The sequence below is a fragment of the Hymenobacter sp. UV11 genome (genome assembly GCF_004684095.1).
In the GTDB taxonomy this organism is placed as follows: domain Bacteria; phylum Bacteroidota; class Bacteroidia; order Cytophagales; family Hymenobacteraceae; genus Hymenobacter.
In genome coordinates this window covers 57,672-111,098 of sequence record NZ_SRII01000011.1, presented here as the reverse complement: position 1 = coordinate 111,098, position 53,427 = coordinate 57,672, and the positions used below count along the sequence as shown (strand labels likewise).

At 57.7% G+C, this 53,427-nt stretch carries 62 protein-coding genes and 1 pseudogene (2 of these 63 running past the window's edge); 24 read left to right on the top strand and 39 right to left on the bottom strand.

All coding sequences use genetic code 11. The features are described 5' to 3' along the window. The 5 genes and pseudogenes from merTP to E4631_RS19865 form a co-directional block, all read left to right on the top strand. A protein-coding gene (gene merTP / locus E4631_RS19880) for a mercuric transport protein MerTP (RefSeq protein ID WP_133658891.1) crosses the window boundary here: on the top strand, positions 1-439 show its 3' portion. 197 nt of this gene lie to the left of the window's left edge; the window shows 439 of its 636 coding nt (coding positions 198-636); its start codon lies beyond the left edge, outside the window; it ends in the stop codon at positions 437-439. Continuing rightward, positions 439-666, top strand: a pseudogene (locus E4631_RS27080) (FAD-dependent oxidoreductase); the annotation flags it as partial. The gene merTP and the pseudogene E4631_RS27080, both read left to right, overlap by 1 nt. Positions 667-800: 134 nt before the next feature. Next, positions 801-1,790 (top strand): FAD-dependent oxidoreductase, encoded by a 990-nt coding sequence (locus tag E4631_RS19875; protein WP_368028011.1) that lies wholly within the window; start codon positions 801-803, stop codon positions 1,788-1,790. An 11-nt stretch (positions 1,791-1,801) separates the two neighbouring features. After that, positions 1,802-2,035: a GDCCVxC domain-containing (seleno)protein gene (locus E4631_RS19870; protein ID WP_133658892.1), complete on the top strand. Its 234-nt coding sequence runs from the start codon at positions 1,802-1,804 to the stop codon at positions 2,033-2,035. Between the two features lie 73 nt (positions 2,036-2,108). Then, positions 2,109-2,306 (top strand): hypothetical protein, encoded by a 198-nt coding sequence (locus tag E4631_RS19865; RefSeq protein ID WP_133658893.1) that lies wholly within the window; start codon positions 2,109-2,111, stop codon positions 2,304-2,306. 58 nt (positions 2,307-2,364) lie between these two features. Here the strand turns inward: E4631_RS19865 and E4631_RS19860 are convergent, their stop codons facing one another. The 3 genes from E4631_RS19860 to E4631_RS19850 are packed head-to-tail and all read right to left on the bottom strand — an operon-like array spanning position 2,365 to position 4,251. Further along, positions 2,365-2,808 carry a hypothetical protein gene (locus tag E4631_RS19860; RefSeq protein ID WP_133658894.1) on the bottom strand — a complete coding sequence of 148 codons (444 nt, stop codon included), beginning with the start codon at positions 2,806-2,808 and terminating at the stop codon, positions 2,365-2,367. Continuing rightward, a complete protein-coding gene (locus tag E4631_RS19855; RefSeq protein WP_133658895.1) occupies positions 2,798-3,601 on the bottom strand; it encodes a hypothetical protein in 804 nt (267 codons plus the stop codon). Before E4631_RS19855 ends, E4631_RS19860 begins: the two co-directional genes overlap by 11 nt. Further along, entirely contained in the window at positions 3,541-4,251 is a 711-nt protein-coding gene (locus E4631_RS19850) for a hypothetical protein (RefSeq protein ID WP_133658896.1), read from the bottom strand. Before E4631_RS19850 ends, E4631_RS19855 begins: the two co-directional genes overlap by 61 nt. Positions 4,252-4,631: 380 nt before the next feature. On the opposite strand from E4631_RS19850, the gene E4631_RS19845 reads away from it, so the two are divergent. From E4631_RS19845 to mobV, 3 genes are all read left to right on the top strand, one after another. Beyond that, positions 4,632-5,375, top strand: coding sequence for a ParA family protein (locus tag E4631_RS19845; protein ID WP_133658897.1), 744 nt, complete (start codon positions 4,632-4,634; stop codon positions 5,373-5,375). Positions 5,376-5,404: 29 nt separating this feature from the next. Beyond that, the gene (locus tag E4631_RS19840; protein ID WP_133658898.1) at positions 5,405-5,992 is read left to right on the top strand and encodes a hypothetical protein; all 588 of its coding nucleotides are present in this window, start codon (positions 5,405-5,407) and stop codon (positions 5,990-5,992) included. Positions 5,993-6,950: 958 nt separating this feature from the next. After that, the gene (mobV, locus tag E4631_RS19835) at positions 6,951-8,576 is read left to right on the top strand and encodes a MobV family relaxase (RefSeq protein WP_166648188.1); all 1,626 of its coding nucleotides are present in this window, start codon (positions 6,951-6,953) and stop codon (positions 8,574-8,576) included. A 387-nt stretch (positions 8,577-8,963) separates the two neighbouring features. On the opposite strand, the gene E4631_RS19830 is transcribed toward mobV, so the two are convergent. Next, complete coding sequence (locus tag E4631_RS19830) at positions 8,964-10,055, bottom strand: TlpA disulfide reductase family protein (protein ID WP_133658900.1); 1,092 nt, start codon at positions 10,053-10,055, stop codon at positions 8,964-8,966. An 805-nt stretch (positions 10,056-10,860) separates the two neighbouring features. Between E4631_RS19830 and E4631_RS26020 the strand changes: the two genes are divergently transcribed. Next, complete coding sequence (locus E4631_RS26020; protein WP_166648189.1) at positions 10,861-11,019, top strand: hypothetical protein; 159 nt, start codon at positions 10,861-10,863, stop codon at positions 11,017-11,019. A 168-nt stretch (positions 11,020-11,187) separates the two neighbouring features. Here the strand turns inward: E4631_RS26020 and E4631_RS19825 are convergent, their stop codons facing one another. The 3 genes from E4631_RS19825 to E4631_RS19815 form a co-directional block, all read right to left on the bottom strand. After that, entirely contained in the window at positions 11,188-11,736 is a 549-nt protein-coding gene (locus tag E4631_RS19825) for an SHOCT domain-containing protein (protein ID WP_133658901.1), read from the bottom strand. A 70-nt stretch (positions 11,737-11,806) separates the two neighbouring features. Then, positions 11,807-12,397, bottom strand: a complete 591-nt coding sequence (locus E4631_RS19820) for a hypothetical protein (RefSeq protein WP_133658902.1) — start codon at positions 12,395-12,397, stop codon at positions 11,807-11,809. A gap of 126 nt (positions 12,398-12,523) precedes the next feature. Continuing rightward, positions 12,524-13,270 carry a hypothetical protein gene (locus E4631_RS19815; protein WP_133658903.1) on the bottom strand — a complete coding sequence of 249 codons (747 nt, stop codon included), beginning with the start codon at positions 13,268-13,270 and terminating at the stop codon, positions 12,524-12,526. Positions 13,271-13,390: 120 nt separating this feature from the next. On the opposite strand from E4631_RS19815, the gene E4631_RS19810 reads away from it, so the two are divergent. After that, a complete protein-coding gene (locus tag E4631_RS19810; RefSeq protein ID WP_166648190.1) occupies positions 13,391-13,639 on the top strand; it encodes a helix-turn-helix domain-containing protein in 249 nt (82 codons plus the stop codon). A 166-nt stretch (positions 13,640-13,805) separates the two neighbouring features. On the opposite strand, the gene E4631_RS19805 is transcribed toward E4631_RS19810, so the two are convergent. Continuing rightward, positions 13,806-14,096 (bottom strand): hypothetical protein, encoded by a 291-nt coding sequence (locus tag E4631_RS19805; RefSeq protein ID WP_133658905.1) that lies wholly within the window; start codon positions 14,094-14,096, stop codon positions 13,806-13,808. 138 nt (positions 14,097-14,234) lie between these two features. Then, on the bottom strand, positions 14,235-14,792 hold the full coding sequence (locus E4631_RS19800; protein WP_133658906.1) for a hypothetical protein: 558 nt from the start codon (positions 14,790-14,792) through the stop codon (positions 14,235-14,237). Positions 14,793-14,901: 109 nt separating this feature from the next. On the opposite strand from E4631_RS19800, the gene E4631_RS19795 reads away from it, so the two are divergent. Continuing rightward, positions 14,902-15,156 carry a helix-turn-helix domain-containing protein gene (locus E4631_RS19795; protein ID WP_205704276.1) on the top strand — a complete coding sequence of 85 codons (255 nt, stop codon included), beginning with the start codon at positions 14,902-14,904 and terminating at the stop codon, positions 15,154-15,156. Here E4631_RS19795 and E4631_RS19790 read toward each other — a convergent pair. Next, on the bottom strand, positions 15,107-15,478 hold the full coding sequence (locus E4631_RS19790) for a hypothetical protein (RefSeq protein WP_133658907.1): 372 nt from the start codon (positions 15,476-15,478) through the stop codon (positions 15,107-15,109). The two genes, E4631_RS19795 and E4631_RS19790, sit on opposite strands and share 50 nt — an antisense overlap. 116 nt (positions 15,479-15,594) lie before the next feature. Here E4631_RS19790 and E4631_RS19785 point away from each other — a divergent pair, with 116 nt between their 5' ends. Continuing rightward, positions 15,595-15,822: a helix-turn-helix domain-containing protein gene (locus tag E4631_RS19785; protein WP_133658908.1), complete on the top strand. Its 228-nt coding sequence runs from the start codon at positions 15,595-15,597 to the stop codon at positions 15,820-15,822. Between the two features lie 92 nt (positions 15,823-15,914). On the opposite strand, the gene E4631_RS19780 is transcribed toward E4631_RS19785, so the two are convergent. The 6 genes from E4631_RS19780 to E4631_RS19755 all read right to left on the bottom strand — a co-directional run bounded on the left by E4631_RS19780 (position 15,915) and on the right by E4631_RS19755 (position 19,361). Continuing rightward, positions 15,915-16,469: a hypothetical protein gene (locus E4631_RS19780; RefSeq protein ID WP_133658909.1), complete on the bottom strand. Its 555-nt coding sequence runs from the start codon at positions 16,467-16,469 to the stop codon at positions 15,915-15,917. Between the two features lie 59 nt (positions 16,470-16,528). After that, positions 16,529-16,912 (bottom strand): hypothetical protein, encoded by a 384-nt coding sequence (locus E4631_RS19775; protein WP_133658910.1) that lies wholly within the window; start codon positions 16,910-16,912, stop codon positions 16,529-16,531. A gap of 4 nt (positions 16,913-16,916) precedes the next feature. Beyond that, on the bottom strand, positions 16,917-17,855 hold the full coding sequence (locus E4631_RS19770) for a hypothetical protein (protein WP_133658911.1): 939 nt from the start codon (positions 17,853-17,855) through the stop codon (positions 16,917-16,919). A 120-nt stretch (positions 17,856-17,975) separates the two neighbouring features. Next, the gene (locus tag E4631_RS19765) at positions 17,976-18,479 is read right to left on the bottom strand and encodes a hypothetical protein (protein WP_133658912.1); all 504 of its coding nucleotides are present in this window, start codon (positions 18,477-18,479) and stop codon (positions 17,976-17,978) included. A 118-nt stretch (positions 18,480-18,597) separates the two neighbouring features. Next, complete coding sequence (locus E4631_RS19760) at positions 18,598-18,906, bottom strand: hypothetical protein (RefSeq protein ID WP_133658913.1); 309 nt, start codon at positions 18,904-18,906, stop codon at positions 18,598-18,600. Between the two features lie 5 nt (positions 18,907-18,911). Further along, the gene (locus E4631_RS19755) at positions 18,912-19,361 is read right to left on the bottom strand and encodes a hypothetical protein (RefSeq protein WP_133658914.1); all 450 of its coding nucleotides are present in this window, start codon (positions 19,359-19,361) and stop codon (positions 18,912-18,914) included. A gap of 236 nt (positions 19,362-19,597) precedes the next feature. Between E4631_RS19755 and E4631_RS26015 the strand changes: the two genes are divergently transcribed. Then, positions 19,598-19,765: a hypothetical protein gene (locus E4631_RS26015; RefSeq protein ID WP_166648191.1), complete on the top strand. Its 168-nt coding sequence runs from the start codon at positions 19,598-19,600 to the stop codon at positions 19,763-19,765. 104 nt (positions 19,766-19,869) lie between these two features. Here E4631_RS26015 and E4631_RS19750 read toward each other — a convergent pair whose 3' ends face one another. Continuing rightward, a complete protein-coding gene (locus E4631_RS19750; RefSeq protein WP_133658915.1) occupies positions 19,870-20,571 on the bottom strand; it encodes a nucleotidyl transferase AbiEii/AbiGii toxin family protein in 702 nt (233 codons plus the stop codon). Positions 20,572-21,847: 1,276 nt separating this feature from the next. On the opposite strand from E4631_RS19750, the gene E4631_RS19745 reads away from it, so the two are divergent. The 3 genes from E4631_RS19745 to E4631_RS19735 all read left to right on the top strand — a co-directional run bounded on the left by E4631_RS19745 (position 21,848) and on the right by E4631_RS19735 (position 24,751). Further along, positions 21,848-22,981 (top strand): AAA family ATPase, encoded by a 1,134-nt coding sequence (locus tag E4631_RS19745; RefSeq protein ID WP_133658916.1) that lies wholly within the window; start codon positions 21,848-21,850, stop codon positions 22,979-22,981. Beyond that, entirely contained in the window at positions 22,978-23,652 is a 675-nt protein-coding gene (locus E4631_RS19740) for a DUF4276 family protein (RefSeq protein WP_133658917.1), read from the top strand. The genes E4631_RS19745 and E4631_RS19740 overlap by 4 nt, the downstream gene beginning before the upstream one ends. 310 nt (positions 23,653-23,962) lie before the next feature. Beyond that, positions 23,963-24,751: a hypothetical protein gene (locus E4631_RS19735; RefSeq protein ID WP_166648192.1), complete on the top strand. Its 789-nt coding sequence runs from the start codon at positions 23,963-23,965 to the stop codon at positions 24,749-24,751. A gap of 653 nt (positions 24,752-25,404) precedes the next feature. On the opposite strand, the gene E4631_RS19730 is transcribed toward E4631_RS19735, so the two are convergent. The 6 genes from E4631_RS19730 to E4631_RS26010 form a co-directional block, all read right to left on the bottom strand. Next, positions 25,405-26,217, bottom strand: a complete 813-nt coding sequence (locus E4631_RS19730) for a type I restriction endonuclease (RefSeq protein WP_133658919.1) — start codon at positions 26,215-26,217, stop codon at positions 25,405-25,407. A gap of 240 nt (positions 26,218-26,457) precedes the next feature. Next, a complete protein-coding gene (locus tag E4631_RS19725) occupies positions 26,458-27,054 on the bottom strand; it encodes a Fic family protein (RefSeq protein WP_133658920.1) in 597 nt (198 codons plus the stop codon). A 239-nt stretch (positions 27,055-27,293) separates the two neighbouring features. Then, positions 27,294-27,545, bottom strand: coding sequence for a hypothetical protein (locus E4631_RS19715; protein ID WP_133658921.1), 252 nt, complete (start codon positions 27,543-27,545; stop codon positions 27,294-27,296). After that, positions 27,530-27,715 carry a hypothetical protein gene (locus tag E4631_RS19710; RefSeq protein ID WP_133658922.1) on the bottom strand — a complete coding sequence of 62 codons (186 nt, stop codon included), beginning with the start codon at positions 27,713-27,715 and terminating at the stop codon, positions 27,530-27,532. The genes E4631_RS19715 and E4631_RS19710 overlap by 16 nt, the downstream gene beginning before the upstream one ends. Before the next feature lie 157 nt (positions 27,716-27,872). Continuing rightward, on the bottom strand, positions 27,873-28,208 hold the full coding sequence (locus E4631_RS19705) for a type I restriction enzyme endonuclease domain-containing protein (protein ID WP_205704275.1): 336 nt from the start codon (positions 28,206-28,208) through the stop codon (positions 27,873-27,875). Beyond that, on the bottom strand, positions 28,159-28,452 hold the full coding sequence (locus E4631_RS26010) for a hypothetical protein (RefSeq protein ID WP_133658923.1): 294 nt from the start codon (positions 28,450-28,452) through the stop codon (positions 28,159-28,161). The genes E4631_RS19705 and E4631_RS26010 overlap by 50 nt, the downstream gene beginning before the upstream one ends. Positions 28,453-28,708: 256 nt before the next feature. Here E4631_RS26010 and E4631_RS19700 point away from each other — a divergent pair, with 256 nt between their 5' ends. Both E4631_RS19700 and E4631_RS19695 read left to right on the top strand, forming a co-directional pair. Continuing rightward, positions 28,709-30,094 carry an AAA family ATPase gene (locus E4631_RS19700; RefSeq protein ID WP_133658924.1) on the top strand — a complete coding sequence of 462 codons (1,386 nt, stop codon included), beginning with the start codon at positions 28,709-28,711 and terminating at the stop codon, positions 30,092-30,094. 10 nt (positions 30,095-30,104) lie between these two features. Continuing rightward, positions 30,105-30,893 carry a hypothetical protein gene (locus E4631_RS19695; protein ID WP_133658925.1) on the top strand — a complete coding sequence of 263 codons (789 nt, stop codon included), beginning with the start codon at positions 30,105-30,107 and terminating at the stop codon, positions 30,891-30,893. Here E4631_RS19695 and E4631_RS19690 read toward each other — a convergent pair. The 5 genes from E4631_RS19690 to E4631_RS19670 form a co-directional block, all read right to left on the bottom strand. After that, a complete protein-coding gene (locus E4631_RS19690; RefSeq protein ID WP_133658926.1) occupies positions 30,832-31,734 on the bottom strand; it encodes an HEXXH motif-containing putative peptide modification protein in 903 nt (300 codons plus the stop codon). The two genes, E4631_RS19695 and E4631_RS19690, sit on opposite strands and share 62 nt — an antisense overlap. A 5-nt stretch (positions 31,735-31,739) precedes the next feature. Further along, positions 31,740-32,333 (bottom strand): cyclophane-containing peptide 2OG-Fe(II) oxygenase YhhC, encoded by a 594-nt coding sequence (gene yhhC, locus E4631_RS19685; RefSeq protein ID WP_133658927.1) that lies wholly within the window; start codon positions 32,331-32,333, stop codon positions 31,740-31,742. Then, a complete protein-coding gene (gene yhhB / locus E4631_RS19680) occupies positions 32,311-33,474 on the bottom strand; it encodes a cyclophane-forming radical SAM/SPASM peptide maturase YhhB (RefSeq protein WP_133658928.1) in 1,164 nt (387 codons plus the stop codon). The genes yhhC and yhhB overlap by 23 nt, the downstream gene beginning before the upstream one ends. Next, a complete protein-coding gene (gene yhhA, locus E4631_RS19675) occupies positions 33,464-33,658 on the bottom strand; it encodes a YhhA family cyclophane-containing RiPP (RefSeq protein ID WP_166648193.1) in 195 nt (64 codons plus the stop codon). The genes yhhB and yhhA overlap by 11 nt, the downstream gene beginning before the upstream one ends. A gap of 234 nt (positions 33,659-33,892) precedes the next feature. Next, positions 33,893-34,432 (bottom strand): hypothetical protein, encoded by a 540-nt coding sequence (locus tag E4631_RS19670; protein WP_133658929.1) that lies wholly within the window; start codon positions 34,430-34,432, stop codon positions 33,893-33,895. A gap of 50 nt (positions 34,433-34,482) precedes the next feature. Between E4631_RS19670 and E4631_RS19665 the strand changes: the two genes are divergently transcribed. From E4631_RS19665 to E4631_RS19655, 3 genes are all read left to right on the top strand, one after another. Further along, entirely contained in the window at positions 34,483-35,505 is a 1,023-nt protein-coding gene (locus E4631_RS19665) for a DUF2235 domain-containing protein (RefSeq protein WP_133658930.1), read from the top strand. A gap of 151 nt (positions 35,506-35,656) precedes the next feature. After that, the gene (locus E4631_RS19660; RefSeq protein ID WP_133658931.1) at positions 35,657-36,919 is read left to right on the top strand and encodes an AAA family ATPase; all 1,263 of its coding nucleotides are present in this window, start codon (positions 35,657-35,659) and stop codon (positions 36,917-36,919) included. Positions 36,920-36,922: 3 nt separating this feature from the next. Then, positions 36,923-37,765 carry a hypothetical protein gene (locus E4631_RS19655; protein ID WP_133658932.1) on the top strand — a complete coding sequence of 281 codons (843 nt, stop codon included), beginning with the start codon at positions 36,923-36,925 and terminating at the stop codon, positions 37,763-37,765. Positions 37,766-37,823: 58 nt separating this feature from the next. On the opposite strand, the gene E4631_RS19650 is transcribed toward E4631_RS19655, so the two are convergent. The 7 genes from E4631_RS19650 to E4631_RS19620 form a co-directional block, all read right to left on the bottom strand. Further along, positions 37,824-39,035: an SAVED domain-containing protein gene (locus E4631_RS19650; RefSeq protein ID WP_133658933.1), complete on the bottom strand. Its 1,212-nt coding sequence runs from the start codon at positions 39,033-39,035 to the stop codon at positions 37,824-37,826. Further along, complete coding sequence (locus E4631_RS19645) at positions 39,032-39,343, bottom strand: hypothetical protein (protein WP_133658934.1); 312 nt, start codon at positions 39,341-39,343, stop codon at positions 39,032-39,034. The genes E4631_RS19650 and E4631_RS19645 overlap by 4 nt, the downstream gene beginning before the upstream one ends. A 167-nt stretch (positions 39,344-39,510) precedes the next feature. Beyond that, positions 39,511-40,725, bottom strand: coding sequence for a nucleotidyltransferase (locus tag E4631_RS19640; protein WP_133658935.1), 1,215 nt, complete (start codon positions 40,723-40,725; stop codon positions 39,511-39,513). Between the two features lie 399 nt (positions 40,726-41,124). Next, on the bottom strand, positions 41,125-42,132 hold the full coding sequence (locus tag E4631_RS19635) for a type II toxin-antitoxin system antitoxin SocA domain-containing protein (protein WP_205704274.1): 1,008 nt from the start codon (positions 42,130-42,132) through the stop codon (positions 41,125-41,127). Positions 42,133-42,817: 685 nt separating this feature from the next. Further along, on the bottom strand, positions 42,818-44,038 hold the full coding sequence (locus tag E4631_RS19630) for a replication initiation protein (RefSeq protein ID WP_133658937.1): 1,221 nt from the start codon (positions 44,036-44,038) through the stop codon (positions 42,818-42,820). A gap of 655 nt (positions 44,039-44,693) precedes the next feature. After that, entirely contained in the window at positions 44,694-45,188 is a 495-nt protein-coding gene (locus E4631_RS19625; protein ID WP_133658938.1) for a hypothetical protein, read from the bottom strand. Between the two features lie 364 nt (positions 45,189-45,552). Continuing rightward, positions 45,553-45,888: a hypothetical protein gene (locus E4631_RS19620; RefSeq protein WP_133658939.1), complete on the bottom strand. Its 336-nt coding sequence runs from the start codon at positions 45,886-45,888 to the stop codon at positions 45,553-45,555. Positions 45,889-46,384: 496 nt separating this feature from the next. On the opposite strand from E4631_RS19620, the gene E4631_RS19615 reads away from it, so the two are divergent. Continuing rightward, the gene (locus E4631_RS19615; RefSeq protein ID WP_133658940.1) at positions 46,385-46,603 is read left to right on the top strand and encodes a hypothetical protein; all 219 of its coding nucleotides are present in this window, start codon (positions 46,385-46,387) and stop codon (positions 46,601-46,603) included. Between the two features lie 62 nt (positions 46,604-46,665). Here E4631_RS19615 and E4631_RS19610 read toward each other — a convergent pair whose 3' ends face one another. From E4631_RS19610 to E4631_RS19600, 3 genes are read right to left on the bottom strand one after another with little or no spacing between them, the layout of a single operon-like run. Next, the gene (locus tag E4631_RS19610; RefSeq protein ID WP_133658941.1) at positions 46,666-46,935 is read right to left on the bottom strand and encodes a hypothetical protein; all 270 of its coding nucleotides are present in this window, start codon (positions 46,933-46,935) and stop codon (positions 46,666-46,668) included. Between the two features lie 38 nt (positions 46,936-46,973). After that, on the bottom strand, positions 46,974-47,762 hold the full coding sequence (locus E4631_RS19605) for a transporter (protein WP_240735089.1): 789 nt from the start codon (positions 47,760-47,762) through the stop codon (positions 46,974-46,976). After that, complete coding sequence (locus E4631_RS19600; RefSeq protein ID WP_133658942.1) at positions 47,759-48,604, bottom strand: hypothetical protein; 846 nt, start codon at positions 48,602-48,604, stop codon at positions 47,759-47,761. The genes E4631_RS19605 and E4631_RS19600 overlap by 4 nt, the downstream gene beginning before the upstream one ends. A gap of 38 nt (positions 48,605-48,642) precedes the next feature. Here E4631_RS19600 and E4631_RS19595 point away from each other — a divergent pair, with 38 nt between their 5' ends. Next, positions 48,643-48,942: a rhodanese-like domain-containing protein gene (locus tag E4631_RS19595; RefSeq protein ID WP_133658943.1), complete on the top strand. Its 300-nt coding sequence runs from the start codon at positions 48,643-48,645 to the stop codon at positions 48,940-48,942. A gap of 55 nt (positions 48,943-48,997) precedes the next feature. Here E4631_RS19595 and E4631_RS19590 read toward each other — a convergent pair whose 3' ends face one another. Beyond that, entirely contained in the window at positions 48,998-50,125 is a 1,128-nt protein-coding gene (locus E4631_RS19590) for a helix-turn-helix domain-containing protein (RefSeq protein ID WP_133658944.1), read from the bottom strand. A gap of 182 nt (positions 50,126-50,307) precedes the next feature. Here E4631_RS19590 and E4631_RS19585 point away from each other — a divergent pair, with 182 nt between their 5' ends. After that, positions 50,308-53,427, top strand: partial view of an NACHT domain-containing NTPase gene (locus E4631_RS19585; RefSeq protein WP_133658945.1) — the 5' portion only. It continues 522 nt past the right edge of the window; the window shows 3,120 of its 3,642 coding nt (coding positions 1-3,120); its start codon is at positions 50,308-50,310; the stop codon falls past the right edge of the window.

The following is a 53,427-nucleotide window of genomic DNA, read 5'->3' as shown; positions in this document are numbered from 1 at the left end:
CTGGTATAAGAAGCTTAAGCCCCGGCCGGCCGATGACTGCGGTTGTGCGGTGAACGAAAAACCTTCCTTGCTGCAATCCAAGGGCTTTTTAGGGGTCGTGACCGTGCTGGCGGCGGCGCTGCTGGCCTTCCCCTACTACGGGGCGCGCCTGTACCCGACGGCGGCTGCTCCGGTTTCGGCAGTGACCACCACCACGACCGGGGCCGCTCCGGTCTGGCAAACGGCTTCTTACCGCATCGGGGGCATGACCTGTGAAGCCTGCGCGAAACACGTCGAGCACGCGGTGCAGCAGCTGCCGGGCGTGCAGGCCGTGACCGTCTCCTACGACCAGGGCACCGCGCAGGTCCGCTTCGACGCGGCCAAAAGCCCCGCCGCGCAGGTCGCGCAAGCCATCAACGGCACCGGCTACCACATTTTACCCGCCACCGCGCCCCGCTAATGGAAACGACCAACTTTAACGTGCTCGTTATCGGAACGGGCGAAGGGGGCACCACGGCCGCGCAAAAGTGCGCCAAGGCCGGCAAGCGCGTGGCCATCGTGGACGTGCTGCCCTTCGGCGGCACCTGCGCGCTGCGCGGCTGCGACCCCAAAAAGGTGCTCATCGGCGCGGCCGAAACGGTGGCCCGCTCCCGGCAACTGCTCGGCCACGGCCTGGACACGGCCGCGACGGTGGCCTGGGCCGACCTGATACGCTTCAAAAACAGCTTCACCGGCAAGGTGCCCGCCGCCCGCGAAGCCAGCTTGCAAAAGGCCGGCATCGCCACGTACCACGGCCTGGCCCGCTTCACCGGCCCCACGCGGTGCAGGTCGGCGACCAGGAGCTACGGGCCAAGCAGTTCATTATCGCGGCGGGGGCGCGGCCCCGCCCTCTCGGCATTCCGGGCGAAGAGCTGCTGCTGGACAGCACGGCCTTTTTGGAGCTGGCGGAACTGCCGGCCGACCTCACCCTGATTGGCGGCGGCTATATCGCTTTTGAGTTCGCCCACCTGGTGGCCCGTTGTGGGGTCGCCGCCCGCATCCTGCACCGGGGGGTACGGCCCCTGGAGCACTTCGACGCGGACCTGGTGACTCACCTGGTCACGGCCTCCCGCGAGGCCGGCATTGAGGTGGTGCTGGACACGGCCGTGACCGGCATCGAGCGGGAGCCGGGCGGGCGCTTGCGGCTGCGGGCCGAATCGGGTGGGCAGGCCGTGGACTACTCGGCGGCGATGGCCGTGCACGCGGCGGGCCGCGAGCCCAACCTGGCCGCGCTGGACCTGGACCGGGCCGGCGTCGCGCATGGCCCGGCTGGGGTCACCGTCAACGAGTTCTTGCAAAGCACCTCCCACCCCGACGTGTACGCTGTGGGCGACGCGGCGGCCTCGGGCCTGCCTCTGACGCCGGTCGCGGCCAAAGCCGCCTTCGTGGCGGCCAGCAACCTGCTCAAAGGCAACCACACGCCTGTGGCCTACGGCGTGGTGCCCACGACGGTGTTCAGTCACCCGCCGCTGGCGGCCGTGGGCCTGAGCGAAGCCGAAGCCACCCGGCAAGGGCTGAAATTTACCGCCAAAAGCGAACTCACCACCGACTGGTTTACCGCCCGGCGCTTGCGCGAACCCGTCTCGGCCTACAAGGTATTGGTGGAAGAAGGCAGCGGTCAGGTGCTCGGCGCGCACCTGCTCGGCCCCAACGCCGACGAGGTGATTAATCTGTTCGCCGTGGCCATGCACGCCAAGCTGCCGGCCCGCGAACTGCAAAAGCTGGTCTTTGCCTACCCCACCAGTGCGTCCGATATTGTCTACATGCTCTAATTCTCCTGCTCATGCTCCCCACTGAAACCCAAGCCCCCCTCCTGACTTCCGTCCTGACCTGCCCGGTCTGCCAGCACGCGCAAGCCGAACAGATGCCCATCGACGCCTGCCAGTGGTTCTACGAATGCACGAGTTGCCACACGGTATTGAAGCCGCTGGCCGGCGACTGCTGCGTGTACTGCTCCTACGGCTCTGTGCCCTGCCCGCCGATTCAGGCGCAAGGCTTTGGCAGCTGCTGCGGCTAAGCGACCGGGCTAACGCTGAATGTGTTTTGTTGCCACAATGCCCTCTTCTTGTTCACCTCCTAAATCCCTGTTTATGAAAAATACCCTGTTTGCCCTCGCCCTGTTCGCCGTTGTCGGCACCACCGCTGCCCAAGACGGCAAGCCTAGCAAAAAAGACAAAAAGCTGGCCAGCAAGGCCGTCTGCGTCAAAGGAGATGCCTGCTGTGCCAAGAAAAGCACCACAACCGCCCAAATAAAAGCCTTGCCTGCGGCCCCCGCACCGGCTAACTAGTCATTCGATTGCTGAATACAAAAAGGCCCTTGGCACATCGCCAAGGGCCTTTTTGTATTCAGGAGCGCAGCAGTTCGCCGGTCAGGGATTGTACTGAACTCTCGGCTGACCTAATGGTGATGTAACATCGGTACCAAACTTTTAACCAAGGCCGGTATTCCACGTAGCGCATGGCTTCGCGGCGCAGGCTGCCCGTGGTATCCGCCGTTTCAAACAAGTAGGTATAAATAGCGGGTACTATCGCCGCCGTGCGCACCGGGTCGGGCAGCGAGCCTTGGAGCAGCGCCAGCAGCCGGGATTTGGTAAACCCCTGCGTTTGGCTGGCAAGGCCGGTTAGTACCTGCAGCACCGTTAGGTGCAGCGTAGTAGTGTCGGCGCGCAGTACCTGGCGCACGATATGCTCCGTCTGCCGCAGGTGCCGCTGCCGCTGCAGGCGCAGCTGCTCGACTTGCAGCACTGGTAGCCCAGCCAGGGGATTGCCCGCTGGGAGATTACCCGCCATAGAAGTAAGTGAGGGTAGGTGTAGCCGGGTGCAAGGCGGCCTGGTGCTGCGTAAACGCGTGGTACTGGTCGCTGGCCGCGATGAGCAAGCCTAGCAGGGCTTCGAAATGGGGCGCGAAGTGGACCGGTGCGCGGTGCGCGGCCCGGTCGATTGCCTTGACCAGCGCTTGGTGGCGTGGCGCGGCCAGAGGAGCCGCGGCCAGGTCGGCCACCAGCTGCCCGGCCAGCAACGTAGCGTGGGCCGGCAGGAGCAATTCCTCCTCAGCCAGGGCCCGGCCGCTGAAACCCAGCAGCGCCACCTGCCCAGCATCCGACAGCGTGGCGCGCACCCGCTGAATTGTCGCCAGCGTGGGGTCCGGGGCCTGCCGGTAGCAGGCGGCCAGGGTGCGCAGCGTAGCCCGGTCGGCCGAGTCGCCATAGCCATCTTCCATAAACTCCAGCGACTGTACCACCAGCTCGGTGAGTGGTAAGACGAGCGTTGGGGCCACGGCCAGCAGCTCCTGCAAAAAGGCTTGCACCCGGAGCCGGTCCGCCTGACTAGTCAGCTGCACCTGCGCTGCCAGCAAACGCTGCGCAGCTCCCGAGTTGGCGCGGGCCAGGCGCTGCACCGGCTCCAGCACCTGGGGGTAGCCGGGCGCCGCCTCACCACGCCCGGCCCGTTGCCCGTACGCCAGCCGGGACAGCAGGGTAGTAAGGTCGGCCGCGTAAGCCGGCAGTTCAGTTGGGGCCAGCGCTAAGTTGAGTACGCTAGCGGCTGCGTCCAGGTGCGGCCCCTGCCGCAGGATGCGGAGCACTTGCTGCCGGGCGAAGCCAGGCAAGGCTTGCCCTCCCACCATGCCAGGCGGAAGGCGTCGAGCAGGGTGGCGCCAGCGGGGTCTTCCAGGAAAAGGGAGAGGTAGTTAAGCGCGGCCGGGCTGAAAAACTGCGGCGACAGGCCGGCGGCTTCCCGCACGGTAGCGGCCGTCTGGCCCCGTTGCCCAGTACCCAATTCCTCCACCAGGTGCAGAATCGACAAGGTCTTCGTATCGGCCTGCGACTGCTCTTGGGCAAGCAGGGCATTGATTTCCGCCTGGAGTTCCTGCTGGCGCGCCGTCTGCTGCTGCGCTTCTTGCTGCTGCTGGTCCTGAGCCTGCTGGGCGAGCACGGTCCGCCCAAAATTCTTCGGAAATAGCTCCTGGTGCGAGGGGCAGCCCGCGCAGCAGTCCAGGATAAAGGCACGGCCACTCCGCTCCAGGTTAGTAGAGCGGACCGTGTGCGGGGCGTGGGGGCAGGAAAGTTCTACTTCGATAGGCAGTTGAGCTAGTTGGGCTACTAAGCCGCCGGAGCAGTCCGCCAGGCGTAAGTGCTGGCACCAATTACGCAGCGACGGCAGGAGGGCTTTGTTGCGTTCCCCAGAGGCAGTGGCTTGCCCCACCATCCGCGCAGTCGTGTCGTTTTGAGCCATACCAAAGAAGGAAAAGAGAGCTGAAAGGTAGTAGCTGCCGATGGAGCCGGAGGTAACACCGGCGCCTATCCTGTGGATTTAGCGTGGGTTCTTTTGCCAGTCCACTGGTACTGGGGGCGGACCAGCGATATCAGCATCATGGTGGAGGGACTCTTATGCTGAGTAAGACACGGTCGTGACTTGTGGTAGAAGTGTCGGTACCCGGTTAAAACTGCACGCTTTTGGGTAAGGCGAACCAGCGGATGGACTACCAATCCAAGCCCTGTCAGCTAAGCTATTGAAGAGCGGATGCACTGATAATTCTAGTAGTGCAAATAATCCGGGTAATATTGATAACATAGGTAACACTTATCTAGGTAGCCCCAAAGTATCTTTGCACTATGAGCAAGATTCTCGCAATTACTAATCAGAAAGGAGGGGTAGGCAAGACTACTTCCACGGCCAATATTGGGGCGGGGCTTGCCCGAGCAGGGAAGCGAGTTATCCTGGTCGACCTGGACCCGCAGACTAACCTGACGAAGGGCCTAGGAATAGTAGCCGCCGAAAAAAACGTGTACGGCGCTTTACTCGGCGAATACGAGCTGGAAGTGTACCCGCTCCAGAAGAACCTGGCGCTGGTAGCCGGCTCACCCGCGCTTTCAGGCTTTGATAAGGCGAAAGGGGATGAGGTAGACCGGGAGTTTTTGCTCAAAGAATTACTGGAGCCACTGCGGGAGCAGAGCGACTACATTTTGCTGGACTGCCCCCCCGGCCTGGGACTGGTTACGCTCAATGCCTACGCCTGCGCCCAAGCTCTTTATATCCCATTGGAAGCCCAGATGTACGGGGTCGACGGTCTGGAAAAAGTTCTAAATCTGGTCAAGCGCATGCAACGGCGGTTGAATCCGGAACTGACGATTGGTGGCCTCTTCTTTACCCGCTACAACAAGCATAAAATCCTGCACCGGGAGACGACCGAAACGCTGCGTGGCCAGTACCCTGACTTGCTGTTAAAGGGCGTAATTCGGGAGAGTGTGGCGCTGGGGGAGGCACCGCATTTTGGCAAAGACATCTTTACCTACGCTAGTCACAGTGCTGGGGCAGCTGATTATGCGGAGCTGGTAACCGAACTGCTGACCCGCTAACTTACTCCTCCTTATTCCGACTAGTACTCATGGCTAAGACCTTCAAAAATTTGCCCGCGCCCGTTTCAATTGTTTCAGCTAAGCCAGCTTCGGAACGGGACTTTTTCGACTTGAGCGATGACCCCCAGCCTGCAATTATTCCCGTCGTAATTCCCTCTGTTGCTTCTGATTTCAATAACACTGGTAATACTGTTGTACCAGGTAACAATAGTAACGCAGGTAGTACGGATAGCGGGGAGGCCAAGCTAAAAACTAGTCGTGCTGAAAAAAAAGGTAACACTAGTAATACTGATAATCCAGGTGTCATTGATAACGGTAGTACAAACAGTAACACTACTTCTTCGGAGGATTTGGACAGAAGGGATGCAGCTACTTTAACTGGGGATGCTCGCCAAACCTTTGTGTTGAGCCGACGTCATTTGGAGCGGCTGCGGGATTATGTGCATGCTCGTCGGGCCGGGGGTGATTACACCTATTCTCAAAAGCAGGCACTACAGGAAGCCCTGGACTTGCTTTTTGCCGGTACAGACCCAGTAGAGACTCGTCCGGACCAGGTGAAGGAGCGGGAGCAGGAGCGGCGGCAACGTATTCAACAGGGCCGGCTACCACGAGCGTAAAGGCAGTGGGGGAAAAGGTGGTACCCGGAGGAAGGAAATCCTAAAAATGGGGCATGGGTACGAGTAACTATTTTGCTGGTAGGTAGCGGAAGGCGGGGGGGCAAATACGGATAGCAAGGCTGGTTGTCGGGGTAGCGGGAAGAAAATTTAAAGGAGCAAAAGGCACGTTTTCTTATCGGGACGGGTACCAGGTTTAGGAGATGAGGCTGGCTTTATGCCTAGTCGGTATAGGGTAAAGTCGGTGCGTGGTTAAGCGATAAGAATTGTATAATTTAAAGGTGGGGGAGCGGTCTAAGGTTAATATAGGCTTGAAGGTAAAAGATGGGTGTAATTAATAAATCTAATACATTTAATATTAAAAATATTATGTTTATAAGCTCAATGAAGGGTTAAGAGAGAGAACGGCTGGCAGAAGGAGCGAGGAAGGCTTGGTGGGGATAACGATTAGGTGGGGGAGGGGCTTATTAAAAGAGAGATTTATGACTGCCAGCCTTTAGGAGGTAGTTAATCTAATGAGTTTTCAGCTTAATGAATGTTCAAAGGCGGCTAAGGATATTTAGGACTTAACGGATTTCAATGAGTGGTCTCGTCAGGTATTGGTATATTCTTGAAGGGTACTTGATTTAGCTGAATCAGGGTGGGGGAGAACTGATGAAAGGACGCGGGAGGGCATGATGTAGGTTGTCAGACCTGGGTAAGGGTGATTGGGGAGATGGCCAAGAATGGGTAGTTGAGCGGGATGATTTGGTAGTTCAGGTTGGTGGGCATATCTTGGGTAGGACAAAGGGTTTTGGGGGCAAGGCGGCGGATTTTAGCCAGTTTTGGGTGAGTGGGATGTAACACACTATACAAAGGCCAAAAATTTGCTGCCCATATTCGTCCTCGACTCGCCCCTCTGCAACTGACAGCAACTTAATTAACACATCTTATCATGCCTACAACCACTCATTCTGCTCCCATGGCACACGCAATCATTCGCATCGAAAAGATAAAAACTAGGCAAGGCATCGGGCAGCGTCAAGCCCATAACGACCGCAGCAAATCCACCCCCAATGCGGATGATTCCAGGCGCGATATGAATCAGGAATACCTGAATACCGAAAACCAGGCAATGGTAAAATTGGTGGATAAGCGGATGGCGGAAGCCGGACTGGGCAAGCCCAAGGAGGGGGCAGTACTGTGCGTAGAGGTGCTGATAACGGCCGGGCCAACGGCGGAAATCTGGCAGCGGGACAAGCAGTCGGGGGAGGCAGCCGACATGCGGGGCAGCGAGTGGGAAAAGCAAACCCTGGCCTGGGCCAAGCGGGAATGGGGCGATAACCTGGTCGCCATGAAGCTGCACCAGGATGAGAAGACCCCGCATTTTCAGTGCTTCGTGGTGCCTATTCTAGGCAAGGACGGGGGACTGGCCGGCGAAGTAAATTTGGAGAATAGCAAGGGGGCCAGGCTGTCGGCCCGCGACATGTTTTCCCCCCAGACGCTCTCGCAACTGCAAACGGATTTCGCGGAAGCCATGCAGCCGTTTGGTCTGGAGCGGGGTATCAAGGGCAGCCGGGCAGAACACAAAACGATGCGGCAGATGTACGCCCTGGGGGGCGAGAAAGCGGCGGAAATAGCCCCCCTGGTAGAACCGATTGAGCCGCAGCCCTTCGTGCTGGCCACCCCTCCCCGGAGTTTGTTCGGCAAGGGCCTCGAAGAGTGGCGAGCCAAACAGCAGGAAGAAATCAATGCGGAAATCGCCCGCCAGGTGGAGGCCGCAAACAAGCGGCTAGGAACGGTTGGTGCGGTAGCCGTAGCCGCGTCAGGGGCTGCCGAGGAGTCGGAGCGGTCGCGCACCTGGGCGGGCGATTCGCTCCAAAAGGCTGATGCGGCACGCAGTGAAGCGAAGAACGCGCAAGACGAAGTGAAGCAGGAAACCAGCCAGGCCCAGGCCGAGCGGGAGCGTCACGCCGCCGAGCTTGACAAGGTGCTGCTTCAGGTCGCGCAGGGTGCGCTGCCAGCCGACCTGCTGCAACGGGGCCAGGACCTAGTGGCTCAGCAAATGGACGACCTGCGCCAGGCTTGGCCAGTACCAGCGGCTCTGCGCGTGCAGGCTGACCAGGCGGAGAAGGCCGGTGATTACGGCCTGGTAGCGGAAATACGCTACGGTAAAGTTTTGGAGGCGGAACAGCAAGTGGCGCTTTACCGGGAGCAAGTGCAGGTCACGCCGGCGGGCCGGGCCCTGATAGCGGAACTGGAGGAGGCCGACCGGAAAGCACTAGCCGAGGCCAAGAGACAGGTAGAAGCGCAGCAAGCCGCCGAGGCTCGTGAAAAGGAGCGCGTGGCCGAGCAGGAGCGCCTGGCTCGGGAACAGGCTGCTGAACAAGCGCGCGCGCAGCGGGCCGCGCAGGAACAGGCGGCCCAGGAGGAAGAAACAAGAAAGGCCCAACAGGCGGCCACCGACGCCGCCGCTGCTAAAAACGAAACAGCTGAGCGGCCGCAAGACGCTGGCAGCTGGGAGCAGAATCCCCGGACCGGCGCATCCCCCACGCAAATCATCGAGCAACCAAGTCAAGACAAGGATGAGGAAATAGAGTGGGATTAGAACCCGCTCGATTGGTGCTACGCAACAAGCCCGGTGCTACCGTAGCACCGGGCTTGTTGCGTAGTATGGCTCAGCGTCTACCCCGCCGCGACTAGCAGTTAGTTACCTGTCTCATCCGTCAATAAGACGCTAGGATGGAAGGAAAATCAGCTGCTAGGTTCTTGGATAGTTTATAATCGGACATCGGAAAAATAGTGAGCTGATTAATGGTAAAGTTATATTCAGTGCGGGTGTGCAGCAGCGTTTAAATCGGCTATTTACTCTGACTTTTGCACGTTGCTGGCAGCTGGTGCGAGGCGGCGGCAAGTACTGGTTTCGCTTCGTCCGGAGATTAGGCCCGGGTGGCGCGAGCCCGGCGACTGGCGGGCAGCGGGCAGGAAGCTACCGCTAGTTCAGGTGGCGGGCTAACACCTGCTTGAGGTCGGCCCCGCGCAGGTCTTTAGCCACGATGCGCCCCTCGGGGTCGAGTAGGAAGGTGGCCGGAATGCCCACCAATTGGTACAGGTTTCCGGTTGGTCCCCGCAGGCCTTGCAGGTCGGCCACCTGCGTCCAGGGCAGCCCATCCTGCTGCACGGCCTGCTGCCAGGCGCCCGGCTTCTCGTCAAGCGAAACGCTGAGCACCGTGAAGCCCACGCCCTGGTCACGGAAGCGCTGGTAGGCGGCGAGCACGTGCGGATTCTCGGCCCGGCAGGGCTTGCACCACGAGGCCCAGAAATCGACCAGCACGTAGCGACCCTGCAGGCTGCTCAGGGCCACGGACTGCCCGTGCAGGTCGGTAAGGGTAAAGTCCGGGGCCAGCGCTCCGACTGCCAGGGTAGGGGCCTTGTCGAGCAGCTCGCGCAGGCGCGGCAGGTAGGGGCAGGCAGGCTGTTCGCGGGCAAAGCGCGTGGTGAGCGAGTCGAGTAGCGGCCGGGCGCTGGGGTGCAGGCGCAGGTAGTGAAAGGCCACGTAGGGCGCCAGGTACGAACCGGTCCGCTGGCGCAGCTGGGCTTGTAACTGGCGCAGGTGCTTGTCGTTGGCGGCAGCCGCTTGGTTGCGCAGCAGTCCGTAGGGCAGCAGAGCTTGCAGCCACTCCACTTCCGGCGAGCCACTCAGGTGCAGCTGGTAGACCGGCGCTTGGCGGGTGCTGCTTGGGGCGAGCTCCACCGACCCGTTGAGGTGCTCCTGCCGACCTGCCAGCGGCACGGGTTGTAGCACGCGCTGCTTGTCAAGGCGCAGCCAGTACACATCGGGAGCGGGCACCCGGCCGTGCAGCACGAAGTGCCCCGTGGCATCGGCCTGGGTTGAGTCCAGCGCGGGCCATGGCTGGGTATGGCTGGGACGCTCGGCCGCCAATAGGTACACGTGCCGGCTGGCCAGGCGTGGGTCGCGGCCCTCGATGGTGTAGCCGGGCGAGGTTAGCGGTTGGGGCTGTTGGGCTTGGCTCGGTAAAGCTGGTAGCAGGCACAACAGAAGTGAGAAGAGTAGGTGTAGGTGCATAAATGAAGGAAAGAGCTAGTGAAGGAAAGAGCTAGGTTATAATAACTTTCTGGCGGAGCCATACCGGCGTAGATAGGCGCGGGCTTCCTGATACTGCGGCTCGTGCTTACCGGCCTTGTCCATTACCACCGCATAGTAGCGGCAGGCGGCCGCCATGTCCTGCTGCTGCGCCGCGAGGTTGCCTAGGGCGGCATTTGTATACGGACGTTTTATTAAAAAACAGCCCTGAAAACTGCTGAAAGCGGGATTTTAGCGGGTAGATATTATGTTGGAAGCGCACCCAGAGTTATGGGGCAGGCAGTTCCTAAGTAGAGCGGCGATTCGCTCGGTTGTCGCCTGGGACAACCGAAAAGTGGGGGTGCCCCATACCTTTTGATGCGCCCCAGATTATTTAGCAGCTGGTGATAATTGATAAGGTGGCTATCACGCAAGCGCTCGTTAAGTTGCAGGACCTTAGTGACCGGATGTTTACGCGTCTCCTCGAACGCAGTAGATTTAACCGTACCTTTGAGAAAATCGTGAGCGTCGTCGAGCGCCTGCGCCAGATTGCGGCAGTAGATTTAACCGGAGCCCCGGGAAAGTACAGCTATGCGTACCGGGTAATCCAGCGGCCTTTGCTTGCAAACTATCGTTTGATAGGAGCCACGGCAGCTGCGTCTTCTTCGAAAATAAAACCAAGCTCCTGGCACGCTACCAAAAAGCGCTGGGCGCGCCTCGCCTCTTTGGAAGCGTTAGGGCACTAAACCTAAAAGCCGCCGAGCAGCGCATCAACCAGCACTTTCCTCAACAGCAACACCTTTCAGCCATGATTAAGGAAGCCAAAAACGTGGACTTTTACACAACTGGCCGGCAGCCTTCGGAGCAGGAATTTGCCCGCATCAGCGAGTGGATTAAGCGGGATAAACAAAAACAAGCGGCCCGCAAATCGAAGTCGATAACCGGAACCAAGCCGCCTATCAGCTAGGGTTATGGCCCCAAAAGGCTGATTAGCGAACCTGGGGAACGGAGGAAGAAGCCGGGTGGAAGGCCACTGCCTACCCGACTTGAGCGACCTTTCTTGGCTGGTGCTGGGTCTGTACCAAACTTTTAACCGAGGCCAGAGTCAGCGGCGCGGTGGGCTGGACCACCGGAGCTATTTCAGCAGCCTCGCCTTTTGCGCGTCGTACTCGGCTTTGGTCAGCACCTTCTGGTCGTAAAGCTTTTTGAGCTTGAGCAGCTCGTCGGCCGTGCTCAGGGGCGGGGCGGCGCTGGCGGGCGCGGCGGCGGAGACTGCGGCAGTACGCGTGTGCGCCGTGATAATTTCCCCCGCCGCTTCGGCCGCGTTCAAATCCACGCAGCCGTTCAGCGTGTTGGCTTTCACGACGGCGACGGTTTTCTCGCCAAAATTGCGCGAGCGCTGCACCCGGATATCCTTCACCCGCACCCAGAGGTTACTCAGTTGGGAAGTAAAATTCTGCTGCTTGCTGCCCGTAAACACGTTGTCCGGCACGAACACGTACTGGAAGTCGCCATTGGGCAGCGTGCCGCGGCCCAGGCGCAGGGTATCACCGGGCCGGATGAGGGTGCCGGCGGCCGTGGTAAAGGCTGGCACGGACTTGCCCACGATTTGCGCCCGAGTGGACTGCGGACAGGCCAGGTCGAGCAGTAGGGCGACCAGGCCCCAGGAGTAAAAACGCTTCATAGGAAAGGCGTAGAGCTATGGTAGGTTAGGGAAGGCGTTAAAAGACCTGAACGTAAGCCCGAGAGGAACCCTACTCGTCATTGTCGGCTTTGAGCAGAGCCTGTTTCTTGGCCGCCAATTCAGCTTCCAGGGGCTTGCTGAGCACGTCCAGGGTACCTTCCCGCCCAAAGCCCCGGGCTTGTTCCGAAAACACGGCCCGGGCCCGACTACCATCCCAGAAGAGCTGATACTGCCCCTGGGCTTGGCCCGGTCCTAATAAATAGATGGCCTCGGCCCGCAGCGTGGCCGCGTCGCCCACCGCCCGAAACTGGGAGAATTTGTCGTCCAAAAACCAGTAGAGCTGGGTCGGTACCTGGGGACGGTGCTTGCCAAACCAGCCGGTGGCCTTGGCGCCGGCAACTTCCTCTTCGGAGTAGGTTCGTGACAGTTCCCCAGGGCTAATCGGCAGTAGCCGCATCTTAGGAAAGGCACTCACCGGCTGGCCGAAGGTGTGGCCGGCGATACCATTGAGCGAGTCAACTTTGGCCCCGAACGGGAACTGAGCCGCCGCGGTTTTAGGGGTCGCCGGGGTGGAGTTGGAGTCAGCGGAGGAGCAGCTGCTGAGTAGGCTCCCGGCGAGAACGGCCAGGGTTGGGAAGTAGGCGTAAATGGGTAGGCGCATCAGTTACGTAAGGGGAATAAGGAAAAGAGAATTACTTGCTAGCAGCTTACCAGGTGCCGGCGGCAGGGGGTAGGGCATTAGGCGGGCGAAGAAGCAAGGCGACTAGTTGACGGGGTGGCCGGTCAGCTAGAACAGCCCCTGCTCGTTCCATACTGCCGCGCTTGCTAAGCCGGGATATTCCCGGCTCTCGCCCACCTGCACCCGGCAGTAGGGGCATTTAATGGAGTCGGAGACCAACTCCAGCCCGGGGTCATAGGTCAGGTAATAAGCCGGGCTGCCGCAGCGCGGGAGGGACTCGCCGGCCTCGTAATAGTGGTAGGGTACCACGTGCACCGCGGCCGAGCGCCACCCGGCCGCGGCCGCCCGCACGGGGGGAAGTCGCCGTTGGTATTCGCTTAAATCGGCCGCACTGAGAACCAACCGGATAGGGGGTAGCAAGTGAACGAGCGCCTGGTGAATCCCCTGCTGGACTTGTTCCAGGAGCGGACGCAGGACTTCGGGGGTGGGCGGCTGCCCCGCGTCGAGTGCGGCTGCGGCCGGTTGCAGCAGGCGGTGCACACGGTTCAGCTGGTAGCCGGCTTCCCGCTGGGCCTCATCCTCGAAGATGTCCCGGAAAGCGTGGAGCGGAATCCCCTCGTTGTCGGGAGCCAGCACCCAGGCCAGATTAAAGCCCTGGTCCTGGTAGAAGCGCAGCAGCGCGGCCAGGTTAGCCGCCGTGCTGCGGCCGGTGTCTTCCAGTTGGGCGAGCGCCGCGCCTGACACGCCGGCCTCGCGGGCCACGCGGGCGCGGGGCCAGGCTTTCGGGTCGTACGCTTCCGCGGCCAGCGTAGTCCGGAGCTGGTGGAAGCGTTCGCCGAGGGGTAGAGCGGGCATATCGGGGACTGTAGTGAGTAAAGCGGTGTTCCGGAGTTGGGGCCGCAAGGTAGCAAATAATTCGGTTTTGGATAAGTATGTTATACCAGCAGGCTGGGCAGTAGAGGTGAGTTTGCGGCCGTGAAAAATCCGGCCAGTGTCGAGGCCTTCGGCGTGCATTTGAGAAAGCTGCGGGAAGCGCGGGGGTGGAGCCAACAGGCCCTGGCGGATTACGCCGATGTGGCCAAGCTCACCGTGCAGCGGATTGAGCACGCCAAGGGGGCGCCCACCCTGGATGTCCTGGTTTCGCTGGCCCGGGCCCTCCAGCTACCGCTGCGGGAATTGATGGATTTTGCCGATGCAGAAAGCAGCGCAGTAGGACCGACTTAGCTCAGCGTTAGCTGAAGCAATAGCCTGAGTAAGCCGGCCGGTAACCGTAGCTTCGCTACCAGCGGGCAAGTGGGCGAGGCTGTGCGTCAGCACCGGCGGATTTCTCCGGGTGAGCCGGCTTGCGGGTTGAAGTAGCTACCGGCGGCCCCACCGCGTGCGCCGGATACTAGCGCAGCCACCAGGCGCTCACCTCTAAGCCTGCTCCCAACACCAAGAACCCCACGAGGCCCAGCCACCCCCAGCGCTGGCCCGCCGATTCGCAAAGCCGGGCCAGCCAGCCCATGGTGACGAGCATAACGAGGTACTTGGCTAGCACCGGCAGCGCGTTTGAGGAGAACACCAGGCTGGCCGCCAGGCCGCCCAGCCTCAACGTCAGGCCAGCATAGGACCAGGTCATGGATAATTCAAACAGGCGGGTGAGCCCCAGGGGTAGCGAGGGGATGCGAAGCTTAGGCATGGAGCAGCAGGAGTGTCGGTAAGTATTCCGGGGCGGGAGGCCACGTAACGCGGGGTAGGCAGCGGTTAGACAGCCCAACCCGGAGGCAGGGTGGTAGGGCGCCCCCGGGCTGAGTAGGCAGCAGCTAGCCGGAAGTTGCTAGCTATAGCCCATCTCGCCGCGGGCGCGGCGCAGCTCGCGCACCTGCTCGTGCGCGGTAGCGCGCGCCAGGGCCGGGTCCACGCGGCCGGGGCGCCCCTGCGGTCCCCGGTGCGTGGCGTGGAAGAGTTCATCAACCACGGAGTTGCCCAGCGCCAGATTGGTCACCAGCGTAAAGACGCGGCTGCCGTAGGCCAGCGGGTTCGCGGCCATATCCGGCAGGGCTTCCAGGGCCTCGTCCTGGTAGTTGAACAGGCGCTTGAACACGTAGGCGGCGCGGTCCGGGGAGATGGGCGGGTCGAGCTCTGGCAGCTCCGAGAAGGCCGCCAGCCGCTGCGTCAGGTGTTGGAGGTCCTCGTCGTCGAGGTAGACGGCGTCACCGGCCACCCACACATCGGGCTTAAGCTGAAGCAGCACATCGGCCCAGGCACCGAAGCTGAGCGTCGGAAAGTGTTCCGGTAGGGCCGCCATCGAGTAGGCCAGGACCAGGCAAATTTGGTGCGGCGTTGCCTGGGCGTAGGGGATGCAGATGGGAGTTGGGTCGGGCGAAGGGGGCATGGATGCAGGTAGTGCAGTGGGGCGCTAGCGGCCGCAAGGTAAGGGGAAAAAGAAGATTGTAATCATATGTGATTACAAGGCGGCTGATTTTTAGGTCCAGCTTGCCGGGGTGAAAAATGAGGTGGTTTTGCTGGCCTTTGGGCAGCACCTGCGCCAATTGCGCGAGGCGCGGGGCTGGAGCCAGCAGGCGCTGGCCGACGTGGCGGATGTGTCCAAGCCCACGATTTACCGCATCGAGACGGCCCGTTATTCTGTGACGCTGGACGTGCTCGTCTCGCTGGCCCAGGCGCTGGAGATTCCGCTGGCCGAGCTCGTCAGCTTTGCAGGGCCCGCTCCTCGCCCGGCGGTGGAGCCTGGTCGGTAGCGTTTGCCGTAGTCCACGTCGGATACTGGCCAACTGGTTCTGCCGGAGCTTTACTCCGTCGGTAGGCGTTTTCGCCCCCGTCGCGCCGCAATTGCCCGGCCTCGGTTTTGAGGGCGCGGCGGCGCTCACGTAAGGCTTCACGCAGGGTATCGGCGACCTGCGCCCCCACTTCCCGCTCGATGGGCACGGTCAGCGTTTCGGTGACGGTGTGCAGGGTGAGGGCTACGAAGCCCTCTAACTCCAGGGCAAGCAGCGTCCGCTGCTGCACCTTGGCCCGGCGACGGGCGCGGCGCACCTGGCGCAAGTGTTTACGGTAGCACATAAGGGTGACGAGCTGCCAGGCTAAAGCAGTAGCAGCAACACAAACTTACGCACTTTCTTGCAAAAGGGGAAACATATGTCCACAAAATCTGCGCTGCTTGGCCGGAGCTTGCGGAGATGAAGAAACCTGCCAGCATTCAGGCGTTCGGGCAGCACCTACGGCGGTTGCGCGAGGCGCGGGGCTGGAGCCAACAAGCGCTGGCCGATGCGGCCGATATTACTAAAAAGACGATTTACCGCATGGAGACCGCCCAGACGGCACCCACGCTGGACGTGCTCGTGTGCCTGGCCGAGGGGCTGGAGATTTCGCTGGCGGAGTTGGTGACCTTTACGGCAGCTACCTAAGTAGCTCACACCGGTAAGCCTAGGGGGTTGCAACACAACTGCCACCAAGCTGCTATTGCTCTTCTGAAGCAGGCTTATGAATCCGGGCTCGTTCAATGGGCCTGAACAAATCCCGCCCGGTATAGAAAATCTGCTCCGAGCAGCATTGGTCGGTAAGCCATGCCAACTAACGCATCTGCCCGGCGAGCTAGAACGTTCAATGACAGGTCAGCCGCGAAATCACCTTTTGCCAGCGTGGTACTGAAGGTGATGTCGATAATTTCCATACTGGGCAGTGTCAGCCACGCGTGGAGCTTGACTTTGGGGTCTGGGGTACCTTTAGTTAGTAACTGCTGTAAGTAAGCCTCATCACAGTAGAAGTAGTGACCGCCCGCCTCAAAATCGACCCAGCCCACGGTATAATATACTTCGCACCTTAGCCAGCGCTTCACTACGGGTGCCAGGCGGTAGTGCAAGGCGATACACTGCGCGCTTAACTGCGCAGCGTTGAGCGGACCAAGCGCGTAGTGGATAATATAGGGTAGTTCTTCAACGGCTTGGCTGGTCAACCATTGCTGCTGCATTGCCGACTTAGCTGGAGGCAAAAAGTCGGACAATCCTAGCCGCTGGTTGCGGGCCAGAGCCGCTAAAAACGCTTCATAGTACATTGCTGGCAGTCGAAACGAGACAGATAGGTAAAAATACCCCAGCCTAAAGCGAACGCAGCCTAGTAATTCAGCAAAATGATATTACGCGTGCGTTGGTCTAAAAAAACCAGCTCTATCAGTTTCTCCAATTCCGCTCTAGTAGTTGCTTGTCCAACTACTCTCCGATAGGCGCAAACTTCTACGGGGTAGCCCTGGCCTACCCGGCAATTCAACTCCATGACCGTTTCGGTATAGTGGCGATACACAAAGCTCAATTTTACCTCATACTTATGCGAGATGGGCAATTCATCCGCGTCGAATTTACTTGTAGTGAGCAGCAGCACCGCTATTTTCTGGTTATAGCGGGATTCAACCTGCGTGCGCAGTTGGGCTAGCACGTTTTCGATTTCCCGGTAGGGTCTCTCAGCCTGGCGGGAAGTAGGTAAGTCTAGAGTAAGAGCCATTGCGCTAAAGAATTAAGGTAAACGTGAGGGGAAAGTGGTCGGCGAACTGCGCTTTCTGGCGCTCGATACCGCTGAGCATCTCCCGGCGCAGGGTAGGTACTTCCACTAAAGATAACGAAGACGGCACAAACGAGCCGGCTAGCTCCCGAGAGACGATTACCTGGTCAAAGAGGTGCCAGAACAAACGTCGCGAGGCGCTTTTAGCGTAGTAGAAGCTGCCACCCATGCGCCGGTCTACGTGAGTGGGATGATAATCACCCAGCAGCGACCAACAAGGATTGTAGAAAATGGGTGTTTTGTCGTAGTGCCGCTCCGTATTGGGGTTTGCCTGCTCGCGATTACCTAGGGCGTGAAAACCCAGGGGCTCTACCATCCCAGCATCAAAAGGATTCATATTAAAGTCACCCACTACGATGATGCGGTTGTGGTAGGTAGCCGCCTGATTAGTAGCCGTTGTAAGTAATTTAGCTTTATAGCTGTGCGCTATCTGCAATTGGCTTACCTCGTCCTGGGCCAGCTTGCTGGGGAAGTGTACGCTGGCTAGCAGGTAGGCCTGCCCGTTCACTACTAGCTGCATCTGCACCAACCGGGTGATGCGGATGCGCAGCCGCCGGACGGTTTCCTCGTAGTCATCACCAAAGGGCTGGGTAGCAAGCACCGTGCTTTGCACTTGCTTGACCACTGGCACGGGGGCAGCCAGGGTCAGGCTTAGCTTAGCCGGTTGGTAGTACACGCGTTGCTGTAAGGACTGGCCACTCTTGGTCTGAATAAGTAATTCCAGCAGTCCCCAGCGGGCTAAAAAGCCGGTAGTCAATCCACTGGGGCACTCGCCTAACAGGAGCACATCGGCGGGCTGACGAGTGCGGAACAGCGCGTTCAAGACTTTTTCCTGCGTGAAGCCTTTGTTTGCCGTGTTCCAATAAAGAAACTTTATGTTCGCCATGAAAAGCGCGTTTACAATTGCGTCGCCTAAGTAACAACCCGAGCTGGGTAGGCGGATAGATAAGCGCTTAATCCACCCGCAGGGCAACTAGGGCGGTTGTCCTGTGGGTGGATAAGCTGCTTATCTAGGCAAGCCTGCGGGCAGGGGCGGACTGCTCGGCAAATCCCAGCGCCACGCCAGTATTACCTGTTCAGCCAGGGGGTAAGGCTGGCCCAGATAATTCAATAAGGCAGTAAGTCGGGGGCCTTGGTCCCTTGTTCCTACCTCGGCTAGCACAGCGGCCCGCAATTCCTGACCACGGAGCCAGCGCTGGGCCAATTCAAGGGTGGGTAGCCCATAGATAGGAGGGTCCAGCAGGGGCAACTCGGGCGAACTAGCCACGTGCTGCACTAATTGCCTCAACTCGGTAGCTTCCAGCGTGACCGTATCCAGACCGGTGAGCACGAGCGTGGGCTGAAACTCGAAAAGCGCCCGCATCCAGGCGGCGGGGGAAAGAGTAGGGAAATGGTAGCGCAGGCGCTGACGCACAAACGCCAGTAGCTGCTCCCGCTGGATTACTGAGGCTTGGGCATAGGGCAGGTGCCTGGGCGCTGGGTTAGAAGTAGGAGGAACTAAGAAAGACATAGAAAAGCTGCTCATTAGCAGAGTAATATCATAGAGATGAAGAATGGCAGGGGCACGCCGGGCCAGCTCGCCTCGGGCCAGCCGAGACGGGGAAGCTTGCCGGCCGCAGGCAGGAAGCTTACTGGGCGGCGGGACTGGGTGGGGTTGGCCGCTCGTGCGCTCGCAGGCGTTGGCTTTCCTGCCAGTCCTGGCGGAGCTGGCGAGCCTCTTGCTTCCAAGCGCGGCGGCGGTCGCGTAGCGCCTCCCGCAGAGTGTCAACGAGTTGGCCAGCCTCTGCCCGCTCGACGGGAATCGTGAGTTGCCGGGCGTGGGTATGCAGGGTGACGGCGGTCAGGCCATCCAGTTCCAGGACGAGCAGCCAGTGCTGCTGGGCGCGGGCCGCGCGGCGGGCGCGGCGAATCAGGCGCAGTTGCTTACGGTACCACATAGCGGCTAGCGGCGCAGCAATTGCGCGTAGGGGATAGTGTGGGTCGGTTGAAAGAGCGCTGTGGCCCAGCGGTCGAAGGTGCCGGCCCAGCGGTCAGCGCAGTCGGGGAAGAAGGCGCCGGGTACCCAGGTCAACCTGGGCTCACGCTTACGCGGGCGATGGCCCCGGAAACTAGTGGGGCGCAACCGGCGCAACGTGGCGCATAGGGTGTGGTGGCGGCGCTGGCCGGCAGCTTCGGCTCGGCGACGGGCGATTTCGGCTAGCACGTTCGCGCCCCAGCGGGTGAGGCGGGCAATGTCCTCACTTTCGTGGACGAAGTGATTGGCTCGCAGTTGCTCCGCTTCGCTGAAGAGGGGGTTGCCGATGAGGGGCAACAGGACGTGCTGGCGCAGCTCGCCTAGGGAGGTGGGAGGTTCGGCACTAGCCATGACCTGCCCGTTTACATGATTTTTCATGTAATTTTGGAGTGTGAAGGGTTTGCAATAACCCAACCCGTAGTGCCTGCTGATACAGGTGCTATATCGGAGGCCAGTCGTTACCAGCGGCTGGCCTCTTTCGCATGCTACGAAGTGTGGGCACTCTTTCCGAGTACTGCAAAAGTATCAATACTTTTTTGATATAAAAAGCTTTTTTACACCAAAATACCCAAAAGTTATTGATACTGGTTAGGGAAGGATTTTATCTTTACCCCATGAAAAAAGAGAAGACAGCGCGCACTGGCAAGAAGCAAGTGGGATTAGAAGTCACTGCGGAAGAAAAACAGCTTGCTGAGAAGGTAGCTAAAGAGCGTGGATTGGGCTTCTCTGCTTTAGTACGTCTCCTTATTAGGGATGAAGCTCGTCGGCTTGGTATTGAATAAGTTCCACTAGCATTTGATGTACTTGGGCATAAATTGTCACCGAGTGGAAGCAGGTTAAAAAGATGATGGGTTTCCAGTCCGAATAGATTACAGCCATCGCGTATTCAAATCGAACTATTAATCAGTTGCCGAAGTCGGCGTCCCACTTCATATTTGCGCTCATAGCCTGAACCTGGTGGTAGTACTCCTTCCACTACGTCCAGCAATTCGGGGCGGCCAAATAATTCGGTCAGTTGTTGGCTAATGTAAGTGCGCACAGATAGCTCTGCATCAGCTACTTCTTGCATCAGGGCCGGACGATTATCCACCACATGGACGATGTCCTCTAAGTCTTGACTTATCCATAAGTCTTGCCAGCCTCGGTTGCGCAAGGCTACGAGCTTTGTGGCTAGGAAATAGGGTGAGCTAAGAATACGAATGGTTGTGGCATCCGGTAGCCTATAAGGCACTGCGTGGACAAAGCCAGCTGGATACCACTCATTACTAAACCCCAGAATTGGTTGAGTAGGGATAATGTCTACGGTGAGCCCATTGGGAGCCTTCCAACGGCCAATAAACTTAGCCTCCGTATCATTTGTAAACCCTAGTAGCCGTAGTTCTTCTTCTAAGCGGTGGAAAGCGCTCAGTGGGGCAACTTCTACAATACAATCCACATCGTCCGTCGTGCGCGGCTCGGGGGTAGGACCGGTAGCGGTGCTATACAGATTAACTGTTGCGCCCCCAACGAATACTACTTGGTCGCGCAACGGCCCCAAAGCATGCGCTACTGCCATCAGGCGAGGCAGGTTACGTGACTCAGTGGGCATGGCGGACAGTAGGAGAATGAATGTATTCAGTCAATAACTTACTCGCGGCGATTCGTTCACGTGGGCGACCTAAGCGTAGCGCGTCTACTAAAGCCAGTAAATCGTGCAACCGTACGTCGCGCCGGGCGGCGGCAGGTACCCCAGCGTACAGCGGGTCGATAGCGGCCCCCCACATTTCTCCCTCGGCAGTGGGCCACACGTAAGCGGGCTCGACCCCGAAAGTTTGACTGAGAGGAGGAGCACTCGCTCCCGTGACCATACCCCGAGCGAGCGGACCTGGATGTACGGCAAATATATAAGGCAGGCCATACAGAAGTAGTTCAAGTAACCCTTGACGATGCACATCTAAGCGCTGTGGGTCGGCGGCCAACAAACGGCTGAACCGACACCGAGCTAAGGAGTCGGAAATCTCAGACGTACTAAGCTCTAGTGCATAGGCCAAGTCTTTTCCTTGCCACCGTTGTTGCGGCCAGTTAGCTAGCACCTTTAATAGCAGCACGATGTCTTGTGGGCGTAGTCCATTAAACTTGCGCATATTTTATAATCCGCAATCCATAATCCACGGATTGCGGATTGCAAAATTACGCAAGGCTAGCGCTTAGTCTTACTTAGCGCTCAGAAAAGCTAAGTACACGCCTCACTTATAATGATAATGGAGAAAACTACTTTGACAGTCCTCAGTCGTACCCTTTGCCACTAGATGAGTCAGGCAATTTGGGCATCGTCAAGCAGCTACTTGTTGTAAGAATCTGGCTGAGCGAGACTGCGCTTATAATCCGGCATCTTTCTATTGTTTTCTGTGCTCATGGCCAAGAAGCACACGTCTTTCGCTGTCCCCAATCTTAGACTACCTCATCTTTCGACAACCCACTGCCCACCTATCCTAAAGACGAAGCTAACGCTCGCGTCAAAGCCTGCTAAGCCCACTAAAGCTGAGGTGGGCGTGAAAGGCAAGCGTCAGCGGCTAAGCTGCTCAGAAGATGTCCGGGGTACGTTGACGTTTGTAAAAGCCAGTGAGTTATATAATTAGCAGACTCGCCTGGAAGCCATTGCCCGGACGCAGGCTACGATTGCGGACCTGGAACAACAAGTAGCTCAACTTGAGGGCTAGCTGTTGTTATCACCTGCTTTTTCGCTAAGGTAGCTTGGTTCAATCAGGAGGCAGGTGTAGATATTTGCCTTGCAAAAGTGCTGCGTCAAGTAGGCTGGTTGCGAAGTAGTTCCCGGCGCATTCTGGTTTTAAGTAGGAGCCAAAGGCTTTTTCGTAATTTGCAGCATGATTGAGCGCATCCAGATTAGGGGATTTAAGTCCATTCGTGAGTTGGACTTGTCTTTGCGGCCGCTTAACATCCTTATCGGTCCCAATGGAGTAGGCAAAAGCAACTTCATTTCTTTCTTCAAGCTGCTGAACCAACTTTATGAGCAGCGGCTCAAAAAGTACGTGGCCGACAATGGCTACATGAACGCCCTACTCTTTTTTGGTGCCAAGCACACCGAGCGGCTTTCCGGGTTGGTTGATTTTAATAATACCAACGCGTATGCGTTTCAACTTACTTCCGATGCTACCTCCGAGGCCGTACTGGAAGAAGAATGGGATTCGTTTAATGGCATTGGCGACCAGGACAAGGGCTACGATAAGTGGCACATCAATTACTGGACGCAGGCGGGCCGCGAGAGTAGTATCAAAAACAACCACAGCCACCGGGCAGCTCATTTGAAGCGCTTCTTACAAAGCTTCAAGATTTACCACTTTCACGATACTGGCCCCAAGGCGCTTATCAAAGGCCCAAGTCGCATAGAAGACGTGGAGCGGCTTTACGAGGATGGCCGCAACCTCGCGGCTTTTCTGTTCTTTCTGCAGAATCAGCACGCCAATAGCTTCCGGCAGATTGAGAAAGCAGTGCATTCCGTGGCCCCCTTTTTTCAGGGCTTTAACCTGCATCCGTCCCCCAACAACCCGGATTTCATTCAACTGGTGTGGAAGTCCGTTGATGACAGCGAACAAAACTTTTTTGCGGCGCAGCTTTCCGATGGCACGTTGCGCTTCATGGCGCTGGCCACGCTGCTGCTACAGCCCAATCCACCGCCTACTATCCTGATTGATGAGCCAGAGCTGGGCTTGCATCCGTCTGCCATTGGTAAGCTGGCTGCGCTGCTGCAGAAGGTAGGGGCCCATAGTCAAATTATCATCTCCACCCAATCAGTAGAGCTGCTCAATTACTTTGAGCCGGAAGACGTAGTGGTGGTGGAGCAGGAAAGGCTACTACCGCTTGCCCAGCGGGAAGGGGGACCCGCCCCGCCCCGGCAGTCCGTTTTTCGCCGGCTGAATAAAGCCGAGCTTGCCCGTTGGCTGGAGAAGTATAGCTTGGGAGAGCTCTGGCAAAAGAACGTAGTGGGCGGGCGACCATGAGGGACCTGTACATCATTGTGGAGGGGGAAACGGAAGAAGAATTCGTGAAGCGGCTGCTGGTGCCCTATTTGTACGCTCGGGGGCTTACGGGCCACATCCAAGCCATTCTGGTCTTTGTGAGTGGGGGCGGGCACGGCCACAGCAACACGCAGCACTTTCTGAACACGATTGAGCCTGTGCTGTACCAGCGGGGCGAGCCGGTTATCACGTCGCTGCTCGACTTTTTTCGCTTTCCGCGCAAGCAGGCGGCATTCGCGGCCTGCAGTGCGTTGGCTACGGCCAGCCAGCAGGCCAACTGCTTGGAGCAGGCGCTGTTTGATGCGGTGCAGGCCATCAGGCCTTACCGGTATTTCGTGCCCTACGTGCAGGTCCACGAGTTTGAAGCGCTCTTGTTTGCTGATGCAGCGGGACATGCCTTGCACGCGCCCGGTATCCTGGCGGATGTGGCGGCCGTAATCGACGCGTACTCGGCCCCCGAGGAAATCAATTCGCGGCCCGAGTTGGCCCCATCAAAGCGGCTAGCGGCTATATACCGGGCGCACCGGCAGGCGTATCGCAAAGGGGCCGATGCTGTGGATGTCGCCGAGCTAATCGGCATGGACCGGCTGCTAGAAAAATGTCCTCGCTTCAAGGCCTGGGTAGAAAGCCTGCTTAGTGCGACGCAGGCGTAAATGGCACCGCCGAACTAGGTACCTGTGCCGGGTGAGGGAGGTGCAAAACTTTCACTTTCTATGATAAGCGCAAAACTCGTTGCATTGCCCAATGGACAGTACCATCCTACACTTAGTCTACAGTCCCGGTAAGGTCGAAAAGCTGTATCAGCGGTTTCGGGAGCTAGTAACGGACGGCCAGCTTTTTTCAACGCTACTAGAAAACTTCCCCTTGCGCTCCCGCAGTGGCGAAGCTGCCGACCACGCACTTTACTCGCCCTCACTAGGCATATGGGCCAGTCCGGGTTCGCTAAGATGGAATGCGTTTGGCGTGGATAAAACGCCGGTCATGGTGGTGCAAGTAAATTTCCAGGAGTACCACGCCACGCCACGCCGTGTAGGGGCAGCATTTACCACGGACGCGGCCGGCCAGCCGGTAGTGGTGCATCGGGGCCACATTGGGGGCGGCCGGGAAGGTATTGGCCTGCAACTGATGCTGGAGGCCTACGCGGGTGAGCGTGCCGTGTTGTGTGAAGAAGACGGCACCCAAACGCCCTGTTTTGTGGTAGCTCAAGTAGAATCGCCCCTTTTTGGAAAGCAACTGGCGGCATTTGTGACGAATGTGCAGCGTCTCAAGCAGACCACCACTCATCCGGGCTTGAGCGGAATAGCGCCGTCGCTATTAAAGTTTGACAGCCAGATTTTTCAGCCGGAAAGGCTTGGCAGCAGTGCCCGCAGCGGTACCAATAAGGTTGACTTCACGCATGCAGTGGTGGTAAATGAATTGGAGAAGCAGCTAAAAAAGCTGGTTGCCCCGCGAGGCTGGCTTACCAGCAGCGATGTGCACCGAGATTTGCTGCTGCTCGATGAAGGCGGGGCCCGGGCCTTGTTTGAAGTCAAATCGATGCTCACCACCCAAACCTTATGTACTGGCCTTGGGCAGCTACTACTTTACAGCGCGCCCCTGCCTGAGGTGAAGCGCATACTGGTGCTACCCGAAAAGCTACCCGTTTCGGTGCAACAGCAGCTAGCGCACTGGGGTATTCAAGCGCTCCAGTATGATTGGCAAGGCACTTCTGTTCGATTTCAGCATTTGGCAAAATTAGTTGCCAGGCTATAGCCGCATTAGTGGGTGACGTAGTAAGCCAATCCGTAGCACTAAATGGCAGATGGCCGCTGGCAGCAAGTGTTGTTGCATATGCAGTAGCGCTGCCCACCTGTCGGCAAAACTTGGTCTGAGCAGCAATTACAGTTGCTGATACCTTCTGACTGCCTTCAGTTCGCTCCTTTTTCGCTATGCTACTTCAACCAAGTCAGAATGTGGCCGACCCCTCCCACCAAGACGGTAGTGTTCAAGGTGCAGCGGCTGGCCGCTATAGTGGCCTTGAACTACACTGGCATCAATGCCCAGCGGGCCAGCAGCAAGGACGACGCATAGCGCCTGCGCGTCATTACGGAGGAAGGAACCTTCGATTTTAGCGGCGACCCTGTGCACTTCATGCTGTTTTCCGAGGCTGAGCGCATTCACCCAACTCGTCCCTTCGGCTCACTTTTTGCGGTCAATTGCAGCCTCGTAAACCCGCTGTTCACAATCCAATTTTTGCTGGCCGACGATACCGGGGCTGGCAAATTACGTCTTTATCTGCTCAAAGCTTGCTTCCGATTTGGGGAAGCGTACAGGTGTGCCATACCACGCCCGCGCGCTTGTCGCCGCGCACGCTGGCCGCCAGCGCGGTAGCCGCCACGGCCTTGCGCACGGCAAAAAACTGGTGGTTAGGCGGCCAGCTTTTTTACCGTGCCCTCGCGGGCGTGCTCAAATACCAGGAAGTGCCGCAGCACGTCGAGCAGGTGTGCGGGCCGCAGCAGGCAGGCGCACAGCGTTTCCAGCTGCGTCTCATTGGCGGGGGCCAACCCGTGCGCGTCCTTGGCTTTCCAGGCGGAAAAGCGTGACCAGTCGGCCGACACTGTGCCCGCCTTGGCCTCCAAGCCATCCGACGCCACCAGCAGGGCGTTGTACACAAACAGCTGAGGAATAGCCTTTTGGTAATTTTGCAGCTGCTGAAAAGCCTGCTTGCAGGTAGCCTTGGTATTGGTGGCGTTCTTGAGTTCCAGCACCACTAGCGGCAGCCCGTTCACGAAGAGCACGATATCGGGCCGCTTGTGCTGGCCGTCTTCGACGATGGTCAACTGGTTGACGGCCAGAAACTGATTTTGTTCCGGCTGCTGCCAGTTTACCAGCCACACCCGGTCGCCGCGCAGCTCCCCGCTGGCCGGGTCCCGAAACTCAACCGGCACGCCTTCGGTCAGCAGCTGGTGAAAGGCCTCGTTGGCGGCCAGGGGCGCCAGGCCCTCGCCCACGCGCAGCACCTGGCGCAGGGCATCGCGGCGGGCCTCGGCGGGCAGGTGCCGGTGGTGCCGGTCGAGGAAGGTGCCCAGCTGGCCGGCCAGTATCACGTCGTCGTAGTGCAGGCGCTCGTCGCCGCCGTGCGGGCTGTCGGGCGGCCCTAGGGTGGGGCCGTAGGCTAGCTGGTAGCGCTGCTCCTGCAAGCAATCCAGCGCAAACTGTTCGATATCATCCTCGGTCATGGGGGAGGGGGAGCACGCGGGCGACAGCGCCGGAATGATTATTTAGCTTACCTTGTTGAAAAATAGTAAAGCGCTCACTTCTTATGGAAACCTTCGGCAAACGAATCGTAGACCGTTATCCCCACCTGCGGGAGGGGGCGGAGCGCCAGCAAATGCTGGTGCGTAATGCCATTGGCTCGGCCCGCGTAGAAGGGATTCGACCCGACGAATCCCGGCTCCGCCGCGTTGCGACTGGTGCCGCTAAGGCCCCTGGGGCAGCACGCGGGCGATAACCTCTTCCATCGGCCCGTAGTGGAGCCGCCCGGCGGCCTGCACGGCTCGCACATAGAAGGCAAATAATTCCGGCTCGGCCAGTAATTCCCATTGGAAGCTGGTCGAGCCATTTTTGTAAGCCATCAGGTTGGCCAGTACCCGGGCAGTGCGGCCGTTGCCCTCCCGAAAAGGATGAATGAAGAGCAGCTCCGCGTGGACTCGGGCAACATCACGTACCAGCGCGGCCGTGTCGGGCCAGGTGTGCGGTAATGGCAGCAAGAATTCCTGCTCAAACTGCGCCATGCTCTGCGCCAGGTGTTGAGCCGCCGGGAAAGTAAACCCACCCTTCGAAAGATTGACGCTACGGTAGCGACCTGCGAAGCTATACACTTGCCCGAGGGCTCGCTGGTGAATAGCCCGAATGTAGGCGGCGGTAAATACCTCCTGCTCGCGCAGCTCATCCAGCAATTGCTGCTCAGCGACTAAGAACCCTTCTGTTTCCGCATCCTGCACCTCCACCAACGATGATGAGCCCAGCAGATTGGGTAGTACTTCTGCTTCGTCGTCGGAGGAGGTATACTTCATACTATTTAAAATCAGTGACTAGCCTTGCGGCCAGCCAGCTTTAGGCCACCAGTTCTTCGGCCCGCCGTGCCGTGAGGCGGCCACTCAGCAATTGGGGTAGCAAGGTATCGCACAGGGTGGCTAGGGTGCGCGATTGACTATTGTTGGCAGATATCCTAGCAAATACGGGTTGCACGGCTTCGCCCGGCAGAAGCTAATTCCTGGCCAAGCAGGCGCAGCACCGCATGCGCTTTGTCGGGTTACAGGGTTGGTTTGTCCTCACGTGGATAAGAGGAGAAATTGCTGGGAATCGCTTCTCCCTTTTTGAAGAGGATAAACTCGCTGGTATAAATGTAGCGACCATCAAAATCCTGGGTATCTACGCGGTATGACTGTACCAAGAAGCCCCAATCGGGGTGCAGGTGGCTGATATCATAGCGCAGGCTATCGCCAGCCACGCTCCAGTCGCAGAAGTCAATGCGGGCATCTTCTAGAATTACTTGTTCAGGCATTTGGCAATCAGCCGATTGGTAGTCAAAGAGGCTACGCGTTCTGCTGTGCTCATGCCCGTTACCTGCTGGGCATACTCGTGGCGCCGCCCGATGCTCACGGCCGCGTACTTAAGCTGGGCTTCGCGCAGTTCTTTGGCTGCTTCGTAGTCGGACTTAGGTTCTTGATTCATGGCGATGGGCGAGGGCTCGCGAAGTACTTGCGACTTCGGATTGGCCAGTTGTACGTACTAAAGTACGCTGCTGTTGGTAGATAACCAAGCGATACGGGAGGGGGTTCAGCTGGTAATTGGCTTAGTTCACAGTTGCAACAGCCTTGCTCAGACCCGACTAAGATAGCAAATGGGTAAGCGGCCTCGCCCGACTACCATGTCTCGTCAGGTGCTGGCCAGGCGGCGCGCCTGCTCCAGCACCGTATCCACGGCGCGCTTGCAAGTCGGGGGAGCCGTACTTGTTGAGGATGCGCTTGACCAGGTGGCGCAGGTTGGCCTGCACGCTCTGCTTGAGCGTCCAGTCGATTCTGGTATTCTTGCGAACGATATCGACCAGCTCGCGGGCAATGAGACGGAGCTTCTCGTCGCCCATCACCTCTACGGCGCTGTAGCTGGCCCCTAGCTCATCCTTGCTGAGCCCAAACCAGCCGCCGCGCGCGTTCTGGTTTTTCAATACCTAATTGGCCCCATAAAAACGGAGTGATTCCCCGGTAAAGAGAAAAGATTGTGAGTTGAATAATAGAAAGTTTGGCTATCACTGGGTTACCACCGAAAAAGCGCGTGACCACCAAGGGCGTTGTTAGCACCTGCCCATCGGTCAGGCGCCGACTGCCAGCGACGGGCGAAGTGTCCGCCGGGCGGCTGAAACGAATGATATTGTCCAGCAAGCAGTACATTGCCACGGTCTGTTCGCACATGGTCGGGACGGTAAAGGGAAGTCAGAAACCCTATACCTAGCCTATTCCTACCGAACAGAATGCCTATATTTCGCAACTAGATTTAGTAAGTAAAAGCGCTGAACTGTTCGTTGCGCTAATAATATGGCAGGTTAGGGCGTACATCTTGTTCATCCGGCAACCTGTAGAGTATGTAGCGGATGCTAAACCAGCGTTACGTTGCGGCCCGTATTTGAGAAATACTAAAAGTTAGCTCACGACTATAACTATCTGTCTTATGAAAACGAGTCCTATTTATGTAAAAAGCATTAAGCTAACTAATATAGAAACCTTCGTCGAAGAAGTAGAATTAAAATTCTTAAAAGCAGACGATACTATTTCACGTTGGACATTGATACTTGGTGATAACGGTATAGGTAAATCCAACCTACTCCAATTTATTGCCTGGATGAAGCCACAATTGCCGTATGATGCCAACGATACTAATAATCTGGACCCGGCACCCGTAATTAACGATGAGGAGAATGAAGTATTAGAGCGGTTAGTGCATAAAGACCAAAATGGAAGCCAGGAAGCAGTGGCTAATGCACTCTTTGTAGCTAATCAATCACTGAATAAAAAATCTACTACCCGTACCAGCGAGTGCAAAACCGAGATAATTATTGGTATTGATAATTTGGGTAAGCTAAAAAGAGTCGACCCAACATTAGACGCGGATGCGCAAGGGATTTTTTACAAAGAGGATGTAACGGTCTACGGCTACAGCGCATCCCGACAATTAGGTAAGTTGAATTTAAATAATCCTAAATTACTGGATACGATTCCGAATTTCATTCGGGAGAAGACGGAGCTTTATGATGCGGAAGAAATTTTGCACACGCTGCAATACGCTGCATTGGGCTCTAAGAAAACAGAAGAAAGGCAAAAATACCGGTCCTTCATTAAGCGCATCAAGCAAATGCTGGTGACGCTGCTACCGGATTTTGAGCAAATTCAGCATATTGAAATTAACCCTCCAACAGTATTTTCTCAGTATTCAACCGGCGGACTCGTAATCACTACCAGGCACGGCCAAAAAATTCCTTTCAATGACTTTAGCCTCGGCTACAAGACCGTTACCTCCTGGGTTGTCGACCTGGCGTGGCGTCTATTCAGTAAGCACCACCTTACAAGCGATAAGCCGTTGGAAGAGCCGGCTATCGTGCTGATTGATGAAATAGATTTGCACTTGCACCCTAAGTGGCAGCAGCAGATAATGGCTAATTTGTCTCTCCACTTCCCCAATGTTCAATTCATCGCTACGGCGCACAGCCCCCTGATGGTGCAGGCCGCTTTCGATTTGAATTATGCCGTCCTACATTACGATAAAGCACTCGGCAGCGTCAGCATTACGAATCGCCCGGAGGGCATTGATGGCTGGCGGGTAGACCAGATACTAACCAGTGACTTCTTCGACCTTAAGTCGGCTCGGGGGACGGCGTTTGATAAGCTGCTCAGCGACCGGGATGCGCTCGTGGCTAAAAAACGATTAACTGACCTAGATAAACGCCGTCTAAAAGCTATCAATGCGCAATTAGTGCAACCGCCAACCAGTGAAAATATTGAAGAAGTAACTAATCGAAGACAGTTAGCTGAACTGGTTCAAAAAATGAGAAACAAATAATTCTGGAAGGATGATTAGGGTTATTAAACCAACCACTATACCCCGTCACCTAGCGCAAGTTGGCCAGCAAGAGAAGCTGCTCAATCAAAATTCTTACGATGCTGACGCGCAAGCATATCTCACGGGGAAAGTAGTTTTTCTGATTAAGAAAGCCTTGTATGGCAGCCCGACCATAAAAAAGGTCTTAAGAAAGGCGCAACACGGTAAATGCTGCTACTGCGAAAAGGAACAGATAGATGAGGCGGGAGCAGTTGAGCATTATCGCCCCAAGGGCGGGTATAAATTACTGCGTAGCGAGCGCTCGTCCGCTAAACCCGGTTACTACTGGCTGGCCTACGAATGGAGCAATCTGTATTTTATCTGTTGCCGCTGCAACACAGTAAAATCCAGTTTATTCCCCTTAGTTGACGAAAACACCAGGGCGAAATCGCATCACAATAATATCACGGAGGAAGCACCCTACATCCTGGACCCGGGAGGGACCATGGACCCGCGCGTCCACATAAAATTCGATAAAAACCTGATTCAGGGGGTTACCGAATTTGGTAAAAAGACGATTGAAATTTGTAAGCTCAATCGACCGGAGTTGAATGACAAACGGCAAGAGTTGCTAAATATCATTGATATACATCTTGGGGAAATATACGTTAATGATAATCCGACAGATGCCAAGTTTCTGCGCTCGCAACGGTTCCTGATTCAGTGTCAGCAACCCACTGCGCCGTTTTCAGCAGTGGCTATTGACTACCTGCGTAACTTCTCGGATTACTTGCTTCAACGTGGTATTCCAGTAAGTTAGCGGCCAACTGCCGGCCGGCGGCCGTTAGTCCATCAGCCTGCGTAAAATCAGCCACCAGCTGCATCTCCTGTACGATAGACAAGAGGCGCTCCGACGCAAAATTTGTCGCCTCGCCTGTGCAGCCAGCTTGGGCAATGAGTGCCTGGTAAAAAGCCTGCACGGCCCGAAATACGAATAACCCGTGCAGTACCCCCCGCACCGGGCGGTCTTCATCGCGCCAGGGCGAATAGTACACGGCTAAGCTGCCGGGTTGCACGAGGTCCACAACGCTTTCGAGCAGGGTCAGATGCAGGTGCATGGTTTCGTGGAGCAAGGCCTCGGCTACGCGCAGGGCCGCTAATTCGGAATCCTGTTCGCAGACCGTGACGAAAACTGAAAACGGCACCGCCGGATGGCTGTAGCTGACGTCGATTTCGGGGTCGGGCTGACGCAATACCTGCACCGAATGGGCTAGCGCGAGTACGCAGGCGTGGGCGGGCGCTACCTCGGCCAGCATAGCCAGCGCCCGCCGCAGTTTGGCCGGGGCCTGACTAGTAAGCAACTCCGCGACGGGTAGCGGCTCAAGCCCGTGCTCGTCATAAAACGCTTGCAGGTATTCGAAATCCGGCTCTTCCAGCAGCAAAGTGCCATCTATCATTAAGGTAGATTGCTTAGGCGGAGTTGGCGCCACTTGCTGAATACCCAGGCAGTTGGCAATGCTGTAATGCGCTACGTCAATTTGCCGCCCGGCCGCTAGCTGCTGCCAGCCGATTTGGGCCAGAGTGGCGACTGTTGCCTTATCGAAAATAGAAAAGGGGGCCTGTAAATACGCGTGGGCAAACGCGGGGGAGGAAACCATCATGGAAACTAAACGGCAGCTGACGCGAAGGTGTAAACCAACGTGTAGCGGCGGAAGGCGTAGACCGTGGATACGGCATGGTGTGAGTTTGGGGAGATAGCAAAAGCAAATGCCGAATTACTCACTGGCAACACGAGCTGGCTAACGTCCTCGGCATTGGCCGAATTAAATAACAGCAGGTAGCCTCCGTTGGCTTCCGTCCAGTCCTGGTTTACCTGAATAATCAGGCGGTGGCTCTCGGCCGGGCCGATGAAGTCGTTGTGCACCCCGATGCGCTGGCCGTCGGTTAACTTGTGAATCGTCACGCCCACCAGCTCCAGGTCGCTGGTGTGAAAGGCGCTTTCCAATTCCGCAATGGCCAAGCGAGGCATCTCGCCTTCCACTAAGCAACGCAAGTGCGCCGGCAGTTCGATATGCAGCAGACTGAACTCGTATTGCTCGTAGAAATCAGTGGTAGTAAGCTCCCAAGTGGCCGCATCTTCCAGCCATTCGTAAAGGCCGCGCTCCAGCGCCGGGGCCAGCACTGCGGACGCGCAAAAGTGCGGAAACGGCTGGGTTTCAAACCGGCGGGCGGAAAAATCAAGCAGATTGGCTGAGGGCATAGTCCGGGGAATAAGCGCCGAGCATACGGCGCATGGCCGCTACCAGATGCAGCTGGTCGGCGCAGTAAACGGAAGGGTTATCGAACCCGTTGTCGGGGTGGTAGCGGTGCAGAATCATTCCCCCACCGCACACATTCAGGGCCGGGCAGGCCAGGCACTTGGCGCTGGTAGGCTGTTGCATGGTTCGGTAATGAGCGAATTCAACTGATTCCAGGAAAGCCAACAAGTTCGTATCCCGGATATTACTAGGTTGAGTAAACCGGTCAGCCCCGTTGTAGGTGCTTTTCAGGGTGTCGTTCTTCATGAGCGTCCCGTCCGTGTCGATAATTAAAATACCGAAATCGGTCAGGCCCAGCCCTTCTTTCGACACATTACCGCCCAGCAATACCTTCAGCATGTCATCCAGCACCCGAATGGGTAACGGATTGGGGTCGGCGGCGTAAGCTGTGAGCAGCCCGACCATCCACCGGCCGTACTCCAGTGAGTGCAGGCTGGTCTTGCCTTCCGGCAGCTTCGAATGGTTGCCATCGCGGTATAAAAAGTCGACGCTGGGGGCTCCTACCGACTTGAAAAACTGGTATACCTCCACGGGGTCAGAGGTGGGGTCAATAACTGCCAGCAGCCCAGCATGTAAGAAACCCGCCGCCGGATGCGCTTTCAGGCGGGCGATACCGGCCATCACCTGCGTAAAGGTGCCGCCGCCACCGTGCGTGAGGCGGAACCGGTCGTGCACCGCAGCGGGGCCATCCAGACTGACGGCCACGCTCACGTTGTGCGTAGCACAGCAATCCAGTAACTGCTGCGACAGCAGGATGCCGTTCGTTTGCAGGCTGATAGGGTACGTGGCCGGCAGCACGGCCCGCAGCTGTCTTAGCAGCTCGTGCAGGCGGCGGGGGCCGAGTAGCAGGGGCTCGCCACCGTGCAGTACCACGCTGAATGGCGTGGGCTGGTGCTGGGCGAGCGTTCCCAGCTCCGTGCAGATGGCCGCCACCGTTTCGGAAGTCATGAGCTTGGACTGCCGCGCCCAGTTGTCGTCGCCCATGTTGTACACGTAGCAGTAGCTGCAATTGATGTTGCAGCGGCTGGCTACCTTGATGAGTACCGTGTCGAGTGCCGCCCCCGGTACCGGGCTAGCGGCCACGGTTGTGCCGGTTGTGCGTCCGGTTGTAGGCAGTCAACGTGGACTGCGCTTCGTGCTTTACCTCTTGTATCAGGCGGGCCAGCAGGGCGTTAGGAATTTGTTGGGCAGAAATAACCAGTGTTTCTTCCGAAGCTCTAACAGGCTGATGCGGGGAGGGAGGCGGCAGCGAAATGGATTGATTCATAGAACGTCGGCAGGCTTTTTTATCAGGCAAAGGTAAGCGTAAAAATAGAAGCCCCCTGAATTTTAAGCAAAGTGCTAATTATCAAATGTTTGATTCGGGGTGTTGACACGATGGCAAGACGTGCTTCCACTAGGCACGCGTCGAATACTTCACTGATTTTCAAGGAAATAAATTATCCTAAAAGCATGTCCCACACCATATTCTATCTTAGAAAATAGCGGCGAACTTTGTGCGTTACGACTGCCCGCCAGGCGCTGGGCTGCATAAGCGTAAGCTTAACCCCGAATTGGAGCCCGCCGGGATACCCGGTCCCCGGTGCCGGCCGCTGGGGCTATGCCGAAATAACAGCAGCGCCCGGCTTGGCTCGTGTCGCTGGCCCTCGACCAGCTTAGATGCCGGCCGTGCAGTGGCACCCTCTTTTGCCCGGTACACCTCGACCTGGCAGCCTTCCTGGATGGCGCGGTGGCACACGCCCCGCATGTAAAACGAATTAAACTCTCCCTCCGCGAAGGTGCGGGCCGCGTTGGCAGGTACCCGGCGCGTGCTCGTGCCATACGGCTCGCGCTCCGCAAAGCACTGCTGCTGGTGCAGCGCGGCAGCCAAGCTATCTTCGCTACCGGTACGCACGGCTTCGCGCAGCAGGTCCGGGTAGCGCGCCCGGCCTTGCGCCGTAAAGCGCTGGCTCAGGTGCAGCTGACTGGTTTCAATGGCCTGCTCTACCTCGATAAGCATGTAGCGGCGCGTCGTCTCGTCTAGATTTTCAAAGCGGAACATCCTGATTACTTTCTTTAATAGCGGCCAACTACCGGTGGCCTGCTTTCTCCATGAGCAAACGCCTAATTGTGCTGTGTGATGGCACCTGGAACAAAGCCGAGAACCTGGACCGACGGAAGCGTAAGCCTACCAACGTAGTGAAAATGGTGCGGGCCATTCAGCCGGTAGCACCGGATGGCACCGTGCAAGTTACCTACTACGACGAAGGCGTAGGTAATAACCCCGGCTTTGACCGCTGGCTGGGGGGCGGGGTCGGCGCGGGGCTGGACCGCAACATCCGGGAGGCCTACCGCTTTCTGCTCTATAACTACGCGCCGGGCGATACGGTGTTCTTCTTCGGCTTCAGTCGGGGAGCTTACACGGTGCGCAGCCTGGCCGGGTTTATTCAACACCTGGGGCTGCTACCCAAGACGCATGATTTCTTTGTGCCGGAGGCCTATGCCCTCTACCGCCAGCGCCCACCCGTCGAGGCTGACCAAACCGCCTGGCAGCAACGGGTAGCCGCCTTTCGAGCCAAGCATGAGGCCCGCACCATTGCCATTGACTTCGTGGGCGTGTGGGATACGGTGGGGGCGTTGGGCCTGCCGCTCAGCCTGTTTACGCTTCTCAACCGCCGGCGCTACCAATTTCACGATGCCCGCCTTAGTCCGATTATTCGCCACGCGTACCATGCCCTGGCCATTGACGAGCAGCGCCGCACGTTTCAGCCGTCGCTCTGGGAAAACCCGGCTCCCGACCAGGTGCTGGAGCAGCGCTGGTTTGCCGGGGTACACACCAACGTGGGCGGTGGCTATGAGCACGACGGGCTGGCCAACTGCTCGCTGCACTGGATGAAGGAAAAAGCGGTGGCCCTGGGTCTGGGCGTGGATGAAAAATTTCTTGGCTTCTACTGGCCCTGGTTTGGCGACGAGCTGCGCAATTCCATGACCTGGTTTTACCGCCTGCTGGGCCGGCAGCTGCGGCCTATCAGCGTGGGACATACTACCCACGAAAGTGTGGACCAGAGCGTGCGACGACGCCAGCAGCACGTGGCCGCCGCTTACCAGCCGGCAAACGTGCCCCCGGTTGCTTAGCCTCCGCACGAGGCTAGTGCTGAACGCCCGCTGCTGGCGGCGCGTAGCCTAAGCTGGCGGCGGGGGCACCCCAGCGACGGGGTGCTTGCGCGCTTGCCTGTTTTTTTGCGGTTAGCTTTAGATTGCCATCGTCCCTGTTTTCGCCTTATTCATGTTTCTACGCCAGCTCACGCTACACAACTTCAAATGCCTCACCAAACTGGAGTTGGACTTTGGCGCGACGCCTACCCAGAACCGGCAATGGACGCTGCTGCTGGGAGAGAACGGCACTGGCAAAAGCAACCTCCTGAAAGCAATTGCCCTGATTACCTGCGGCAGCAACGCGCTGGGTGAAATCATCGGTAATACGGACAGCTGGATTACGTTGGGTAAGTCCTCCTGCACGATTGAGGCCTGCCTGACCACCAAGAAGGGCGAGGAGCGCGAGCTAGCCCTGAAAATCAAACGTGGTGACTCGCTTTCGCGGTTGATTGCCAGCAATAAGAAAGCGTTGCAACTTATTGATGATGCCATTGACAATGCCGAGCGCAATTACTTTGCCGTGGGGTACGGGGCCAGTCGGCGGTTGGTCAGTGAAGCGGGCAGTACGGCCGGTTATGCCGAGGCCGGCCGGTACGGTAGCCGGGCCGGTAATATTCGCAACCTGTTTGACGCGGGGGCGACCCTCCACCCGCTGGCTACGTGGATTATGGACCTCGACTACCGGGGCGGCAAAAATGGGCTGACCGTAATACGGGAGGCCCTGAACAGCTTTCTGCCCGGTATCTCGTTTCATTCCATCGACAAGCGCCAGAAGCAGGTGCTGTTCGAAACTAATGACGGGCTGATGCCGCTGGAACAGCTCAGCGACGGCTACCAGAACATGGCCGCATGGATTGGCGACCTTTTGTTCCGCATTACCGAAACCTTTCAGGACCACCGCCGCCCCCTGCACGCCCGCGGCCTGCTGCTGCTCGACGAAATCGACCTGCACCTGCACCCGAAATGGCAGCGCTTGCTCTACGATTTTGTGAGCGCCAAGCTGCCCAATTTCCAAGTAGTAGCGACGACCCATTCCGCCCTAACCGCGCAACAGGCCCAGGAGGGCGAGTTGTTTGCCTTGCGGCGCAATGCGCGCCAGGCGGTAGAAGTGATACCCTTCATTGGCTCACCGCAGCAGCTGCTGGTTAATCAATTGCTAATGTCGCCCGTGTTTGGCCTGGCCACCGATGAGAGCCTGGAAGTAGAAACGGCCAAGCAGCAGTACGCCGCACTCAAGGCCCAGGGGAAAAGCATCTCCCCCGAAGAGCAGCGCGAGCTAACGCGCGTGCAAACCAAACTGGCGGCGAACTTGCCCCAGCGCACCACGCCGCTGGTAAGTGACCCGGAGATGGCGCTTCTCCAGCGCATCGAGGAAAGCCTGAATGCCCGCTAAGTCATGATTTCGTTAGAGCGAGAGCGTTCCGCCCAGGCTGTTGCGGCCAAGTACCGGGGTAAGGGTAAGCATGCCCGCGACCTGGAGCTGCTGCAAATTCAACGTGATATTCTACGTGGCACCCTAGCGCAGCACAGCTTCCGGGCCGCGTTTTGGAAAGGGGCTAAAACCCAGCTCAGGAAGGAAAGCGCGGATAAGTGCGCCTACTGCGAGGCCACCACGGCCATCGTCGCGCACGGCGACGTGGAGCACTACCGACCGAAAAGCGTCTATTGGTGGCTAGCCTACACCTACGACAACTACCTGTACGCCTGTCAGATTTGCAATCAGTCGTACAAGAATGATGCGTTTCCCACGGCTGGGCCAGCGCCCCTGACCGCGCCGTCAGTTGACGCGCAGGCTACCGAAGCCGACCTTCAGCAACTGGTGGGCCAGCTTTCTCCTGACCCCCTGGCCACAACCGTTGGGTATAAACTGACGCATTACGAGCAGGAACACCAGCGGGAGCAGGCGCTGCTACTCAATCCTTACCTCGACGACCCGACCCAGTACTTCGCCTACGAGGCTGACGAGGTAACCCAGGAAGTGACGCTGGTAGCGGCCCATCCGGCGGCCGGGGCCTACGTAACGGCTGCGGAGCAATACTACGGGCTAAACCGGGTCGAGCTCAAGACGCTGCGCTATAAAATTTACAAGGCGTTTCGCTTGTTGCAGCGGGCCTTGCTGGCGGTACCCGAAGCCGACTTACGAGCGGATATTGCGCAGCAGCTTCAGGAAATGCAGGCGGCCGACTACCTGTTTGCTGGCATGAACCGCTACTTTGCCACGCAGCCCATACCTGTTTAACTCAGGTAAAGACTGCGTGGCGAAGAACAGGAAGAACCTTTACCTCAATAGCCGCCAGCTAGCGGGGTGAATTAAGGCGCAGGGCCGGGCTGAACTCGCGGGGCTGGCGGTCGTACAAAATCACCTCCGGCTGCACGTCGGGCAGCAGGTCAGCCCCGAGCAATAAGGCTACCCCGGCCGGTACGGCCGCAAACAGGTGCACGGCGCGGGCAAGCTTGTAGTGAGCTTCCAGGTGAGCCAACACCTGCCGGTAGCACTGCCGGAATGCTTGCAGGCAAGCCTCCGAGAGCAACGCATCGGGCTGCGGGTCGCAGCCAATGGGTTTGATTCCGACAACGTAGTAGCGCTCGTCAATCGGGGTGGGCAGTTCGGCCAACTGGATGGTGCCGCTGATGTTGAGCACCAGCGCTACGCACTGCGCATCGGTACCGGTTTGCAGGCAAACCCATTCGAAGCCTCTCGGCTCAGCAGCCGTGAGCCAGTGCCAGGGCTTGTCATCGGTGCGCCGCCGCTGAAAAAGCGTAGTGGCAACCTTGTTACCTAGGGCAAAGCCAAAGTAGGCCAGCACGGGGATGCGGGCGAAGCCGAAAACAGATAAGTGGTCCAGTTCGCCACGCTCAATACCGGTGCGAATTTGCGTTAGCGCCGTCTGCACCTGGTACTGCACACTGGTCCAGTACTGCGGGTTGTGCTCCGGCTCGCCCAGCCGGGTCAGGTCTATTCCCACTTCCTGCCGACCGTATACCAACGGAAAAAAGGCAAAGCGCGGGGTGGAATGGTGCAGTGTGGCGCTATTGCACTCGCTGGTGGTTATCTGCACCGCCTGCCCCCGAATAAGCCCTACCAGGCGCACAATGCAGGTGCGGTGGCTCTGCGGCAGCCCCGTCACGTGCGCAATGTGTGCCTCGCGGTCTCTTTTCCAGTCCCGCAGCCACTGCACGGTAAAATCCTTGCGCGTAGCCCCAGCATCGATGATACTATGGCAGCCGGAGCAGAGCAGCAAAAAATTATCGGCCTCGTCGCGCAGTTCTTTCGGCAGCTCAAAATCCGACCGAGGCGATGTCTTATCTAGGCTTTGGCCCACGATGTGAGCCATTTCGCCGATGTTAAACGCATATTCTCCCAGTTCTCGGCTCATGGTCAGCTCTTTGCTGCACAGCAGGCAGCGGCCGGCAGCGCGGGCGTAGATAGCGCGCACCACTTCTGGTTTCGGTTTCTGCCGCTGCGCCTTTTTCGGGGGCTTGGCCACCAGTTCTTCTGTATTTTTCATGCTAAGCGACGTAGAATGGTGCGGTTGAAAGAGCGCGCCGGGCGGGGCGTAGGGTGCGTGCCGCCTCCCCGCCACTCACCCGTGACTACCCAATCTTCGAAGTAGAGCAGCCACAGTGCGGCCCAGGGTAGCAGGGTGCGCGATAAGCGCAGCTGCGGACGCCACTCGTGCTGCTTGGGGGTGTACAGACACAACCGCTCCGTCTTCTGACAGTAGAGGTGTTCAATGCGCCGGCCCGAAGCTAGCTGCTTCAGCGAAGGGCCTAGCACGTGGACCTGCGGCTCGTGGGCCAGGGACGGGTAACTCACCTGCACCACGTAGCGCCGGCCCAGCGCCGTGGGCTACAGCGGCCCTGTCCACCGCAGCCCGTGCTGGTCAAGCTGCGCTTCGCCTTCCGGCCAGTCTACGCGCAACGCGGCATACTGCTGCGCCAGCGTCAAGGGTCGTATTCCTTGGTAAGCCATGCGTAGGTAAATTAAGCCCGACCAAAAAACGTATTGCGAGCCAGCGGAATGCTGGCGGCGGCCGGAGCAGCTGCGGGCGCGGTAATGCTCAGGCGGCCCTGCTGCCGCTGCTGGTTGAGCTGCTGCAACTGATTGCTGAACACCCGGTCTACTTCCGGCGCCCCCAGCGAATCGCGCAGTGATTTCTGCAGCTCATCCTGGCCGTGCAGCTTTTCCAAGGTCTGCAAGTCACGCTGCATGGCATGGTGCCACTGCGTGAATACCAAATGGTACTGCGGCTCACTCCACTTGTCGGCAAAGTTCTCGCCGTCATTGCTCGGGTTCTTCACCTGGTAGCAGCCTTTCCAGTCGGGTCCCTCAATAAAGCGGGGCATCAGGGTAATAACTGCGTTCATCAAATCGAACTCCGAATCGTATTCGCCCAGCCCAACCGCCAGCTCGTAAGCGTGCGCCGCCAGCGTGGTAATGATGATGGAAATGGGGGCATAGTCAGCCAACCGAGGCTGCTTTTCCCGGAACGTATCGCGGTGGCGCTTCATCACCTGCACGGCGCGGCGCAGCACGCCGCGGTAAGCCTGCTGCTCGGGCAGGGGCTCCGTGGTGCCGAGGGCAACGTGACGGGTTTCTGAAAACGATTTACTCAGGGTGGTAAACCGGGGCTTTAACTTGGCAATGTCCGTGAACCACTCAGCGTATCCCTTTGGGTGGGAGTCCTTCCAGATGGCGAGTTTACGGTCGGGCACGTAGAGGCTGCCCCGTGGGCAGGTCGGATTGCTCACCGCTGGCGTAATGTCCAGGTGAAACTCGTTGGCGTAGCACAGGCGCACGCAGCGTTTCATGAGCTGCACCATATTGACGTAGTCGCCATTGGCCCGTAAACGACTCAAAATCAGCTCATATACCTGCTCCTGCGTGTATAGCTGCGGATGCGCCAGTTGCAGGTGGCTAATAAAGTCTACGTCGAACTCATCGCCGTGCAGCGGGCGTACGGTAGTACCCAGGGCAAAGGACCCCTGCCCAAACATGATGGGGTCCAGCGGCCCCAGCTTCCGACACCCCTGCAACCAGTTGCTGACGGAAGTATAGCGTTTTTTGGCTTCCTCGTAGCGCGAAGGGGGCATTTCTAACTCCTGGCCGAGGCGGTCAAAAATGGAATAGAGCGCCGTTTTGCGCGCGTAGATTTCGGCCGGACTTTCCTTGACCGTTAAATAATCTAAATAAGACATAAAAGCGACGGGTTGTTACAGAGTGACTATTCATCCTGTCGCGCAGGCGGCTGGGGCCACCGTGTTCCTGCCTGGCTTACTTCTAGCAACTAGGCACGGCGAGGTAGGGCAGCCCTCGAAGGCCACCTGCGCAAAGGCAATAAGGGGGTGCCCACCCGGCAACGGGGGGTGAGCAAAAGCCCGGGCCTCGCAACAGGGCAAAGTCTTGTTCCGTAACGGGAAGCCGCTACCTTTGCACCCTCACTTGAAATAGGAAGAGAGAAGCTGCCGGGGCACTACCCCCGGCCACGTAACTACGGGTCCAATCGTTGATTACTTTTCTCTTTGCCAGTCGTCGCGGCCTGCGATGGCTGGTTTTTAGTTTTTTATAGTGCTAGTTAAGGTTTTTAAGCGCGAAAATTACTGGCCCAGCGGCAGCGATTGTAAATCAAACGCGTAGGCTTGGTAGCTGATTCGACCGTGCTGCGCGTTGTTTTCCTGCCAGGCGCGCTCGGTATGACTTAGATTTTCCAGTTCAACCCGGGTCTTGCGACCCAGGCGATGAAACACCTGTTGAATAACCTGCCGTTCGGTGTCGGTGAACACCTCCAGCCTGGCGGCCCGCGTGGCTTTATGCACGAGTACCGGACTACCGTCTGAGCTTTGTACCAGGCTGCTGTGAAAGCTGGCCTGCAATAGGTCTTGTTGCACCATTTCCTGCAGACGCTGTCCGTATTCCTGCGGTACGGGGCCATGCTGAATAGCCCGGTACCGCTGGCCGGTAATAGCTCGACCAAACAGGCGGTAATGCTGAAAGTCGCAGTAAAACAGCAGCTTGAGCAGCTTTACTTTGAATAGATTATCTAAGTGGCCAAAAAAGTAAAGCACGAGTTCGGCAAATTTTTCCGGGCTCGGCACCACGTAGCCGGTATACTGGTCGGGGTCAGGCTCGGCCACTGAGAAAGTGGGGGCTACAGCCAAGCCAGCAACCCGGCGCGGCGTCTGTGCGTCGAGCAACGCGTCAATGTGGCGACGCAGCTTCTCATACTCAGTCGGCCGCAATTCCTCGCGCTTATCGCGTACAATGCCTAGAAACGTAGTCGGGTCATTGGCAAGACGCAAAATCTTGGCGTTTGAGGCGCTAGGCACCTCGCCAGCTTCGTAATTACCATACTGATTGGGACCAAAGTCAAGCAGTAGCGCCATGCGAGCAGCTGTCAAACCGTAGCGCTCGCGCATCCGAACAAGCTGCTCGGGGAACATAAATTGGTATTTTTCCCGATATTGGTTGTGAACCTGGGTGTCGTGTAATTCATCCAGCGCCGGAGTAGTAAAGCGTTGCCGCGTTACCCGGCCCTCATAATAGTAGCGGGTAAACGAAAACTGCTCCTTACGAAAAGTCTGCTTATCAGCTTCCTGACGGAGCATTGCCACCTCGTCTGGGGCAGGAGCAGGAATCTGAGAAGCAAGCATATGGTAGCTACGTTAAGCAACAGCCAACCAATTAGTGGTTATTACATGCTGCCTTCATTCTGTACTTAACAAAGATATACAGCTGCACCCGATAAACATCCACTTTTTAGTGGATGTTTTGCGATTATACATTGTTAATTACTGACTACCAATAAATTATTTTTCACAGACACTTTAATTGCACATCACGTATTATGGGTAAAAGCATATTGTGCACCTACTGTTTAGGACGTTACCGTGTCAGTATAATGTCGTCATATTGCACATTTTTATGATATAATTCAACAAATGGAATGTCTCCTGAAACCACTTGCCGTTAGCCTTCTCAGATAATACTAAAAATACGGCTCACCAAAAGCGTTGTTAATTCTGGACCCACTAGGAGGATATTGCCCATACGCAGGTCGTAGTTGACGACCCGCAATTGCAAGGGGCACATTTTGGGGACTAGCTGTTGTATCTATTTGCTCACTAAACGCTGTTCACTGTGACCAGTGGCGAATCCGATGACATTACACCGCCATCCTGATTACCACTGCGGCGCAGCGTATTATCAGTACCTGATTGAAAAGTACTACTGGGTCATCTGAGTGCTACGCGGTTCTAGAGCGCTCGTTATTTTCATTCTGAATTTCTGAAGCTACCTCTGCTCCAACTGCTTTGTCAGGGCAGCGATTTCCGCTTCCAGCTCTGCTGTTCGCGCTGCTTTATCCTGCTCGGAAAAAAGGGTCGCCGGGGCCTCTTGCTGCACGAATTGCAGCCGCAGCCGGGCCTCTTCGAGTTGCTGTTGTTGCGGACTCTTGGTAGCCTTGCCCTGCGAGGCTGGCTCAGCCGGATTCCCTACTGCCTCACCCAGTGGCTGATACACGGGCAATACGGCTTTTAGTTGGCTGAGCGTGTAGGCCGCCAGCGATTTAAGGGGCTTACGGTCGGAGAGGGCGAGGCGCACTTCGTAGAGCACCTTAGTGACCAGTCGATAGGCCGTCAGGTCCGAGATATTGTTGACTACTTCGCGGGCTTGGTATTCCTTGAGCTCAAAGTCCAGTCGCAGCCGGTCGTAGAGCGCGGGCAGCTCCTTGTATTTAGCCGCCAGAAGCTCGCGAAACTCGGTAATTTCGCCCAGGGTGAGCGCTTTTTTGGACTTGCTCAGTTCCGGCGTCTCGGCACTGCCCTGGGTGTTCGTCATTTTGAACAAAAGCGTGTCCGTCCGGCGGCCCCGCTTTTCGACGGTCACGTCCACTGCCCAGCCAATGGCCTGAAACTCCAGGAGGGCGGGTTTCAGCACGTAGCGGTTGAAGTCGTTCCAAAGGGGATAGATATCGGAATTTTCCCCAAACAACCACTCGCGCAGCTGCTCGAACGAAATAGGCTCCTGCCAGGTCTGGTTGTGGTAGCTGCGCAGAATCCAGAACAGGCGCTGGCTGTGGGCACTTTTAAGCGTTAACAGTGATTCCAACTCTACGGTGGTGAACTTGCCGGCGAGGCCGAGCAAATACTCCTTCAGAATAGGGTTGAACTGGCCAGTGACCAGGCTCGTGCCCTCATCCAGGGTGATGATGGTGAAGAGCGGAATGGCATCACTACGGCGCTTCCCCTTGCTCTTATCGTGCGTGATGAGCGGCTGGGTAAGCCGGGCGCGGGCTTCGTGCAGCACCGTGTATTGGCTACCCCCATTGCGGGAGCTGGTCGTCACATCATTAAAATGCACGGAGAACTCCAGCGAATCCTCCTTCTGGTGCAGGCACCCCAGTGCCAGCGCAAACAACCGGGCCTCGATGTTACTGAGGTACAGCGGAGAACGGATGATGGTATTGCTTAGAAATGCGACTTCGTGGAGCCTGGTGGTCTGGAGCCCTTTCATGGGTGAATGAGTCAAACTAGGGAAGGAATGCCGCAAACTAAGGAAGAAATCAATATCTTTCCCTACTCAACGGCATTCCTTCCTCAGTTCACGGCATTCCTTCCTTACTTCAACGGCATCTTTTCCTTAGTTCACGGCATTCCTTCCTTAGTAGCGCGGCATTCCTTCCCCTTTTGATGCCGACAATTATTTGAAAATAAGTAAGTTATGGCACCCTTAAATAAGTAAAGAATATGAAAGAATTTATAAAAACTCAAAACAAGGCGAGTCGATTTTTTTTAAGTTAATAATCAAGGACTTTCAGACAAGTTGTGGTGCGAAGCAGAATGGTGGTGCAGGCGAGCACTTCGCAAGGTGGCGGATTGATGTATATACATTATTTGCGAATTTTTAGTAAGAATTTTGTTAGTGTCCAATTCTTTTTCTCCTCATGCTTACCTCGTTTTTGCCCGTCCGCTCGGACTTGTAAATTGAAGGGGGTACCTGTGAGCAGAGTCTTTCCGGAAGGCGTAAAATCTATTCGCTATTTTCTAAAATCATCATCACTCAGCCGCAAAGCGCGTTTGCCTTCCCGTAACGAGGTCGGTAAATCAGAAATGATGGCCGCTTCAAATACCGGAACGAGTGATAGTAGTACCTCACTACACACAGCTCGTTAGCGGGCAGCGTACAGCGCATCCGGTTGGCCAGCTAGAGAATGCCCACCCCGGCTTAGTTGAAGCATTCGCTGGTCTTTGGCCTGCTCCAGATGGTCGATGAAGCCAATCACTACCTGGCGCTGCATGCCCTTGGTTTCGAAGCTTAGGCGGGTTCCCCCGTCGGAGGTAATGCTGACTACGTGATGACGCGAGGCAAAATAAGCGATAAGCAACCCGCCGCCAACTAGTAGTAGCAAGGCCACGATGCCCGGCTCGACCCGCTGAAACAACGCCAATACGCCGCTTACTGCCAGCAGTGCCCCCACCAGCAATAGCCACGGGTGACTGAGGTAGCGAATTTCACAAGAGCTGACTTTCTCCAGCATCATGGACACAATATGGGCGGCCGAGCCACTAGCCCGGTGCAGCCGCACCCGGTGCGTAGTAAGGCTGACAACTTGGTTGGGTGACTGGTGCAAGAGGCGTTCACCGTCGAGTAAGGATAGCTCCATAGAAAAGGGAATTTGAGTAGGTGTAGTAAAGGAAGGTGTAGGCTGGCGGGTTTGCAACCGCTGCCCTACGAAGCTCGGTTGCTGGCTGTGCCAAGGCCAACTTACCGGGTGTCCAAGTAGCAGCCTAGCTACTTAAAGCTGTCAATGCCCGAATCACCGAACTCTACCATCGCAAGAGCGGCGAGGCCATTACCCTGGCTATCCCTCAAGCCTTGTGCGATGAGCTGAATAGCTCGATTAAGTAAAGCTCCAAGCTCTACATTTGAACCGGTGCCCCTCGCCATTGATAGGAAAGCACTAGCAACATGCAGAAAGACCTTGCTGATTCGGCAAGGTCTTTTTTATGCCTATCGGATAAGGCCGCCTACGCGGCCGGTGGCAGGAGCAAGGCCAGCAACTGCTGCTGCAACTGTTCCATTGCCGACAGGCGCTCGGCCAGCTGCCCGATGGCGGCGAGTACTTCCTCATTCGCTGGAGCCGGCTGATTGGCAGCTACGGCGGTGGGCGTGCGCCCGCGCTCTTTGCGCCGGCGGGCTTTGGTGGCCGACTGGCTTTCGAGCGGATGGGCCCGCCCAGCGCGTTGGTTGCAGGCCGCTACCCGGCAGGGGCTGCCGCAGTATTTCTGTACCCACCGCTTTTTGGGGACAAACTTTTGCCGGCAGTATTCGCAGGCAATTTGGGAGTTGTCGAGGAGTGACAAAGGCGTTTTGCGTTAATAACAATTGCAAATAACGAAAACGCAAATGGTGTCCTATGATTCGTTGCGCGGCCATCGCAGGTTTGTGGCGATGAATCTGCTCAGAGTTTCTGCCCCACCCCGCTGGCGAGCTGCCTTCCGGCAAGCTTATGATATAGTTGCGTCTGGCCCCCCTATTAAACCGCGCTTGCAGCCCCCTTGATAAGGTAGGCAACGGGCGCTATTTATTAGCAAGTGCTTGCTGCAAAGGTAATTGCCTAGATGCGGGTATCTAACAAATCGCCGTTGCTGCTGGCTCACCTTTGTAAGCGCGCTGCTGGCTGACCCGGCCATTTTTCTGCTCTCCAAAAAAAGTTTGCTTTTATCCTCTCGAAGCCTGCCGGCGAGGTTGCATAGGGGCTACTTACCCGTGTCGGGGCGGGTTAGCGCTCCTTCGCCTCAACTGATTTTTCACCGCATACCACCGGGCTGGTGCCCGGCTTTGTACAAGCGCAACCCAATGAACACGAAGAAAATTGCCTTTTACACGGCGCTGTTTGCCCTGGCGGCCGGTATATTATTCACCTGCTACCGGGGAGTGCAGCTCTATCACGAAGTTACCCGGCCCCCGGTGCTGGTTGCCAGTGCGGCGGCCCTCGCCGTGCAGCCGGGAAAACAGGTCACGACTTACACCTTTTCGGTCATTCGGGAAGTAGTGGTCCGCCTGCGCCGGTTGTAGTACCCCGGCGTGCTCCCCGCCGACGCAAGTAGGTGAGCGCGCAGCATACAGGCCGGGATGGACTATAAGGGCAGCGTGGTGCTAACTAGGTGACTACGGGCTTCTGCGGCACCCCGCTGTGTTTCGTGCTGCACGTAATATTCCAACTGCGTTCCCGGTGCGAAGACATCGGCATCCAGGTAGGGCGAGCGGGTGTTCACGGCCACCCGCTGCCAGGGGCCAGCCGCCCCGCCCACCCGGCGGAAAACGTGGGCCACTTCCAGCAATTCTTTGGAGAAGGCCAGGCGGCGACCTTCCGGCGTCAGGGTGAGGTCAATCATAACGGTGTGCATGAGAAATGTATAAGCGGTACGGATGTTTACTATATGAGTCAGGCAACCATGCCCAGCAGCAGAAACAGCAGAAAGCCGACAAAGAAAGCCAGCGTGAGTAGCGGCGTCTCCGCTTCCTCGTGGGCTTCGGTCAGCAACTCTTCGGTGACCAGGAACAGCAGGGCGGCCAGGCCAAAGGAAAGCACTACTTCGAGCAAGTTGCCGGTGGCCCCGCGCAGCACGGTAGTGCCGATACCCGCCCCCACGAGTAGCATTAAGGAAGTGCCCGCCACGATGGCCACGGCCCGGCCCTTGCTGTGCCCGCCGTCGCGCAGCTCCACCGCCGTGGCCAGGCCTAGCGAGAGTAATTCAATAGTGAGCGCGATTGCCAGCAGGGTGCCCTCCTTCGCGCCCGCCGCAAATCCAATGCCCAGCAGCAGTCCATCAATGAGAATGTCAATACCAATGGCAACCAGCAGGCCCCACGGCAGCGGCGAGGTACCGGCAGAACTCACCGGAGTCGCACCCGGCGCGGCCGGCATTTCCAGGGCTGTCTCCGACTGCTTTTCCAGCCGCTGAGTGAAGTAGCGCAGCCCGAGCATCGTGGCCACGCCGAGGCCAAAGCCCAGGGCCACCTCGTAGGGCGCGTGGTGCTGCACGATGTCGGGCAGCAGCTCCACGGCCACCACGGAGAAGATAACGCCCGCCGCGAAGTGCAGAATAGCACTGCGCAACTTGGGGCCGGGGGCGCGCCACACGGCCAGGGCCGCGCCGGCAATCATAACCACGGCTGGCAGCAGCGAAAAGCCAAGCAGGGTTGGCCAAGCGGGAGAAGCGGCAGGTATCATTCGGCACGGTCAGCTAGCCAATCCAGTAGCGCAGCCTGGTGCTCGCCTAATTCCTGGCGTACTGGCTGGTGGACATCTAGCAGGGCCATGAGCATGCCGCTTATTTCAATGACATACACCAACGCCTCAAACCAATAGCGGCAGTCAATTGCTGGCGGCAGTTGAATAAAATCGCGGTTTGCCGGGGCGTAGTGGTGCTGCTGGGATAAGTGGCGCTGCACGATGTAAAGCCGGGCCAGATGCTGCGTAGCCGGGTGCGCCTTGATTTGATGGAACATATCCTTTTCAGATAGCGGGCGCGTGTGGCCGTTGGGCACCTGAAACAGGTAGTGGTGCCGGGGCTCGCGCAGCATTTCCGGGCTTTTCAACTGGGGTTCACCAGGAACACGCAGCAGGTGTTCCGCTTTCTGGTACAGCGTGGTCCACCGGGTCTGCTCTTCCTGGGCTATCTCAGCGGCATTGGCAGTGGGCATTTCCAGCGCCGTATTTTCAAAAATGGTTTTGACGTACTTGAAGTACTCGATATCAAGCACCATCAGTTCATGCTGAAATGCCTGCGCATCGTCGTCGAATGTTGCCAGGTAGAGCCCCGTCAGGGCATCCGTCAGCGCTGTGCGAAATGCCAGGGAGATGGGCAGCTTCAACTCGATTATTTCCGGCCAGCGCTCCAGGTGGACAACAACCCCTAGTAAGCTGCAACGCATCCGTCGAAGCAGGTCCAGATAGGTGTGCTGAATCTGGTTCGCTTCAGTGAAGGGCTGGCCAGCGCTTTGGATACTTTCGGTGAGCACCTGGCAGTAGTGTCGCAGCACGTCACTGTCTTTTTTATCGCCGTTAATCATGGTTTGGACTGAGTTAATCTTAAAATTTCATGCCCTGAATGGAGCTATTGGGCAAACTGGACGGGGAAGGCGTGGTGCTGCTCGACGTGCGCTCCACCGACGAGTACCGCCAGGGTCACCTGCCGCAGGCCGTGTCCCTGCCGTTTGCCGAACTGGTGGGCCGGCTCGAAGAACTGCCGCGCACCGGCACCATCGTGGCTTACTGCCGAGGGCCGTTCTGCGTGTTTGCCGACGAGTCCGTGCAGCTGCTCACCGCCCACGGCTACGGGGCGGTGCGCCTGGAAGAAGGCTTTCCCGATTGGAAGTATCGCGGCCTGCCCTACGAGATGGCTAAGTAAAGCACTGCGCAGAAGCTGGCAAATGCGACTTCTGGACTAAACTTTCAATTAGGGTCTATGTCGTGCCGCGCCAGACGGAATACAACTGCCCAATGCGGTCAATTTCGAGCAAGTCAATGGAGGGCGAGTGACCATCTCGCTGTAGCGCTTGCACGGCTAACTGCGCGCTCTTACTTGGAACAATGTCAGCCAGTTTTATCTGATTAGCAGATAGGTAATCTCTGAACGCCTGATGGTTAGCTTTATCGCGAAAGACTAGAAAAGGGGCTGTCGAGCCTCGGGACTCTAGAGTAGGATTTTTGGAGGTGAGAAAGGTGAAAAAATCGCCGGCTGGTTCACTTAAATCATAATAATAGTAATGCATTTCGTGACCCAGCAGAGCTATTTGCTCGGTCTCAGGAGCAGGCAACAACAGCCGCCTCTCGTCCAAATAGACATACTCTAACTCAAAGAGAATGGTGGAGTTGTAAATGAACTCAGCCATGCCGAGAAAGGAGTTTTTGTTAAAAAAGGAATGGCTGTAGGGCTCCCAGAAAGGTTCGGTAGCCGAACGCTTAATTTGGTAGTCCGGAAACGACCGATGGTAGGCGTTGCGTTTGGTATCAAAGCCAACATCCCAACCCGCGGGCTCGCGCAACAACTGCCTCATTCGCTCCGTGGGCGACAAGTCCAGGCCAAACCGCTGCCGCCACATTTTTTCGACTAAGGCGACGTCAGCCGACTTATCAACTGGGGTGTTCGTGTCGCCGACCCGGGTGTATACTTGCTGGCCCAGCCGTTTCCCGTCGGTATAATTCTCCGTCAGCCAGTAAGGCTTGGCTGGCACGTCAGCTATCACCAACACGTCTACTTCCAGGCCATCGAGTATTAGGGTAATTAGCTTGATTGTCGGTCGGTTGCCCCCGGCAAATTTCTGGTCCCTCAAAAAATCAATGAAATTCGATTGGGTTTTTCGCCCGGCTTCTGTCGGGCCGAGTCCCACTATGGCAGCGCCCTTCATAGGGTCTTCAACGCCGAGAATCAGGTACCGGTCGCCCTTGTGCAGCGAGTTGGCCAGGCATAGCACGTCATGCAGCAAGCTACCCTTGTTTTCGTGCGGCTTAGCTTTAAAATCCCAATAGTCTCCCTCGCGTTTAGAGGCTATTAATTCTCGGATAATGGGCTCCAAACTGGCTGGACTCATGCGTGAAAAGTAGGTATAGGTGCGCCTGCCAAAGATAAACGGATGGTCAGCGGAACAAGCCCTTGCTGCGGGCGTTAGCGCAGCTGAGCCAAGCGATTCAGCTACTCAGGTAGCCGGAAACGGCGTTATTGCGCCTCTTCTTTATCTTTCTGGAAAGTAGTTCCGGCCACTGTTAATCACATATGGTTGATAACCAAAAATATCCCTGGAAGCGTTTATGGGTGCCGGGCATGGGGCCAGCCGTGGACGAAGCCCTGACCCACCCCGACTACTTTACCAGTATTGCCGGGGCGGAGCCGCTGGAGCGGTGGCAGCAGACCCCGTGCCTGATTTTGCTGGGCGAGCCGGGAATGGGAAAATCAGCCGAGTGGACTCACCAGCAGTTGAGTGGGCCGCCCCGCATGAGTGTATCCTTAAACCTGGGTGAGTATGGCAGCTGGCAGCAAATAGAGGCTAAGCTGATAGGCCACCCACGCATTCGGCGCTGGCTGGGGCGGCGCGAAGAGGAGCTTTGGCTCTGGCTCGATAGCTTCGACGAGGCCTTGCTGCATGAGGTTAAGCTGGCGCGAGCAATAGGCCGCTTACTGGAGCAATGGCCCAGCGCGAGGCTGCACCTACGAATTTTGAGCCGCACCGCTACCTGGCCGGTTTCTCTTACGAACCACCTCGAAGCCTATTTTGGCCAGTCGCCGGAGCAGCCGGAGCAGGTGGTGGTGCTGCAACTGGCCCCGCTCACGAAGTATCAGGTGGCCCAGGCCGCCGAGGTTAAAGAAATTGACGCGGCCGCCCTGATTGCAGCGGTGGAGCGGGCCGAGGCGGTGCCCCTGGCCACCCGGCCCGTCACGCTGGCCCTGCTGTTCAAGCTTTGGGAGTTTGGCCGCTTCGGGCCGGCTATCGGCAAAGGCATCAACCTGCTGGAAAGTGGCTGCCGACTGCTGTGTGAAGAAGGCTGGAACCCGCAGCAGAGCCACTTTCGGCTACCCGATGTCGACCAGCGCCTGCGGGTGGCTGCCCAGCTAGCCGTCGTCATGGTATGCAGCCGCCGCCGGGTAATCAGCGCTGATGAACTGAATGAGGATGAAATGCGGCTGCCCCTGCGCGACGTGACCGGCATTCTAACCTTGTTTCCGGATAAGCCCCACTTGTTGCTAAGCAAGGAGTTAGTGATAGAGGTAGTGCAGGATACGGGGCTGTTCGTGCCATCGACTAAAGACGGGTTAGTCACGGAAGTGCGGTGGGCTCACCCGGTTTTTGCTGATTTTCTGGCTGCCTGGGCACTGCACAAAACCGAAGTCGCGCCCGCCCAGCTGCGTAAGCTCTTCCAATCAGCCGTTCCGGAAGCGGGCGTGGTACCGGCACTACGCGACGCGGCCGTGTGGCTGGCCGCGTTGTCCCCGGAATTTGCGGCTATCCTGGTGCAATTGGACCCGCTCACCGCGATGCGCGCCGATGTGCTGGCCGCGACGGATACCCAACGGGCTAGCCTGGTAGCCCAGCTGCTGGCTATCGCCACGGAGCGCCACCTGTATCTGCAACGGGCAGAACCGTATATGACCCGGCTGGCGCACCCCCACCTAGCCAGCCAGTTGGCCCCGGTTCTGGCGGACTTCAGCGCGCCGCCCGAAGCCCGGGCGTTGGCGCATAAGGTGGCCGTAAGCTGCGCGGTCCACGCGTTGGCGCCCCTGCTGGTGCAGCAGGCGCTGGATGTCACCCTGGCTACTGCCATTCGAGTGGAGGCGCTGCAAACGCTGCAATTTGTGGGAAACGCCGCCGACTATCAGCAGTTGCGGCCGTTACGCACGGCCATCCCGGCCGATGACTCCGACGACGAGTTTCGGGGGACGCTGCTCCATATCCTGTGGCCAGGGGCCTTAGCGGCCGACGAACTGCTGCCTCTGCTCACCCCGCAGCGTAAAACTTCCCTGGCTGGTGCTTACAACTCCTTTCTTGACCCGATTTACACCGGCGGCTTGCAGGATGGCCTTGCGGTAAGGCATCTGCCGGCGCTGTTGCGGTGGCTGGTTCGCCGGCCCCGGCAGGACTATGGCACCGACTTACAGATGGCCGAATTCGTGCGGAACATTGTCATCAGCCGGGCCTGGCAACATACCGATAACGAAGCGGTGTTGCCGTGGCTGGCATTCGCCCTGCGCCGCTTGCTGATGCGGGGGGAGGTGCCCAACATCCCTCACGACCCGGCCCTGCGGAACCGCGTGCTAAACTGCTGGGTGCAGCGCCGGCAGCTACCTCGTCCAACAGCGCTGACTCAGCCCTATCAAGTTGAGCCGAAGCGCTATGGCCAGCAAGGCATCCCACGGCAGGCGCTGGTAGATGTTGCCGACTTCGAACTGGTCCTCGCATTACTACGCACAACTACGCACGTAGCTACTGTAGCGAGTCTCTTCCGGACGGCTCTATTGCTATTTGAGGACGGCAGTCATTGCCGGAAAGACCGGTTTCAACTGACGTTCTCCATCCTCTACGAGTTGGGCCAACGGTGGCACCTGGATACGGCCTTTGCTTGGCTTTGTGAGGTAGACAGCTACGCTGGCACCAGCTACCACGAAACGCGGGAAATGCAGCAGCAACAGCGCCTGCAGGCCAAGTTGCGGCGGCGGATGAATAGTCGCACCCATCGCTTGCTCATCCGCCTCTCGCACCCCGCCCGCCCGAATCCGCTGGCTAGCTGGTTGATAGCCCGGCAACTGCTCATTCGCAGCAGCAGCGGCCATTGCGAGCGGATTACAACGGAAATAGGGAAGGGAATTTCCTGGCTGCGGTCGTCGGCCCGGTTGCGCCAGCGGCTAGGCGAGCTGGCCTGGCGGACCGTGGAGGCCGCGCCCCCGCAAATAGAATTTGGGCAGGCGATAAATACCTTTTATGAGGAGGACTCTATTCCCCTCACGGCGTTGTTGTTCTGCCAGGATGTGCAGCCCGGGCGGATTGCCCGCTTCACGGTGGCGCAGTGGCAACCGTGGCTGCGGACCCTGCTGTTCGGCCATGTAAGTGCGGCTCGTCGTACCGAGTTGTTTGGGGTTGCCTTGCGGTATCACCGGCGGATTGTGCTCCGGCACCTGGCTGCCCAGTCCGACTACTGGCAGCAGCTACAAGCCAGTGCCTATGGGCTCGCCCGATTGGGCGAGCTACTGACTGAAGTGCCCGATAAGGCACTATGGAGATGGGCGTTGCAGGGCGTGATGGCGGGCAAGTGGCCCAGTTTGTTTGCCCAGGAAACGCTGGGCAAGCTTTTGGCACTACGTTTCAGGTCCGCCGAGCTATTCCGCGATTTTCTGTTTGCGCAG

Excerpts from the sequence above, each read along its gene's own strand:
- E4631_RS19870 (WP_133658892.1), top strand. The coding sequence starts at position 1,802 with ATGCTCCCCACTGAAACCCAAGCCCCCCTCCTGACTTCCGTCCTGACC.
- E4631_RS19865 (WP_133658893.1), top strand. The coding sequence starts at position 2,109 with ATGAAAAATACCCTGTTTGCCCTCGCCCTGTTCGCCGTTGTCGGCACC.
- E4631_RS19860 (WP_133658894.1), bottom strand. The coding sequence starts at position 2,808 with ATGGCGGGTAATCTCCCAGCGGGCAATCCCCTGGCTGGGCTACCAGTG.
- E4631_RS19850 (WP_133658896.1), bottom strand. The coding sequence starts at position 4,251 with ATGGCTCAAAACGACACGACTGCGCGGATGGTGGGGCAAGCCACTGCC.
- E4631_RS19845 (WP_133658897.1), top strand. The coding sequence starts at position 4,632 with ATGAGCAAGATTCTCGCAATTACTAATCAGAAAGGAGGGGTAGGCAAG.
- E4631_RS19840 (WP_133658898.1), top strand. The coding sequence starts at position 5,405 with ATGGCTAAGACCTTCAAAAATTTGCCCGCGCCCGTTTCAATTGTTTCA.
- mobV (WP_166648188.1), top strand. The coding sequence starts at position 6,951 with ATGGCACACGCAATCATTCGCATCGAAAAGATAAAAACTAGGCAAGGC.
- E4631_RS19830 (WP_133658900.1), bottom strand. The coding sequence starts at position 10,055 with ATGCACCTACACCTACTCTTCTCACTTCTGTTGTGCCTGCTACCAGCT.
- E4631_RS26020 (WP_166648189.1), top strand. The coding sequence starts at position 10,861 with ATGATTAAGGAAGCCAAAAACGTGGACTTTTACACAACTGGCCGGCAG.
- E4631_RS19825 (WP_133658901.1), bottom strand. The coding sequence starts at position 11,736 with ATGAAGCGTTTTTACTCCTGGGGCCTGGTCGCCCTACTGCTCGACCTG.
- E4631_RS19820 (WP_133658902.1), bottom strand. The coding sequence starts at position 12,397 with ATGCGCCTACCCATTTACGCCTACTTCCCAACCCTGGCCGTTCTCGCC.
- E4631_RS19815 (WP_133658903.1), bottom strand. The coding sequence starts at position 13,270 with ATGCCCGCTCTACCCCTCGGCGAACGCTTCCACCAGCTCCGGACTACG.
- E4631_RS19805 (WP_133658905.1), bottom strand. The coding sequence starts at position 14,096 with ATGCCTAAGCTTCGCATCCCCTCGCTACCCCTGGGGCTCACCCGCCTG.
- E4631_RS19800 (WP_133658906.1), bottom strand. The coding sequence starts at position 14,792 with ATGCCCCCTTCGCCCGACCCAACTCCCATCTGCATCCCCTACGCCCAG.
- E4631_RS19790 (WP_133658907.1), bottom strand. The coding sequence starts at position 15,478 with ATGTGCTACCGTAAACACTTGCGCCAGGTGCGCCGCGCCCGTCGCCGG.
- E4631_RS19785 (WP_133658908.1), top strand. The coding sequence starts at position 15,595 with ATGAAGAAACCTGCCAGCATTCAGGCGTTCGGGCAGCACCTACGGCGG.
- E4631_RS19780 (WP_133658909.1), bottom strand. The coding sequence starts at position 16,469 with ATGTACTATGAAGCGTTTTTAGCGGCTCTGGCCCGCAACCAGCGGCTA.
- E4631_RS19775 (WP_133658910.1), bottom strand. The coding sequence starts at position 16,912 with ATGGCTCTTACTCTAGACTTACCTACTTCCCGCCAGGCTGAGAGACCC.
- E4631_RS19770 (WP_133658911.1), bottom strand. The coding sequence starts at position 17,855 with ATGGCGAACATAAAGTTTCTTTATTGGAACACGGCAAACAAAGGCTTC.
- E4631_RS19765 (WP_133658912.1), bottom strand. The coding sequence starts at position 18,479 with ATGTCTTTCTTAGTTCCTCCTACTTCTAACCCAGCGCCCAGGCACCTG.
- E4631_RS19760 (WP_133658913.1), bottom strand. The coding sequence starts at position 18,906 with ATGTGGTACCGTAAGCAACTGCGCCTGATTCGCCGCGCCCGCCGCGCG.
- E4631_RS19755 (WP_133658914.1), bottom strand. The coding sequence starts at position 19,361 with ATGAAAAATCATGTAAACGGGCAGGTCATGGCTAGTGCCGAACCTCCC.
- E4631_RS26015 (WP_166648191.1), top strand. The coding sequence starts at position 19,598 with ATGAAAAAAGAGAAGACAGCGCGCACTGGCAAGAAGCAAGTGGGATTA.
- E4631_RS19750 (WP_133658915.1), bottom strand. The coding sequence starts at position 20,571 with ATGCCCACTGAGTCACGTAACCTGCCTCGCCTGATGGCAGTAGCGCAT.
- E4631_RS19745 (WP_133658916.1), top strand. The coding sequence starts at position 21,848 with ATGATTGAGCGCATCCAGATTAGGGGATTTAAGTCCATTCGTGAGTTG.
- E4631_RS19740 (WP_133658917.1), top strand. The coding sequence starts at position 22,978 with ATGAGGGACCTGTACATCATTGTGGAGGGGGAAACGGAAGAAGAATTC.
- E4631_RS19730 (WP_133658919.1), bottom strand. The coding sequence starts at position 26,217 with ATGACCGAGGATGATATCGAACAGTTTGCGCTGGATTGCTTGCAGGAG.
- E4631_RS19725 (WP_133658920.1), bottom strand. The coding sequence starts at position 27,054 with ATGAAGTATACCTCCTCCGACGACGAAGCAGAAGTACTACCCAATCTG.
- E4631_RS19715 (WP_133658921.1), bottom strand. The coding sequence starts at position 27,545 with ATGCCTGAACAAGTAATTCTAGAAGATGCCCGCATTGACTTCTGCGAC.
- E4631_RS19710 (WP_133658922.1), bottom strand. The coding sequence starts at position 27,715 with ATGAATCAAGAACCTAAGTCCGACTACGAAGCAGCCAAAGAACTGCGC.
- E4631_RS26010 (WP_133658923.1), bottom strand. The coding sequence starts at position 28,452 with ATGTGCGAACAGACCGTGGCAATGTACTGCTTGCTGGACAATATCATT.
- E4631_RS19700 (WP_133658924.1), top strand. The coding sequence starts at position 28,709 with ATGAAAACGAGTCCTATTTATGTAAAAAGCATTAAGCTAACTAATATA.
- E4631_RS19695 (WP_133658925.1), top strand. The coding sequence starts at position 30,105 with ATGATTAGGGTTATTAAACCAACCACTATACCCCGTCACCTAGCGCAA.
- E4631_RS19690 (WP_133658926.1), bottom strand. The coding sequence starts at position 31,734 with ATGATGGTTTCCTCCCCCGCGTTTGCCCACGCGTATTTACAGGCCCCC.
- yhhC (WP_133658927.1), bottom strand. The coding sequence starts at position 32,333 with ATGCCCTCAGCCAATCTGCTTGATTTTTCCGCCCGCCGGTTTGAAACC.
- yhhA (WP_166648193.1), bottom strand. The coding sequence starts at position 33,658 with ATGAATCAATCCATTTCGCTGCCGCCTCCCTCCCCGCATCAGCCTGTT.
- E4631_RS19670 (WP_133658929.1), bottom strand. The coding sequence starts at position 34,432 with ATGTTCCGCTTTGAAAATCTAGACGAGACGACGCGCCGCTACATGCTT.
- E4631_RS19665 (WP_133658930.1), top strand. The coding sequence starts at position 34,483 with ATGAGCAAACGCCTAATTGTGCTGTGTGATGGCACCTGGAACAAAGCC.
- E4631_RS19660 (WP_133658931.1), top strand. The coding sequence starts at position 35,657 with ATGTTTCTACGCCAGCTCACGCTACACAACTTCAAATGCCTCACCAAA.
- E4631_RS19655 (WP_133658932.1), top strand. The coding sequence starts at position 36,923 with ATGATTTCGTTAGAGCGAGAGCGTTCCGCCCAGGCTGTTGCGGCCAAG.
- E4631_RS19650 (WP_133658933.1), bottom strand. The coding sequence starts at position 39,035 with ATGAAAAATACAGAAGAACTGGTGGCCAAGCCCCCGAAAAAGGCGCAG.
- E4631_RS19640 (WP_133658935.1), bottom strand. The coding sequence starts at position 40,725 with ATGTCTTATTTAGATTATTTAACGGTCAAGGAAAGTCCGGCCGAAATC.
- E4631_RS19635 (WP_205704274.1), bottom strand. The coding sequence starts at position 42,132 with ATGCTCCGTCAGGAAGCTGATAAGCAGACTTTTCGTAAGGAGCAGTTT.
- E4631_RS19630 (WP_133658937.1), bottom strand. The coding sequence starts at position 44,038 with ATGAAAGGGCTCCAGACCACCAGGCTCCACGAAGTCGCATTTCTAAGC.
- E4631_RS19625 (WP_133658938.1), bottom strand. The coding sequence starts at position 45,188 with ATGGAGCTATCCTTACTCGACGGTGAACGCCTCTTGCACCAGTCACCC.
- E4631_RS19615 (WP_133658940.1), top strand. The coding sequence starts at position 46,385 with ATGAACACGAAGAAAATTGCCTTTTACACGGCGCTGTTTGCCCTGGCG.
- E4631_RS19610 (WP_133658941.1), bottom strand. The coding sequence starts at position 46,935 with ATGCACACCGTTATGATTGACCTCACCCTGACGCCGGAAGGTCGCCGC.
- E4631_RS19605 (WP_240735089.1), bottom strand. The coding sequence starts at position 47,762 with ATGATACCTGCCGCTTCTCCCGCTTGGCCAACCCTGCTTGGCTTTTCG.
- E4631_RS19600 (WP_133658942.1), bottom strand. The coding sequence starts at position 48,604 with ATGATTAACGGCGATAAAAAAGACAGTGACGTGCTGCGACACTACTGC.
- E4631_RS19595 (WP_133658943.1), top strand. The coding sequence starts at position 48,643 with ATGGAGCTATTGGGCAAACTGGACGGGGAAGGCGTGGTGCTGCTCGAC.
- E4631_RS19590 (WP_133658944.1), bottom strand. The coding sequence starts at position 50,125 with ATGAGTCCAGCCAGTTTGGAGCCCATTATCCGAGAATTAATAGCCTCT.